This is a genomic window from Pseudomonas sp. GW821-FHT09C10, assembly GCF_059418085.1.
In genome coordinates this window covers 178,533-236,203 of sequence record NZ_JBWKPE010000011.1, presented here as the reverse complement: position 1 = coordinate 236,203, position 57,671 = coordinate 178,533, and the positions used below count along the sequence as shown (strand labels likewise).

Here is a 57,671-nt window from a genome sequence, read left to right as displayed (position 1 = left end):
CGGGTACAGACCACTGGCGGTCTGCTCCAGGCACCCATAAGGGTAGGCCTTGAGCGCCGAGATCTGCGCGCCCAGGTTCAGCGGCGGCCGGCTTGACAGGCTCAGCAGCGCCTCACGCCCAGAGGCATCGAATTGATCCAATGCGCCGGCGGGCAGGCTCCACGGCTCGCCCTTGAGCACCGCGCGGTAATGCTTGAGCAACGCCGGGTAGGCCGGGCGCACACCCAGGGTCCATTCGCGGCTGAACGGCGGCAGGTTCTCACCGGGCAGGTCCAGGCCATTGACCGTGACCTTCACCTTGCCTTGACCCAAGCCACCCCAGGCTTTCACCGGGATACGCAGGGTGGCGCGCTGGCCTTGCTTGAGCTCGACGGTTTGCGCGCCGCTGTTGACCAGCTCCAACTGCCCTTCGGCACTCAGTTGCACATCGAGTTTCTGCGCCTTGCCCGACAGGTTGGACAGGTCCAGGGCCAACGTCGTCTGGTCACCGCCGGCGAGGAAGCGCGGGGCCGACAGCTCGGCGATCAGCGGCGCGGCGATCACGGTCTTGCCTTCGGCCATGCCGTAGCGGTCGTCGCTCCAGGCCTGGGCCATCAGGCGCAGTTCGCCGTTGAAGTCGGGGATGTTGACGCTGACTTCACCCTCGCCCTGCTCATTCAAGGTCACCGGCGCGCTTTGCAGGGCGACGATGGTCACACTGGTGTCCGGACGCTTGCCGCCCTTGGCCAGCGCGGCGTCACCCCCAAAGGCCAGGCTGGCCAGGCGGCCCTGCCCGGCTTCGATCAACTGGCCGTAGATATCGAACTGGTCCACGCCATAGGCCTTGCGGCCGAACAGGCTGGAGTACGGGTCCGGCGTCGGGTATTCGGTGATATTGAGGATGCCCACGTCCACCGCCGCCACCAGCACGTGCACCTGTTTCGGCACGCTGCCATCGGCGTTTTTGGCGGCGATCTTCACCGTCAGCGGTTGCTTGGGGCGCATTTTTTCCGGCGCGGCCAGGGTCACGCCAAGCTTGCGTTGGGTGCGATCCAGCGGCAGATGCAGCAGGCCTACCGCGCGCTTGGGGGTGATATTGGCTTTGCGCTCGCCGGGACGAATCACCAGGGCGCTGACGTACAGGTCATGGCGCGACCATTTCGGATCAAGCTTCACGGCAAAACTTTTGCCTTCGGCCGGCACGTCGATTTCCTGCCACCACAGCGGCCCTTCGGCGGACTCCACCAGCAGGTAGCCTTTACCGGCCGCCGGCGGCGTGACCGTGACGTTGGCGGTGTCGCCGTCGCCATACGCGGGCTTATCCAGTGCCAGCTTGACCTGATCGGGGCGCACGGCGCCGCCCTCGGTGTTGTCCTGGGCCTGGTAGCCGGCCCAGAAGCGCAGGCTGCTGACCAGACCGGTCTGCGGGTCTTCGACCTCGACGCGGTACGGGCCCCACTCCACCTGGAAGCTGACCTTGGCGGTATCGCCGGCCTTGATGTCCAGGGTCTGTTCGTCGAGGTTGAGGAATTTCTCGTTGTAGTGATAGCTCCAGCCATCGCTGTCCGAGTAATTCCAGTAGTAGTCACGGCGCTCGCGTACCAGGCGGACCTTGAGGTTTTGCGCGGCAAGTTTCTGCCCGTCCTGGTTGGCCAGCAGCACTTCGAATTCTGCCGGGCCGTCGCCATTGGTTTCCTTGCCGTCAAACAGGCCACGCAGGCCCGGCAGTTGCTCGGCGGGCCAGATCGGCTGTACCAGGCGCCGGGTGATCGGCCGCCCGCCCGACTCGTGCAGGCTGGCTTGCACGATCAGTTGCAGGGGGGATTTGGCCTCGGCCCATTTGCTTTCCAGGGTCAGTTCTTCCTGGCCCTTGGCGTCGAGCACGCTTTCGTCGAGCTCGAAGTCCTGGCTCAGTTCCTCTTCGGTGACGGAGCCGAATTGATAGCCCGGCAGCGACTTGACCGCTTCGCGCAGGGGGCGCACATAGACTTGTCCGCTGACGCGATTGCCCGACGCCGGCGCACCATAGAGGTAGCGACCGTTGACCTTGATCACCGGGTTATCCGCCGGGCTCAATGCCGTGTCGCTGCCCTTGAGTTCCAGCGCCAGGCGCTCGGGCAGGAAGTCTTCGACGAGGAACTCATACAGCTGCGGCTTGCCATCGCCCAGGTCGAACACCAACTGCCAGCGTCCGGTCGGGGCTTCGCCGGCCAGCTGCAGTTGATATTGATAGAGGCCGGAGGCGTCGGCATCCCAGACGAACTTGCGGCTCACCTGTTCATCCGGGCGACGCACTTCGACGCTCACTGGCTGCGGCTTGACCGCGTTGCCGTCCTTGTCCCGCAGCAGTGCGTTGAGCAGCACGGTTTCGCCGGGGCGATACAGGTCGCGCGGGCCGAACACAAAGAACTGCAACGGATGGGAAGGTTGGCCGCCGATATCGAACTCGGCCAGATCCAGCGCGGCACTGTCCAGGCGCAGCAGACTGGTCTGCTCACCCTGTTTGGCCAGCAGCACCTGGGCCTTTTTCGGCAACGCCAACTCAGCGTGACCGCCCTTTTCGGTCTTGCCCTGGCCCAGCACACGGCCGTCGGCGTCGAGCACTTCGAGGTCGACGCCATCCAACGCCTTGCCACCTTCCAGCGCCTGGGTAAACACATCCAGGCGATTGGCGTAACGGTGCACCGACAGGCCGATATCGCTCAAGGTAAACAGCGTGGCCGGTTGCGAATAGTTGTAGGTGCCCGAAGCGCGCATCACCGCCAGGTACACGCCCGGTTGCTGCAATTGCTTGAGGCCGGCGATCGGCAGCAGCAGGGTTTCACGGGTATTGCGCGCCGGGTTCAGGTCGAAACGGCCGCCGTAGACCAGGTCGGCCAGGGGCAGCAGTTCGCGGGATTCATAACTTTGCAGGCTGGTATTGCGCCCCCACTGTGCCAGGAACGACGGCAGGGATTCGGGCTTGATACGGAAGAACTCAACGTCGATCTTGTCGACGTTCAACGCGATCACCGGCAGGCCTTCGGCCAGGCGCGTCGGCAACAATGTGCCACGGCTGGCGAAGCCGACGGTGGCTTGCAGGTCACGGGTTTCCAGGCGCGCGATGTACTCGGCGGCGAGCGTGTTGGCGTTGACCGCCTTCACCCCGGCATCCACCGTCAGCACCAGTTTGCGCTGGGGTTCCAGGTGACGCAGGCGCAGCTCCATGAGGTTATCGGACAGCTCCCAGGCGCCATCGACCTTGCCGGACTTGCTGTCGACCAGATGGAGTTTGTCGGCAAACTTCTGCTCCGGGTCCAACGGAATGGAAAAACTCACCGACAAGGTGCTGGCGCCGTCCAACTGCACCTCGGACACGTCCACCACACTCAACTCACGCCCGGCATAACGCTGCTTGAGCGCCGCCACATCCACCGCGGCCTTGGCCGGTTTCGGCGCCGTCGCCACGGTGGGCGCAGGCGGTGCTGCCGGTTTATCGGAAGAATCGCAGGCGCTCAGCAGGGCCAGCGCGCAGGCCAGGAACAATCCTTTGTTAAGCATGGGGCACTCGTAGTCAGAGGGAACCGAGGGGTGAACTATATATCAGCGCCGGCCAAGCCGATGTGGCGCTGGTCACATTGACCGACGGAGGGTGAGTTGGTTCTCAACGGTCTCAAGTCCCAGCCAAATCCCACAGGCATAGGGCTCCATTCCACATTGGCCCTGTTGCGCTGCCAATGGGCGGTTACAATGCCGCTCCCCCAAGGAGCCCGCATGTCCACCTTACTGACCGACTGGCGCGACCGCCCTACCCATCGCCGCGTATGGGCTTTGGCCGCGCCGATGATTCTTTCGAACATCTCCGTGCCGTTGGTGGCACTGGTCGACAGCATGGTCATCGGCCACCTGCCCCACGCCCACCAACTGGGCGCCGTGGCCGTCGGTGCCAGCCTGTATACCTTCCTCGCCTGGGCCATGGGTTTTCTGCGCATGGGTTCCACCGGTTTCGCCGCCCAGGCCGCCGGGCGCAAGGATGGTGCGGCACTGCGACAGATCCTGCTGCAAGGTTTGCTGCTGGCGCTGGGGCTGGCGATGTTGCTGGGGACCGTCGGCATCCCCCTGAGCCATCTGGCCCTGGAATGGATGCAACCGTCCCCCGAACTCAACCAATTGACCCGCGAGTTCTTCCACACCCGCCTGTTCGGCCTGCCCGCCGCCCTGGCCAGCTACGCGCTGGTGGGCTGGTTCCTCGGCACGCAAAACGCCCGGGCGCCATTGGCAATCCTGTTGACCACCAACCTGGTCAACATCGCCCTGAACCTGTGGTTTGTACTGGGCCTGGACTGGGGCGTGGTCGGCTCGGCCCGCGCATCGGTGATCGCCGAATGGACCGGCGCCCTGCTTGGCCTGGCCCTCACGCAAAAAGCCCTGCGCGCCTACCCCGGGCATATCGCCTGGGCCGTGTTGAAACGGTGGCAAAGCTGGCGCCCGTTGCTGGCGGTGAACCGCGACATCTTTATCCGCAGCCTGGCGCTGCAGTCGGTGTTTTTCATGATCACGGTGCAAGGCGCACGCCTGGGCGATGCCACCGTGGCAGCCAATGCTCTATTGCTCAATGGCTTGTTGCTGACCGCTCACGCGCTGGACGGCCTGGCCCACGCGGTCGAAGCCTTGTGCGGACACGCCATCGGCGCCCATGACCGCGCCGCGCTGCGCCGTTCGCTGGTGGTCGCCGGCGGTTGGTCGCTGATCGCCAGTGTGGGGTTTGCTCTGCTGTTCACCTTCGCCGGCCACCTGTTTATTGCCATGCAGACCGATATCCCCAGCGTGCGCGAAACCGCCGATCTCTACCTGCCGTACCTGGCGGTACTGCCGTTGATTGCGGTGTGGAGTTATCTGTTGGATGGGTTGTTTATCGGCGCTACGCGCGCCAAGGAAATGCGCAATGGCATGTTGCTGACGGTGCTAATCCTACTGCCGTTCGCCTGGCTGCTACAGGGGTACGGCAATCACGGCCTGTGGATCAGCTTCCTGCTGTTTATGGCGCTGCGCAGTTTCACCTTGTGGGCCATTGCGTGGCGCCTGAGCAAAAGGAACGAATGGCTCGGCGATTCGACCTGTTAGTTTTCACAGGTTACAAAGATTCAACATGAGAGTTGAATTGGGACGAATGCCCGATCCGGGCAATTACGTTTCAATACGGGCAAGGACGACTCTCATGAACATCAACCCTCCCCTCGGCATCGCTATTGCGCTAATCGCAACCTGGATGCAACCCGTCATGGCGGATGCTGAAAGCAACCCTGACATCACGCCGTCCGGCCAAGTTTTTATCCCCTCGGTCCAAGCGCCTGGTGCAACTCCAGCACCGGCAGCCGAGCTTTCACTCTCCTCGGTTGAGATCTGGAACAACAGCAATTTCCCGATTTACTTAGCCCAAAAAAAGATGAAGCAGCAGACTTTGCCCTCAAGGCAAAAGAGTTCCGATTTGAGCGCCGATAATGATCCGGATCAGAAGCTGAGCCTGAACTTGACCCAAGGGGCTATCAGCCTGACACCAGCCACGAAGGATGCCACCATCAAGTTCATCACCCTGACCCCACAAAATGAAACGTGCAAAAAAACCAGTTATTGCCTGATTGTCCAGTAGGTATCGAATCGGTGGCCCTGCCATTGATAGAAAAGTGCGTGAACTGTTAGTTTTGACAGGTTACAGACCGACATTCCGGGCGTTGAATGACCATGGGTAAAACCCATCCCATAGATTCAAGGAGAGTCGGATATGAACATCACGAAAGCGCTTTGGATCGCTACGGCTTGCACACTGGCGAGCATCGCGGGATGCACCAATGGGCAAGGGCCGAACACTATCGAGGACAGACTGCGTGTTACAAACAGTAGCCGGTCCAATCTGACGCTCTTCCAAGGAACCGAGCGCCACGCCCTCGCTCCAGGTGCAAATATTGAACTGCCCTTTAATAGCCAAAATGTCACGGTGGCGCCCACCACCACCGGTGCCGACAGACTTGACCGGGTTGTCCTTCAATTCAACCCAGGCCAATGCCCGCTCAAGCTCTGCCTGGTCGCGTACTGAACCGCCCACCGATACGACCCGCGAGAAACCCCGCGCGTCGTTCAACCCAGCATCAGGACGACAGGTATGACGAACGCGTCAGGCCCAGACGCAAGGCGTCGAGGAACTGCGTACGCTCACTGGCACTGATCTTCGCGCTGGCGCACTTGTCACGGTAGTGAGTCATCAACTCCTCCGGCGACAAGTGCACGTAGCGCAGCATGTCTTCGATGGTGTCGTGGGTCTCGATACCGGCGCTGTACACCGAACCGTCTTCGCGCTGGTAGATGTTCACCGAATCGGTGTCACCGAACAGGTTGTGCATGTCGCCGAGGATTTCCTGGTAGGCGCCGACCAGGAAGATGCCCAGCAGGTAGTCCTCGCCTTCGTTCAAGGCGTGCACCGGCAGGCTGGTCTCGATGCTCTGCTCGTCGACGTACTGCTTGATCTTGCCGTCGGAGTCGCAGGTCAGGTCTTGCAGCACGGCGCGGCGCAGCGGCTCTTCGTCGAGACGGTGCAGCGGCAGGATCGGCAGGACCTGGCCGATGGCCCACGTGTCCGGCAGGCTCTGGAACACCGAGAAGTTGCAGATGTACTTGTCGGCCAGCTTGTCATTGAGTTCGTCCAGCACCTGGCGATGCGAGCGCTGGCGGGCTTTCAACGAGTTGTGCAGGCGGCGGCACACGGCGAAGTAGCACTGTTCGGCCAGGGCTTTCTCGGCCAGGGTCAGTTTGCCGTCGGCGTACTGGGTGGCCACATCGCTCATGTAGTGAGTGGCGCGCCAGTAGGTTTCGGTGACCATTTCGATATCGGTCGGGCCGAGCAGGTCCACCAGCCATTGCACGGTTTCGGGCAGGCTTTCCTTGTTTTCGATGACCGGGATTTCGTCGTTGTGTTTCTCGACGTCGGTGACCTGCACCACCAGCATGGCGTGGTGGGCGGTCAGGGAGCGGCCGCTTTCGGAGAAGATATTCGGGTGCGGCAGGCTCTGGGCGTCGCAGAACTCCTTGAGCATGCCCACGACCACACCGGCGTAGTCGTCCATGTCGTAGTTGATCGAGCTGGCGTTACGGGAGTGGGTACCGTCGTAGTCCACGCCCAGGCCGCCGCCCACGTCGATGTGGTCCACCGGCAGGCCGAGGTTGCGCAGTTCGCCGTAGTAACGAATGGCTTCCTTGAACCCATGCTGGTAGTCGGCCAGGTTGGCGATCTGCGAACCCATGTGGAAGTGCAGCAGGCGGATGCCCTGGTCCAGGCCCGCCGCGCGGAAGCGCTCGACCACCGACAGCAGCTGCGCCGCCGACAACCCGAACTTGGACTTCTCGCCACCGGTGTCCGCCCACTTGCTTGACGCCAGGGACGACAGGCGCACGCGCAGGCCCACCTGTGGCTTGACCTTGAGGCTGGCGGCCTCTTCGATCACCAGTTCAACCTCGGATTCTTTCTCGATCACGATAAATACGTTGTGGCCGAGCTTCTGGCCCATCAGCGCCAGGCGGATGAACTCGCGGTCCTTGTAACCGTTGCAGACGATGGTGCCGCCCTTCGGCGCCAGGGCCAGCACGGCCAGCAGCTCAGGCTTGGAGCCGGCTTCGAGACCGATGGAAACGTTCTGGGTGGCGATGATGTTCTCGATCACCGCTTCCTGCTGGTTCACCTTGATCGGGTACAGCGCGGTGTACTTGCTCTGGTATTCCAGGCGCTCGATGTTGGCGTCGAAAGCGCCGGTCAGCTGGCGTACACGGTCTTGCAGGATGTCGGGAAAGCGCACCAGCAGCGGCAGGGAAAGGCCGCTCTTGCGCAGCTCGTCCACTTGCTCGTAAAGGTCGACGGGTGTGCTGTTCGGGCCGTTCGGACGGACTTCAACGCGACCGGCATCATTGATCGCGAAATACCCGGCCCCCCAATGGCGAATCCCATAAACACTGCGGCTGTCCGCAACTGTCCATTGGCTGCCATCGTCTTTGCGTGTGCGTCGTACGGACATCGAAGTCCCCTATAAATGAAGGCGAAGGCGCCGCCTCTCGTTCGAGGCTGGCGCAGTCTAAAGAATGAAAATGACGATTTGCCTGTAAGCAAGGTAGACCCCACTCGCAGGACAGAGTTTAGACACAGGTTGGGAAGAGGCTCTCAGCCGCCGGACTTCTTGGCCTTGTAACCCAGCCTGATCAGCTCGGCCAACAGCAGTTCGACGTGATCGCCCTGGATCTCGATGACACCGTCTTTCAACGCGCCACCGGTGCCACAGCGCTTTTTCAGCGTGGTGGCCAGTGCCTTGAGCGGCTCTTCGGCCAACGGCACGCCGGTGATGGTGGTCACCGTCTTGCCGCCACGGCCTTTGCTTTCGCGGCGCACGCGGGCAATACCGTCGCCTTCGGGGATCAGGGTCTGTTTGCAGGTACACGAATCCACGGGCTGACGACAGTCCGGGCAGTGTCGACCTGCGTCGGTGGAAAATACCAGGCCGCCGAGGGCGGCGAAGGATGCGGCTTTTTTGGCCACCGGCAATCCTCTCGGGAGGACAAAGACTGATCGGCCTCCGCTAAGGGACTACCGACCGCGAAGCCCCACTCAGGCAGGGGCAGCGCTACCGAGCCGCCAAGGCGGTTCGGGTGAAAAGTCGCGCAGTGTAACGGCAAAAAGCCCACTTGCTAAGAGCCAAATGGCGCCAATTTATGCAGCTTTAGCGACGTGAGGCCAGATAGCGCCGCAAGCCCTCCTGGGCGTCCGGGCAGTAAGGCTTGTGCTCGGCTTCCTGCAGGACCGTTTCCACGGGCAAAAAGCGCGCCTCCATGACTTCTTCAGGCTGCAGGCGCAATGGCCCATCCCAGGTCGCCGAGTAGGATTTGCACCAGAGCCGGCTGTCGCCATCCTCAAAGTAGAAGTGGTCATGCTCGGTCAGTTGCACCCCGCCGACACCCAGTTCCTCTTCCAGCTCGCGGGCCGCCGATAACGCGTAGGATTCGCCCGCCGCGACCATCCCGCCCGCCGCCGTATCCCAGAACCCCGGGTACAGGGCCTTGCTCAGGGTGCGCCGATGCACGCACAGCTCACCCTTGGAGTTGAACAGGAAGATAAAGGTGCAACGGCCGATCAGGCCGCGCTGGCGCAAATCGGACCTGACGAGGTGGCCGAGCAGGTTGTCCCGCTCGTCGACCCAGCAGATCAGTTCGGCATCAGAGGCCGCACGGTGCGCGGCCTCGTTTTGAGCAGCGTCCATCATCAACCCTGGTTGAGCAGTTGACGCAAATCAATCACCGCCGCGTTGGCCCGGGAAATGTAGTTGGCCATGACCAGCGAATGGTTAGCCAACACGCCGAAACCGCTGCCGTTGAGAATCATCGGGCTCCAGACCGGCTCTTGCGAAGCCTCCAGCTCACGAATGATCTGGCGCACGCTGACGGTGGCGTTTTTCTTGGCCAGTACGTCGGCAAAGTCGACTTCGATGGCACGCAACAGGTGGGACAGCGCCCAGGCCTGGCCACGGGCCTCGTAGAACACGTTATCGATCTGCATCCATGGGGTTTCCACCACCTCTTCGTCGACCTGCGGCACCTCACCCGGCGCCAGGGCTTCGGTTTTCAGTGCGGTGTTCAATTTGACCCGGCCCACGCTGGCCGACAGGCGTTGCGACAGCGAGCCCAGGCGGGTGGCCACATCGCCCAGCCAGTTGTTCAGGTTGTCGGCGCGGGCATAGAACAAGGCGCCACGCTGGTTCGGGTCGGACAGGCGCGCTTCATAGCGACTCAGGGAGTTGATGCCTTCCTGGTACTCCGACTCACTGGACGGCAGCACCCAGCTCTTGTTGTCGAAGTTGAAGCGCGGCTCGGCCTTGGCCAAGTCGGCGTCTTCGGCCGACTGCGACTGGGAGCGGGCGAAGTCTTTACGCAGGGCGCGGGTCAGGTCGCGCACCTGCACCAGCACGCCGTATTCCCAGCTGGGCATGTTGTCCATCCACAGGCCCGGCGGGAAACGGTCGTTGGAAATATAGCCACCGGGCTTGTTCAGCAACGTGCCGACCACGGTCTTGAGGGTTTCGACGGTGGTATAGCCCACCACCATCTGCTTGCCTTCCTTCTCGGCAGCAAGCTGCGCGTTCTGCTGGACCGGGAACAGCGCCGGCTCTTCGCTCCAGTACCAGCCAAGGGCGCCGGTGACCAACAGATACAGGCCGAGCACGCTGAGCACGGCTCGGCTCATCAGCAGAGTACGAAAATAGCTGCGGTTGGCCGACTTGGGCTCAGGGGCAGGGCCTTTGGCACTGCCCGCACGGTTTTTCCAGTCCAGCATGGCGATATCCTTTCAATCACTTGAGTTCATGCACTTGAATTGAGGGCGTGCGTTCAAACACTCCGACCACAACCCTACCCCATCGTGCCCGCCCATGCGGGGCTTTTCAGCAAACGTGCATACGGCGAGCATTCGACTATAAAGGATGCACGCTTTTTAAGCTGCGCGACCGTCAGGTCACCAACTGAATATCAGGGACACACAGTTAATTGACATATGACACTCATCCCATTGAAAAGAGGTGCTAGCATAGAGCCATCAGTTCGACCTCAGCATGCACCCTCACTAGTAGTCAGGATATGACCGAGCCAGAAGACCCCAGCCGTGAGCGTCTCAAGCAGCATTTTGCCCAGCGGGTAATTCATCAGGCACGTCAAATTCTTGAGATCTGGCAGCGCCTGCAACGCAGCGAATGGTCAGGCGCCGACCTCTCCGAACTCAGCGAGGCCAACCTGCGCCTGCAGCGCTTCGCCGAGCGTTTCGAACAGCCCGAGCACGGCCAGCTGGCCCGGCACATCGGCGAATCGCTCAAGGCCGTGGACGAAAACCGCGGGCGCCTGAGCAGCCAGTTGATCACCGAGCTCAACCGCTTGATGCAGCGCCTGTCCCGCACCGGCCTGCGCCAGGGCGACCAGCTGGAACAAACCTTCCTGCCGCCGATGCGCAAGCCGATCTACGTGATGCTGGCCGATCACGACCGCGCCGAGCGCCTGGCCAAGCAGCTGGAATTCTTTGGCATGAGCGCCCAGTCCCTGGACAGCGTCGCGGCGTTTCGCGCGTCCATGGCCGAGCGCCTGCCGTCGGCGATCGTGATGGACGTGGACTTCTGCGGCACCGGCCTGGGCCTCAAGCTCGCCGCCGAAGCCCAGGAAGGCCTGGAGCATAAGCTGCCGCTGTTGTTTTTCAGCCTGCACGAAACCGACACCCCCACTCGCCTCGCCGCCGTGCGCGCCGGCGGCCAGGAATTCCTCACCGGCACGCTGGAAGCCTCCAGCCTGCTGGAAAAGATCGAAGTGCTGACCTGCGTCGCCCAGTACGAACCGTACAAAGTGCTGATCATCGACGACTCGCGCGCCCAGGCGCTGCACACAGAGCGGCTGCTCAACAGTGCCGGCATCGTCACCCGCACCTTGATCGAGCCGATCCAGGCCATGGCCGAGCTGGCAGACTTCCAGCCCGACCTGATCATCCTCGACATGTACATGCCGGCCTGTACCGGCACCGAACTGGCCAAGGTGATTCGCCACAACGACCGTTATGTCAGCGTGCCGATCATCTACCTGTCGGCCGAAGACGACCTGGACAAGCAACTGGACGCCATGAGCGAAGGCGGCGACGACTTCCTCACCAAACCGATCAAGCCGCGCCACCTGATCACCACGGTGCGCAACCGCGCCGCCCGTGCGCGCAACCTCAAGGCGCGGATGGTGCGCGACAGCCTGACCGGGTTGTACAACCACACCCATATCCTGCAACTGCTCGAAGACTGCAGCTTCCGCGCGCGCCGCGAGAACAAGCCGTTGAGCTTTGCCATGCTCGACATCGATCACTTCAAGCGGGTCAATGACAGCCATGGCCACCCCATGGGCGACCGCGTGATCAAGAGCCTGGCGCTGTTTCTCAAGCAACGCCTGCGCAAGACCGATTACATCGGCCGCTACGGCGGTGAAGAATTCGCCATCGTGATGCCCGACACCGACCTGGACTCGGCCTGCAAGGTGCTGGATGAGATTCGTGGGCGCTTTGCCGAGATTCACTACCCGGCGCAACCGCAGGATTTGTGGTGCACCTTCAGCGCTGGGGTGGTGGAGCTGTGTGACGGCTCCGACAGCCTGATGATGGCCGCCCAGGCCGACGAGGCGCTGTACCGCGCCAAAGATGCCGGGCGTAACCGCGTGCAAGCGGCGCGCACGTCAAAGCAAAGTGCCACCTTTTCACCAGAATCCACTGATTCCGTCATAACGCTGTAATGAAAACGCAATAACTTCAGGCACTTACCTTTTGCTGTCGGTTGATACCCCGCATGCGCCTGAAGCTGCTGACCAATCTCAATACCCTCCTGCTGGTGGCCGTGTGCCTGGCACTTGGAGCGACGCTGTGGTGGTCGCAACGGGCGCTGGAACGGCCTTATTTGCTGATGGAACGCTACCTCGGCCTGTCACAGGCCTTCCAGAACCAGGCCGCACGCAATATCGACGACTACCTGGGCAGCGGTGATGCATTGCGCTTGAGCAGCGCCAGCCAGAGCCTGGAAAGCCTGTTGCAGCACCTGGATGAACTGCCCGCCGACCTCGCGCAGAACCTGCGCCCCAGCCTCGCGGACCTGGATGCCTTCAGCAAGACCGACCTGCTGGCGGCCGGTAAGTTGGCGGGTGACCCGCAAGCCCTGTTGCTGCAGGCCGAGCGGGAGCTGGGCGCCAACCTGGAGCAGTTGAGCCAATACGCCATGGGCGTCAACAGCCCCGAAGCCGCGCGCTACCTGCCGCCGCTGCTGGCAGCCTCACAGCACCTGGGCAAGCTGTCCCTGGCCCGCGACAAACTGGTGAGTAGCGGCCGCGCGGAACTGGCGGACGATGTGGAACGCGAAGTCGGCAATATGCGCAGCCAGGCCGACCTGCTGGAGCAACTGCCATTACTCGGGGTAAAGGCCAGCGCAGAATCCAACACCGATGACTTTTCGGCCTTGATGGGCCTGGAAAACAGCGCAAAAACCGAAGCCCAGGACACCGGCGTCGACCTCAAGCGCGAACTCAACGGCCTGCTGGCCCGCTACCCCGCCGAACTCCAGCGCACCCGTACGCAGATCCAGCAGCGTGCCGACCTGGCCGCCGCCACCCACTTGAAAATCGCCGCCGTTCAGCAGGCCATCGCCGGCCTCGAGCCGGTGGTGCGCGCGCAACACGGCAAGATCCAGGGCGAAGTGCGCCTGATGCAAGGCGTGATGATCGGCCTGATTCTGCTGATCGCCCTGCTGATCGACACCCTGCAACGGCGCCTGGCGCGGGTGCTGACCAACCTGGCACCAGCCTTGTCGACCTGGGGCGAGGGCAACTTCAGCCAGCCGATCACCTTGGGCAAGACCAACCGCGAGCTACGCGACATCGAAGCGTCCCTCAACCGTCTACGCGCCTACCTGGTGGATCTGGTGGGTACCATCCGTGGCAATGCCGAAGAAGTGGCCGGCAGCAGCCGCGCCCTGGCCGAACTGAGCAGTGGCCTGCACGACGGCGCCGAACGCCAGGCCGGGGATACCGCGCAGATTCGTGACTCCCTGGGCGAACTGGAAGCCACCATCCAGCAAGTCGCCGGTGATGCCAGCCAGGCGGCCGGCGCCAGCCGCAGCGCGGGCCAGGCGGTTGAGCAAGGCCAGCGCGTGATCGGCCTGAGCCTGACCGGCCTGCACGCGCTGGTGGGTGAAGTGCAGCAAAATGCGCAGATGATCGAGAAACTTGCCGAGGAGTCCGCCACCATTGGCGGCGTATTGACCGTGATTCGCTCGATTGCCGACCAAACCAACCTGCTGGCGCTCAACGCCGCCATCGAAGCCGCACGCGCCGGTGAGGCCGGGCGCGGCTTTGCCGTGGTCGCCGACGAAGTGCGCACCCTGGCCCAACGTACCGCTGGCGCCACCGCCGAGATCCAGGGCTTGATCACCGGCCTGCAAACCGCCGCGCACCAATCGGTGCAGGGCATGCGCGCCCAGGTCGAACACGCCGAAGCCACCGCCCAGCAAGCCCAGGCGGCGGATGGCGCGCTGGATGAAATCGTCGGCGCGATCCAGACCATTTCCGCCACCGCCGTGCGGATTGCCGATGTAACGGCGCAGCAGAGTGGCGCCGTGAGTGAGATTCGCGATAACAGCGAGCGGATTCATCAGTTGGGTGAGGATAATTTGCTGCGCATCGGCCAGGGCCGCAGCCAGGGTGAGCATTTGCTGGTGCTGGGTGGGCAGCTCAATACGGCAGTGCAGGCGTTCCGTGTCTGACCCGCCCCATGAAGATCCAAAATCAAATGAAGATCAAAATGTGGGAGGGGGCTTGCCCCCGATAGCGGTGGATCAGTTACAGATGTCGATACTGACACACTGCAATCGGGAGCAAGCCCCCTCCCACATTTGATCTCCACAGTATTCAAGGGCGTATTACCAATGACCGGATCCCAGCCCCCAGTCATAAATTTTGCGCAATCCTCGCTAATCGTGCCGCCTACTGCATAGAACTGGACAGTCACAAAGGCTTTGCGGCATAGTCGCCGGGTTCTGCCTTGCCCACATCAATAACAAGGAACAGCCGATGGCGACCTTACTGGTTCTTCACGGACCCAACCTGAACCTGCTCGGCACCCGTGAACCGGGCGTCTACGGGGCAGTGACCCTCGATCAGATCAACCTGGATCTGGAGCGACGGGCACGTGAAGCCGGCCACCATTTGCTCTACCTGCAAAGCAATGCCGAGTATGAATTGATTGATCGCATCCATGCCGCCCGTAGCGAAGGCGTGGACTTTATCCTGATCAATCCCGCCGCTTTTACGCACACAAGCGTTGCATTACGTGACGCGCTGCTGGCGGTGAGCATCCCATTCATCGAAGTGCATTTATCGAACGTGCACAAACGCGAACCTTTCCGCCATCACTCTTACTTCTCCGACGTTGCGGTAGGAGTGATCTGCGGCCTTGGCGCCAGCGGTTACCGACTGGCCCTGGAGGCCGCCCTGGAACAGCTTGAACAACCGGCCAAGCGCCCCTGACCGACCCTTGGGAGTTGATGATTCATGGATATCCGTAAAGTTAAGAAACTGATCGAACTGCTGGAAGAATCCGGTATCGACGAGCTGGAAATCAAGGAAGGCGAAGAGTCCGTACGGATCAGCCGCCACAGCAAGACCCCGGCCCAACAGTTCTACGCACCCCAGATGCAAGCACCGGCTCCAGCTGCTGCTCCGGCCGCCGCCGCGCCTGCTGCTGCCGCTGCACCTGCCGCACCGGCTGCCCCAGCGCTGAACGGTTTCGTGGTCAAGTCGCCAATGGTCGGTACGTTCTACCGCACCCCGGCACCGACCTCGCCAGCCTTCGTTGAAGTGGGCAAGACCGTGAAAGTGGGCGACACCATCTGCATCGTTGAAGCGATGAAGATGATGAACCACATCACGGCCGAAAAAGCCGGTGTCATCGAATCCATCCTGGTAGAAAACGGTCAGCCGGTTGAGTACGACCAGCCGCTGTTCACCATCGTTTGAACCGCGGAGCGCCTTCGATGTTGAAACCTGCGAAGAAACTGCAAAAAGTCCTGATCGCCAACCGCGGCGAGATCGCGCTGCGTATCCTGCGCGCCTGTAAGGAAGAGGGCATCAAGACCGTCGCTGTTTACTCGACGGCCGATACCGAATTGATGCACGTGAAACTGGCGGACGAGAGCATCTGCATCGGCCCGCCACTGGCCACGAACTCGTACCTGAAAGTCTCGAACATCATCGCCGCCGCTGAAGTGACCGGCGCTGATGGCATCCACCCAGGCTACGGCTTCCTCGCGGAAAACGCCGATTTCGCCGAACAGGTGGAAAAATCCGGGTTTGCCTTCATCGGCCCGAAAGCCGAAACCATTCGCCTGATGGGCGACAAGGTCTCGGCCAAGGACGCCATGATCGCCGCCGGCGTGCCCACCGTTCCTGGCTCCGACGGCCCACTGCCTGAAGACGAGGAAACCGCACTGCGCATTGGTCGCGAAGTCGGCTACCCGGTGATCATCAAGGCCGCCGGTGGCGGTGGTGGTCGCGGCATGCGCGTGGTGCACAAGGAAGAAGAGCTGATCGAAGCGGCCAAGCAGACTCGCTCCGAAGCGGCTGCCTGGTTCGGCAACCCGATGGTCTACCTGGAGAAGTACCTGACCAACCCACGTCACGTGGAAGTGCAGGTACTGTCCGACGGCCAGGGCCACGCCATCCATCTGGGCGACCGCGATTGCTCGCTGCAACGTCGTCACCAGAAGGTGTTGGAAGAAGCCCCGGCACCGGGCCTGGATGAAAAAGCGCGTCAGGAAGTCCTGGCTCGCTGCGTCAAGGCGTGCATCGACATCAACTACCGTGGCGCCGGTACCTTTGAGTTCCTCTACGAGAACGGCCGTTTCTACTTCATCGAGATGAACACTCGTGTGCAGGTAGAGCACCCGGTGTCGGAGATGGTCACCGGTATCGACATCGTCAAGGAGATGCTCAGCATCGCCGCCGGCAACGTGCTGTCCTTCACCCAGGACGACGTGAAGCTCCACGGTCACTCCCTGGAGTGCCGGATCAACGCCGAAGACCCGAAGACCTTTATCCCAAGCCCTGGCCTGGTCAAGCATTTCCACGCGCCCGGCGGCAACGGCGTACGTGTGGATTCGCACCTGTACAGCGGCTACAAGGTTCCGTCCAACTACGACTCGCTGATCGGCAAGCTGATCACCTGGGGCGCAACCCGCGACGAGGCCATGGCCCGTATGCGCAATGCCCTGGACGAAATCGTGGTCGACGGCATCAAGACCAACATCCCGCTGCACCGGGACCTGGTTCGTGATGAAGGCTTCTGCGAAGGTGGTGTGAACATTCACTACCTGGAACACAAGCTGGCCAACCAGTAAGTGCTCCACCCAACAAAGCCGCCTTCGGGCGGCTTTGTTGTTTGTGGGCCCTCTACTTTTTTGAAGATGTACACCGTCAAAATGTGGGAGAGGGCTTGCCCCCGATGGCGGTGGATCAGTTACAGATGCTGAGACTGACACACTGCAATCGGGGGCAAGCCCCCTCCCACATTTGACCGGCGTGCAGTCAGTAGTGTCGTCTTCTGCCCGCCGCTCGCGTAAACTTGCGCGCTTTCGCAGCCTACCCCGCTGCACACTCATTTTTTTCAAAGGTGCCCGCCATGCCTTGGCTGCAAGTCCGTCTCGCCATCAGCCCAGAACAAGCCGAAACCTACGAAGACGCGTTCCTCGAAGTGGGCGCCGTCTCGGTGACCTTCATGGATGCCGAAGACCAACCGATCTTCGAACCGGAACTCAACACCACCCCGCTGTGGTCCCACACTCATCTGCTGGCCCTGTTCGAAGACGGCACCGACGCCGCCGCCGTGCTGGCCCATATGGAATTGCTCACCGGCAGCCCGTTGCCCGAGCATCACAGCGAAATCATCGAAGACCAGGACTGGGAACGCAGCTGGATGGACAACTTCCAGCCGATGCGCTTCGGCCAGCGCCTGTGGATCGTGCCGAGCTGGCATGCCGCCCCGGAGCCGAACGCGGTCAACCTGCTGCTGGATCCGGGCCTGGCATTCGGCACCGGCACCCACCCCACCACCGCGCTGTGCCTGGAGTGGCTGGACGGCCAGGACCTGACCGACAGCCACGTGCTGGATTTCGGCTGCGGCTCGGGGATCCTGGCGATCGCCGCCCTGTTGCTGGGCGCCAAGGAGGCCGTGGGCACCGACATCGACGTGCAGGCCCTGGAAGCGTCCCGGGATAACGCCGGGCGCAACAACGTACCTGAAGACAAATTCCCGCTCTACCTGCCGCAGGATTTGCCCCAGGTGCAGGCCGACGTGCTGGTCGCCAATATCCTCGCCGGCCCGCTGGTGTCCCTGGCGCCGCAACTGTCGAGCCTGGTCAAGCCGGGCGGGCGCCTGGCGCTGTCGGGCATCCTCGCCGAGCAGGGCGAAGATGTCGCCGCCGCCTACGCCAAGGATTTCGAGCTGGACCCGATCGCTAACCGTGATGGCTGGGTACGCATCAGCGGACGTCGGCGCTAGAATGAGCGCTTGCCTGAATCGGATGGCCGCATGACCGACAGTTTCGTCACCCAGTGCCCGCATTGCCAAACCCGCTTTCGCGTCAACCACGCCCAATTGAGCGTGGCTCGCGGCGTGGTTCGCTGCGGCTCGTGCCTGCAAGTCTTCAACGCTGCCCGCCAGCTGCTGGAGCAGCGCGCCCAGGCGCCTGCGCCGGAGCAGCCGGCCACGATCGAGCCCGTGCGCGAAGCCGCGCCTGAGCCACAGCGGGCAATCAGCCAGAAGCAATGGAGCGCCGAAGAGCTGGACCTGGACAACCTGGACCTGGACCAGGAACTGGCCAAGCTGGAACGCCGCGAGATTCAGCACACACTGCCCGTGGGCGCGGAACGCCGCCAGCCCGGTGCCGACCGCCGGCAGAAAGAAGACGCTCTCAGCGCCAGCCGCGAAACCGTCAAGGCCGAAGAAGAAAAATGGGCCGCCAGCCTGTTCAGCGAACCGCCTGAAGAACGCGCCAACGCTTCCGAAGACGAACCTGAACCGACCAAAGCCCCCGCGACCCGGCAGCGCACCGAGCCTTCCATGTCGTTACACCTCGACGATGAGCCCGCGCTGCGCTCAACCCCGGAAGATGAACACATCGACCCGCCGTTCACGCCCCTGACAGCGGCAGCGGAGCCCGAAGAGCGCGCGCAATCCCGTCGCAAGCGCGCACGCCCCGAGGCCGGCGTCCATGACGACCTGCTCCAGGACTTGGAAGACGACCCTCTGCACCTGTACGCGCAAAAACGCCCGCAGGGCCTGGGCCGTCGCCTGATCTGGATGCTGCTGGTGCTGATCGCCGCCGCCGGCCTGGCCGCGCAGTACATTGCCTATCAATTCGACGACCTGGCCCGCCAGGACGCTTACCGCCCGTGGTTCCAGCAACTGTGCCCAACACTGGGCTGCACAGTGCCGTCGCGGGTCGATATCGCCCATATCAAGAGCAGCAACCTGGTGGTACGCAGCCACCCTGAGTTCGCCGGGGCGCTGGTGGTGGATGCGATCATCTATAACCGCGCGACGTTCTCCCAGCCCTTTCCGCTGCTGGAACTGCGTTTCGCCGACCTCAACGGCAACCTGATTGCCAGTCGTCGCTTCAAGCCCGCCGAATACCTGAGCGGCGAGTTGGCCGGGGTAAGCGAAATGCCATCACAAACCCCGATCCATATCTCCCTGGATATCCTCGATCCGGGCAATAAAGCCGTGAATTACAGCCTGAGCTTCCACTCGCCCGAGTGAATCGGCCTACGCACCGTCGCTTGACGGTGGAGTATTGACTGGGCACCGCCCATCCAAACCGGCGGCGATAAAGAAATAACTGTTCAGATTTTATCCAATTCAGCCTTTATCCAGTCATCGAGAGCGGGTATCATGCCAACCCTTTTTCGAACTCTAATGATCCGGCCCCACAACAGGGAAGTCCTATGTCGGCGGTACGCATCGGCCCATATACATTGCAGAATGGCTTGATTCTCGCCCCGATGGCGGGCGTCACCGACCAGCCCTTTCGTCAGCTGTGCAAGCGTTTGGGCGCGGGTCTAGTAGTCTCGGAAATGGTCACCAGCGACATGAGCTTGTGGAACACCCGCAAATCGCGGATGCGCATGATCCACGAAGGTGATCCCGAGCCCCGCTCGGTCCAGATCGCCGGCGGTGATGCGCAGATGCTGGCGGATGCGGCCCGGGCCAACGTGGAGTTGGGCGCACAGATCATCGATATCAACATGGGCTGCCCGGCCAAGAAGGTCTGCAACAAGGCCGCCGGTTCCGCGCTGTTGAAAGATGAGCAGTTGGTTGCCGAGATCCTGCAGGCCGTTGTTGCCGCAGTGGATGTGCCGGTGACCCTGAAGATTCGTACCGGTTGGGACCGGGACAACAAGAACGGCCTGACGGTGGCGAAGATCGCCGAACAGGCAGGCATTACAGCGCTGGCGGTGCATGGTCGCACCCGCGCCGACCTTTACACCGGTGAAGCCGAGTACGACACCATCGCCGCGATCAAGCAGGCGGTGTCGATGCCGGTATTTGCCAATGGCGACATCGACTCGGCCAAAAAAGCCCGGCGCGTGCTGCACGCCACCGGTGCCGATGGTGTGTTGATTGGCCGGGCCGCCCAGGGGCGGCCGTGGATTTTTCGTGAGGTCGAGCATTTCCTGCGTACGGGTGAAGTCCTGCCGGCGCCGGAACTGGTCGAGGTGGAACGTATTCTGCTAGAGCATCTGGCTGCACTTCACACCTTCTATGGAGAGGTGATGGGCGTGCGTATTGCTCGCAAGCATGTGGGTTGGTATCTCGCAACCCTGCCAGGCGCCAGGGAGTTTCGCGCCGGGTTCAATCGTTTGGATGAAACGCAAGCACAGGTCACCGCCGTTCGTGAGTTTTTTGCCGAACGAGACAAGAGCCTGAGAGCAGGGGACGGAGAATGGGTGGCCGCATGACGATGATGACCGAGACTTTAGTGAGTGGAACAACACCCGTGAGCGACAACGTCAATTTGAAACAGCACCTCAACACGCCGAGCGAAGAAGGCCAGACCCTTCGCGGGAGTGTCGAGAAGGCGCTGCATAATTATTTCGCCCACCTTGAGGGCGCTTCCGTCACGGACGTGTACAACCTGGTGCTCTCCGAAGTCGAGGCGCCCCTGCTCGAAAGCGTGATGAACTACGTCAAGGGCAACCAGACCAAAGCCAGTGAGCTGCTGGGCCTCAACCGTGGCACCTTGCGCAAAAAGCTCAAGCAATACGATTTGCTGTAAGCATTCAATCAAACCAGAAAGGCGCCCGCGTAAAACCGGTCGCCTTTTTTGCTGACTCCTTTGCTTTTGATGGAAATTGAAATGACCGACCAGACTACCCGCCTGCCGATCCGCCGCGCCTTGATCAGTGTCTCCGACAAGACCGGGATCCTCGAATTTGCCCGGGAGCTGGAAGCCCTGGGCGTGGAAATCCTCTCCACGGGCGGGACCTTCAAGCTGCTGCAGGACAACGGCGTGGCCGCAGTGGAAGTGGCGGACTACACCGGTTTCGCAGAAATGATGGACGGTCGCGTCAAGACCCTGCACCCGAAAATCCACGGCGGCATCCTCGGCCGTCGCGGCATCGACGACGCCATCATGACCGAGCACGGCATCAAGCCGATCGACCTGGTGGCCGTCAACCTCTACCCGTTCGAAGCCACCATCAACAAGCCAGGCTGCGACCTGCCGACCGCCATCGAAAACATCGATATCGGCGGCCCGACCATGGTTCGCTCGGCGGCCAAGAACCATAAAGACGTGGCCATCGTGGTCAACGCCGGCGACTACGCCCAGGTGCTGGAAAGCCTGAAAGCCGGCGGCCTGACCTACGCCCAGCGTTTCGACCTGATGCTCAAGGCGTTCGAACACACCGCCGCCTACGACGGTATGATCGCCAACTACATGGGCACCGTGAACCAGGCCGCCGACACCCTGAGCACAGAAGGCCGCAGCCAGTTCCCGCGCACCTTCAACAGCCAGTTCATCAAGGCCCAGGAAATGCGCTACGGCGAGAACCCGCACCAGAGCGCGGCGTTCTACGTGGAAGCCAAGCCTGCCGAAGTGGGCATCGCCACTGCGACCCAACTGCAGGGCAAAGAACTGTCCTACAACAACGTGGCCGACACCGACGCCGCGCTGGAATGCGTGAAGAGCTTCGTCAAGCCGGCCTGCGTGATCGTCAAGCACGCCAACCCGTGCGGCGTGGCCGTAAGCCCGGACGCTGAAGGCGGCATTCGCCAGGCGTACGAACTGGCCTACGCCACCGACACCGAATCCGCGTTCGGCGGCATCATCGCCTTCAACCGTGAACTGGATGCAGAGACGGCCAAGGCCATCGTCGAGCGTCAGTTCGTCGAAGTGATCATCGCCCCTTCCGTGAGCGAAGAAGCCCGCGCGATCGTAGCGGCCAAAGCCAACGTGCGCCTGCTGGCCTGCGGCGAGTGGTCGGCTGAACGTGCCGCTGCCTGGGACTACAAGCGCGTCAATGGCGGCCTGCTGGTACAGAGCCGCGATATCGGCATGATCGGCAGCGCAGACCTCAAGGTAGTGACCAAGCGCGCCCCGACCGAGCAAGAGATCAACGACCTGATCTTCGCCTGGAAAGTGGCCAAGTACGTTAAATCCAACGCCATCGTCTACGCCAAAAACCGCCAGACCATCGGTGTCGGCGCTGGCCAGATGAGCCGCGTGAACTCGGCGCGTATCGCCGCGATCAAGGCCGAGCACGCCGGTTTGCAGGTGGCCGGCTCGGTGATGGCGTCGGATGCATTCTTCCCGTTCCGTGATGGCCTGGACAACGCCGCGAAAGCTGGCGTGACTGCCGTGATCCAACCGGGCGGCTCGATGCGTGATGCCGAGGTAATCGCCGCTGCCGATGAAGCCGGCATTGCCATGGTCTTCACCGGCATGCGCCACTTCCGTCACTGATCCACTGCCGAGAAGCGGCAAGGTTCAAGCTGCAAGCAGCACGTAAAAGCAAAGCAGCGTCGCTTTTGCTGCTGGTTGTAGCCTCTAAAATTCATAGCTGCATGCTGCCTTCAGAGCGATACAGATTGCTCTTAACCTGCAGCTTGCAGCTTGTAACTTCCTCCGAAGGAGTCTGACTTGAACGTCCTCATCATTGGCAGCGGTGGCCGTGAACACGCCCTGGCCTGGAAAGTTGCCCAGGACCCACGGGTCCAGAAAGTCTTCGTCGCCCCCGGCAACGCCGGTACCGCCATCGAAGCCAAGTGCGAAAACGTCGCCATCGACGTACTGGCCCTTGAGCAACTGGCCGACTTCGCCGAGAAAAACGTCTCCCTGACCATCGTCGGTCCGGAAGTGCCATTGGTTGCCGGTGTCGTAGACCTGTTCCGCAGCCGCGGCCTGGATTGCTTCGGCCCAACCGCCGGCGCCGCCCAGCTGGAAGGCTCGAAAGCCTTCACCAAGGATTTCCTGGCGCGCCACAAGATCCCGACGGCCGACTACCAGAACTTCACCGAGATCGAGCCGGCCCTGGCCTACCTGCGTGAAAAAGGTGCGCCGATCGTGATCAAGGCCGACGGCCTGGCCGCCGGTAAAGGCGTGATCGTCGCCATGACCCTGCAGGAAGCCGAAGACGCCGTGCGTGACATGCTCGCCGGTAACGCCTTTGGTGACGCAGGTTCGCGCGTCGTCATCGAGGAATTCCTCGACGGCGAAGAAGCCAGCTTTATCGTGATGGTCGACGGCAAGAACGTGCTGCCGATGGCCACCAGCCAGGACCACAAACGCGTCGGCGACGCCGACACTGGCCCGAACACCGGCGGCATGGGTGCCTACTCCCCTGCCCCGGTGGTGACCGCCGACGTGCACCAGCGCGTGATGGACCTGGTGATCTGGCCGACCGTGCGTGGCATGGCCGATGAAGGCAATGTGTACACCGGTTTCCTCTACGCCGGCCTGATGATCGACAAAGCCGGCAACCCGAAAGTCATCGAGTTCAACTGCCGCTTCGGCGACCCGGAAACCCAGCCGGTGATGCTGCGCCTGCAATCGAGCCTGGTGCTGCTGGTGGAAGCCGCGCTGGCCCAGGCCCTGGACAAGGTTGAAGCGCAGTGGGATCCACGTCCGAGCGTAGGCATTGTGCTGGCCGCCGGTGGTTACCCGGCCGACTACGCCAAGGGCGATGTGATTGAAGGCCTGGACGCGGCTGCTACCCTGGAAGGCAAGGTGTTCCATGCGGGCACCGCGCTCAAGGATGGCAAGGTGGTGACCGCCGGAGGCCGTGTGCTGTGCGCCACCGCCATGGGTGCCAGCGTCGACGCCGCACAGCAACAGGCGTACAAGCTGGCTGCAAAAATCGACTGGAAAGGCTGCTTCTACCGCACGGACATCGGCTACCGCGCCATTGCCCGTGAACGCGGCGAAAGCCAGTAACGCTAGCTATCCGTTCGGTTAGGCAAGGGCTTCTGGCCCTTGCCGTATACAGGCCTCCCCGCGCATAGTTAACCGTGCATCAACCTACGAAGGGATTTCGCCGTGCGCTGGCTCAGGATCGCCATAGGTTTCACTGTCAGTCTGCTGACGCTGCTCTGCCTGTTCCCGGCCCAGGCCGCCGCGCAAGGCAGTGGCTGGGCAGTATTGCTTGATGAACAGGCCGACCTACAGCTGAGCGACATCCGCTCCTCGCGCTACACCAATCAATTCAGCCCCATCGAACTGGACCGCATTACCGCCGCGGAACCGGACGGTGCGTTGTGGGTACGTTTCAAGCTGCAACCTGGCAAGCACGAGCAGGTGCTGCGGGTATTCGCCCCGGACCTGGCACACCTGAGTCTCTATGTGCTGGACGGCGACACCCTGATCGAGCAACAAAGCAGCGGCAACCGCCAGCCCCAGGCGGAACGCCCGCTGCCCAGCAACGATTTCATGCTGCCGATGCCCCAGAGCCAAAAGACCCTCGACGTCTACCTGCGCCTGGTTTCAGAGCACGAACTGCGCCCCTATATCACCCTGGAGTCGGCCGTGCTGGCCGCCGCCGACCAGACCCAGACATTGATCTACGGCCTGCTGTTCGGCTGCCTGCTGATGCTGATCCTGCACAACCTCACGCGCTTCGCTTACCACCGCTCGCGTAGCAGCCTGTGGCTGGCGGCCTGCGAACTGCTGTTGATGCTCAGCCTGGCGCTGCTGCTCAACCTGGTAGGCCCATGGCTGCCGAACTGGCACGCGGTCCAGACCCCGGGCGCCTACCTGGCCCTGCTGCTGACCGCGCCGTGCGGGCTGATGTATGCCTATCGCTTCTTCATGCCCCTGGGTCCGCACCCGCTGAACAAGCTATTGATGGCCGACATCCTGTTTATCGTGCTGTGCGGCCTGCTGCTGTTGTTCGTCAGTACCCTGCCGCTGAACATCATCACCTACGCGCTGGTGGCCCTGGCGGGCCTGAGCATGCTGTTTGTCTCGGCGTATCACTGGCAGAAAGGCTACCGCCCGGCGCGCTTGTTCGTGGCGGGCATGGTGGTGTTCAACATCGGTACGCTGATCATTCTCCCGGCCTTGCTGGGGCTGACGATGGTGTCGCCCCAGGGTTTGATCGTCACATTGCTGGCCTTCATCTGCCTGAGCGGCCTGTTGATGAGCCTGGCCCTGGGCGAGCGCCAGCGTGCGATTGTCGAGGCCCGCTTCAGCCTCAGCCGCGACCTGGCCGCCAGCAATGCCGAGATCGCCGCCAAGGCCGAATTCCTGGCCAAGATCAGCCACGAAATCCGCACCCCCATGAACGGCGTGCTGGGCATGACCGAACTGCTGCTGGGCACGCCACTATCGGTGAAACAGCGCGACTACGTACAAACCATCCACAGCGCCGGCAACGAGCTGCTGACCTTGATCAACGAGATCCTCGACATCTCCAAGCTCGAATCCGGGCAGATCGAGCTGGATGACGTGCAATTCGACCTCAATGCGCTGATCGAAGACTGCCTGAGCATCTTCCGCGCCAAGGCCGAGCAGCAGAACGTCGAGTTGATCAGCTTCATCCAGCCCCAGGTGCCCCGCGTCATCAGCGGCGATCCGACCCGCCTGCGCCAGGCGCTGCTGAGCCTGCTGGAAAACGCCCTGCACAAAACCGACGAAGGCGAAGTGCTGATCGTCGTCGCCCTGGATGACCGCAGCACCAAGCCGCGCCTGCGCATTGCCGTGCAGGACAGCGGCCTGCCAATGGAAGCCGCTGAACGCGAGGCCCTGCTGCACAGCGAACTGCACAGCAAGAACTTCCTCTCGGCCACCCGCTTGAGCGGCCACCTGGGCCTGGTGATCGCGCGCCAGTTGATCCTGTTGATGAACGGTGAATTCGGCATCAAGAGCGGCAGCCATCAGGGCAGCACGTTATGGCTGACCCTGCCGCTGGACCCGGAACGCCTGGAACACCCCACCTCCGACCTCGACGGCCCGCTCAAAGGCGCGCGCGTGCTGGTGGTGGACGACAACGATACGTGCCGCAAGGTGCTGGTGCAGCAATGCTCGGCCTGGGGCCTGAATGTCAGCGCCGTACCGTCGGGTAAAGAGGCCTTGGCCTTGCTGCGCACCAAGGCGCACCTGCGCGATTACTTCGATGTGGTGCTGCTGGACCAGAACATGCCCGGCATGACCGGCATGCAACTGGCGGCGAAGATCAAGGAAGACCCGAGCCTGAACCACGACATCCTGCTGATCATGCTCACCGGCATCAGCAATGCGCCGAGCAAGATCATCGCGCGTAATTGCGGGATCAAGCGCATCCTCGCCAAGCCGGTTGCCGGTTACACCCTCAAGACCACCCTGGCCGACGAGTTGACCCAACGCAGCAAAGGTGGCGTGCAGCCCCGTCCGCCCCTCAGCGTCCCGGCGGCGGTGACCGTGCCCAGCGATTTCAGGATCCTGGTGGCCGAAGACAACAGCATCTCCACCAAAGTGATTCGCGGCATGCTCGGCAAGCTCAACCTCAACCCGGATACCGCCAGCAACGGCGAGGAAGCCCTCGAGGCGATGAAGGCCCAGCGCTATGATCTGGTGTTGATGGACTGTGAGATGCCGGTTCTCGATGGTTTCTCGGCCACCCAGCAACTGCGGGCGTGGGAAGTCAGCCACCAGCGCATTCGCACCCCCGTGGTAGCGCTCACGGCGCATATCCTCTCGGAGCACAAAGAACGCGCACGCCAGGCGGGGATGGACGGGCACATGGCCAAGCCGGTGGAGTTATCGCAATTGCGTGAGCTGGTGGAGTTCTGGGTGGCGCAGCGTCAACAACGGCCTGAACACGCTCCGTCCTGACTTTAAATGCAATTCCAATGTGGGCGGGGGCTTGCTTCGGCCAAGAGCGAACACTGTAACTGACTGGCATTAGGCCGAGCCCCCTCCCACATTTGATCTCTAGCGCCTGATAGACTCTCCACACTTTCCCCGCCCGCGAGCCACCCCCATGCTCCACGTGTTATTCAGCGTTTACCTGAAGATGCTGGTGCTCTACAGCCCGTTCTTTGTGCTGTCCTGCTTTATCAGCCTGACCCGTGGTTATTCGAGCAAAGAGCGGCGGCGCCTGGCCTGGAAAGTAGCGCTGGCGACCCTGGTGTCCAGCGTGTTGCTCTACCTGTTCGGCCGGGTGATCTTCAGCGTGTTCGGCATCACCGTGGATGCCTTTCGCATCGGCGCCGGGAGTGTGCTGTTTATCTCCGCCCTGGGCATGGCCCAAGGCAAGTCGGCCGTGCAGACCGACAATGTGCAGCAGGACGTGACCATCGTGCCGCTGACCATCCCCCTCACGGTCGGCCCCGGCACCATCGGTGCGCTGTTGGTCATGGGCGTCAGCCAACCGCACTGGGATGACAAGATCACGGCCATTCTCAGCATCGCCCTGGCCAGCCTCACGGTCGGTGTGGTGCTGTACCTGTCCAACCGTATCGAACGGATTCTCGGTGACCAGGGCTTGCAGATTGTCAGTCGGTTGATGGGATTGTTCGTGTGTGCCCTCGCCGCGCAAATCATCTTTACCGGGGTGCGCGGCTACCTGGTGCCTTAGATCCGGTATTTGGCAATCGCCGACTGCACCTTGTCGCCCGCGCTCTCGCGCATCAGTTGGATGGTTTTTTCGTTGACCACCGAGGTATTCAGCACCAGGCAGGTTTGTCCGCTGAAAGCCTCGAACTGGGTACTGTCCCATTCCAGAAATGGCAGCCCAACCTGCTTGCTCACGCCATGGGTACTGTAAGTCACCAGCACCATCGTCAATTCGCCGTCCGTTTCGGCGCATGACGCCAGGCCAAAATCACCGCCCTCGTGCACGCTGCTATTGCGCTTGAACAGCTCGAAGGATGCCGGCTGCTGCTTCAGGGCCTCCAGCGCATCGGCGGCCAGTTTGGGCAGCACAGTGAGCAACGGCCCGGTCAGTGACGTCGACGCCAACAGGCTGGCGATGATATTCAGCGCCGCAAGTTGCACCGTCAGGCCCTTGCCGGAGCTTGAAACCCGCTCGAATCGACTGCGCACCGGCAGCCAGCCCAAACCGACCATCACCTTGATGAATTCGTCGTACCAGGCCTCGGTACCTCGGTGGATATTCAATACATCGCTGACGTAGCTGCTGGCCAGCAGATAGCTTTTACGGATGTATTCCCGGTTCAGCCCGGACAGCCCCTCGGCAAACGAAATCACACTGTTGTTGACCACCGCCGCGTTGCTGTCGTCCTCCATGTCGAGCGGCGGCAATGAGGGCTGCGCGCCTGGCGCCCTCGGCAATGTATAGGCAGCAATCAACTTGCGCCGTTTTGTGTTGTTGATCCTTCTGTGATGTCGCTCCATTTTCAGTTCTCCACAAACACCCCGACTCGGGGCTTGTGTCCACACTAGTCCAGCCACCGGCGGCTCTTCCATGCCACAAACATCGCTTGCCGGCACACGGCAAAAACCCCTGCCCAGCAATGACGGGGCACTCCTCGAGCCCTTCCGGTTTTCGCGGCAAAAAAAAGAAAAAGCCCCGAGCGACAATAGGCAATCACCCATTGTCATTCGGAGCTTTCGTGCAGCCATCCAGGCGTTTTCAGGAGGCGGGCTTTGCACCGTACCAGCGCGGCGTGTACACCCACTCCCCTCCCCCTGCACGTGGGAAGGTGCAAGTGGTGGATGAGCCGACCAGCACCATGGTGCGCATATCCACCTGGTCTGGCGTGAGTTGCCCGAGGGTGGTGACGCGCAGGGTCTGGCCGGGGCGACCGATATCGCGACCCAGCACCACAGGGGTCTCAGGCGTGCGGTGTTGCGCGACGATTTCCAGGGCGCGCCCCAGCTGCCAAGGCCGCGAACGCGAGATCGGGTTGTAGAACGCCAGGGCCAGGTCGGCCTGGGACGCGAGGTCCAGGCGCTTTTCGATGATCGACCAGGGCTTGAGGTTGTCCGACAGCGACATCACGCAAAAGTCGTGGCCCAACGGCGCGCCGGCCTGGGCGGCAGTGGCCAGGGAGGCCGAAACCCCCGGCAGGATTTCCAGGTCGACCTGATGCCACGCCGGATCGCCGGACTCGTGCAACGCCTCGATCACCGCCGCCGCCATGGCGAAGACGCCCGGGTCGCCGGACGACACCACCACCACCGAACGCCCCTGGGCGGCCAGCTCGAAGGCGTGGCGGGCGCGCTGCATCTCTTCGCGGTTATCGGTGCAATGCTGTACCTGATCGTCACGGAACGGCCCGGCCATGCGCACGTAGGTTTCGTAGCCCAGCACATCGGTGCAGCGTGCCAGCTCGGCCTTGACCGCCGGCACCATCAGCTCGGCGGCGCCAGGGCCCAGGCCGATCACGGCAAGGCGGCCACGGCGGCGGCCGACCTGGGCCAGGTCCAGCGGTTGGTCAGCCACCTCGATGACAATATCGGCAGCCTGGGTAACACCCACAAAGCGCAGCGGCACACCCAACGCCGACGCGGCTTCGTGCAACGACGGGTCAGCCATCTGCGTATCGCTGGCCAACAGGCACGCCAGGGATTGCACGGCAATGCCCGCCTCGTGCAAGGCCGCGCGCACACGCTCGGCCAACTGCGCACCCGGCTTGCAGGTCACGCACACCGTCTTCGGATAGATCAGCAACTCGTTGGCGGCGGGCACACGCTCGGCACTGCCCACGTGAATGGCTAGATGCGCCTGCTGGTCCTGGGGCAAATTCGCCTGGTCCAACCACGGCGCCGCGCCTTCGATGCGCACGCTTTCGCCGGCCAGCAGGTCGGACACGAAGCGCTTGCCCAGTTCCAGGTCCGCCAGCTCATAACCCGCAGGCGGGTTGAGCAGGCAGGTGCCGAAACGCAGCTCGCCACTGGTGGTGATCGCCGCAGCGACACCCAGCGCCGCCGCGATGTCCCGTGCCATGACGTTCACCCCGCCAAGGCCACCGAGCAACGGCACCACGGCGCTGCCGTCTTCCGCCACGGCCAGCACGGCGGGTTCTTCGCCTTTCTCCAGCAGCAGCGGCGCCAGGGTGCGGATCACGATGCCGGCCGCACACAGGGCGATCAGCGGCGTGCCCTGCTGGTACAACTGACGCAGGGTCGCGCTGAATTCGCTGTAAGGCTGGTCCGCCCCCTCAATCCGCCCGGCCAGGCCGTGGATCAGTGCCCCAGGGTAAACCTGCTGGATCCTGCGCGCGGTGGCCAGGCTGCCCTGGCCCAGAATGACAATCGCCGGGTTCATCAACCTTGCCACCGTTCACCCGGCACGATGATCAGCGAGAAGTACGGCGAAGACATCGGCTCCACCTGGTCCAGCGCCACGATTTTCTGGTTGGCCATGGTCGCGCGTTCCACATACAGCGCGCGCTCGGCCAGGCCGAGTTCTTCGAGTACCTGGCGCACCTTGGGGAAGTTGCGCCCCAGCTTCATGATCACCGCCGCGTCGGCATCCGCCAGGCGGCGCTTGAGGTCTTCGTGGGGCAATACGCCCGACAGCACCGACAGGCTCTGGTTGCGATACACCAACGGTGCGCCCAGCACCGAGGCGCCGCCAAGCATCGAGCACACACCGGGGATAACCTGGGCTTCGTAGCGCTCGGCCAAGCGGTCATGCAAATACATATAGGAGCCGTAGAAGAACGGGTCGCCTTCACAGATCACCGCCACGTCGCGACCGGCGTCCAGGTGCACGGCCACCTCGACACTGGCGGTGTCGTAGAAGTCGCTGATCACTTGTTCATAGGACAATGGCGCCGGCAGCGCTTCGGTGGTCACCGGGTACACCAGCGGCATCAAGGTTTGCTGTGGCACCAGGTGGTCTTCGATGATGCCGAAGGCGTTACCCTTCTTGCCCTTGGCCACGAAATAGGCCACCACCGGCGATTCGCGCAGCAGGCGCAGGGCCTTGAGGGTGATCAGTTCCGGGTCGCCGGGGCCGACGCCCAGGCCGATCAAGCGTCCGCGTGCCGGCATCATTCGACCTCCGTGGCGAGCGCATTCACCGCTGCGGCGGCCATGGCACTGCCGCCCAGGCGGCCCTGCATGATCACGAACGGTACACCGCGGCTGTCCGCTGCCAACATCGCCTTGGATTCGGCCGCGCCGACAAAGCCGACCGGAAAGCCGAGGATCAACGCCGGTTTCGGTGCCCCCGCGTCGAGCATTTCCAGCAGGTAGAACAACGCGGTCGGCGCGTTGCCGATCACCACCACGCTGCCTTCCAGGTGCGGACGCCAGAGTTCCAGGGCCGCAGCGGAACGGGTATTGCCCAGCTCCCGCGCCAATTCCGGCACGCTGTCGTCGCGCAGGGTGCAGATCACCGGGTTGTTGGCCGGCAGGCGCGCACGGGTCACGCCTTCGGAGACCATCCGCGCATCACACAGAATCGGTGCGCCAGCGGCCAGCGCATCGCGCCCGGCCTTACCCGCACCTTCGGAGAACTGCAGGCCGTCGATGGACTCGACCATGCCGCAGGCATGGATCACCCGCACCGCGAGTTTCTCCAGGTCGGCCGGGATACGCTCCAAGTTGGCTTCCGCGCGAATAATGGCGAAGGAGTTGCGATAGATCTCCTGACCGTCGCGGATGTAATCAATCATCGGTGTTGCTCCGTGGGTGAGCGCGCAGCAAGGCGCCCGCCGCTTCAATGGAAAGGGTGCGTGCGTGCAGCCGGCCGAAACCGGGATGGGCTGCATCGCGGAAATACAGGTCGTAGTGGCCGAGGCTCACCGCCAGCAAGGTGACCGGCGCGATATGTGCGGCGGCGCAGGAGCGCGAGCAGCCGGACAGGTGCACGTCATGGCCGGGATGCAGCGCGGCCAAGTGCACGGCGTCGGCCTTGGTGTCGGCGAGGGCCTTGCCGCAACCGCTGGAACCGGTGCAGGCGATCACGCGGGCCAAGGGTTGGTCGACGGTGCAGAGGAAGCCCAGTTGCGCCAGGCGTTGGGTCACGGCGTGAGGTTTTTCGACGTTGGGCAGTAACACACCTTGCAAGGGGGTGAAGCGCAAGGTGCCGTCGCCATATTCGCTGGCGAGCTGCGCCACGCCTGTGAGCATCGTCGAATCCAGGCGCCCCAAGGGTGCGATGGCCGCGACGTAGAATTGATTGCTTTGAGCCTGTGGATAACTACCGAGGTGCAGCAAAGCGCCGCTGGGCGGGCGTTTGAAACCGTCGACCGGCAGCAGCGGCAGGCTGAGGCGGCTCAACAACTTATCCACAGCCAGATGGCGCATGCGGGTTTGTTCCGGGGTGGCGAGGTCAAGAAACGCCTCCAGCACCGCCACCACCAACCCATGACCCTGTGCCAACGGCACGGCGGCCAACGGTGCATCCCGCCCTGGACAACCCGCCAGGCCGAACGCAAGGAGCATCTCGCCATTGCGTACGAACGCCGACAGCCACAGATCATGATGATGCTCGAGCATCGCCAGGGCCTCGCCGCCGTCCAGTTGCACGGCGAACTTGGCCGACAGCTCATGGAAACGCGGACGGTTTTGCAGGGTAGCGAGGATCTGCTCGGCCAGCGGCCGGGTGTCGAACAGCATCTGCGGGTCGATACCTGCGCTGGGGCTGAGCATCAGGTTGCGCACGTCATCGCCAGCGGCGTTACTCGGGCCCAGATCGGCGGCCAGCAGCATGGCGATCAAGGCGTCTTGCTCGGCACCGATCCCACGTATCTGCAGGTTGGCGCGGTTAGTCGCCTCGATCACCCCGCCCGCATAGGCCTGGGCCGCGTCCGCCACAGCGCGGGCCTGGGCGGCGCTGATCGAGCCACCGGCCAGTTTGATCCGGCAGATGCCGCCATCCAGCGCCTGGACGATACGCAGCAACCCCGGACAAGCCGAGGGGCGCAAGGTATTCACAGCGGGCGTTGGGTTCACGGGGCTACCGGTTGACGGGTAAAGGCGCGGTATTATGCCTGCTTTGTCCGGCGGCATGAAAAGCCTGCCCGTCGGATGTCGCTCAAGGAATTGATATGTCGCCCTGGCTGACGGTTGTAGGCATCGGTGAAGACGGCTTCAAGGGGCTGGGCAGGAATGCCCGGCATGCCCTGTTGCGCGCTTCGCGGATTATAGGTGGTCAGCGCCAGTTGGACCTGTTGCCGGTGTGTATTCGCGGTGAGCGCCAGGTGTGGCCGAGCCCGTTCTCCCTGGAACCGGTACTGGCGCGGCGTGGCGAGCCTGTGTGCGTGCTGGCCAGTGGCGATCCGATGTTTTATGGGGTGGGGGCCAGCCTGGCACGACAGGTGGCGGCTGAGGAACTGCTGATTTTGCCGGCGCCGTCGTCGGTGTCGTTGGCGGCGGCGCGGCTGGGCTGGCCGTTGCAGGAGGTGGTGACGCTGTCCGTAGTGGCCCGGCCGGTGGCGGCGATCAATGCGCATCTCGCCACAGGTGTGCGTTTACTGGTACTGAGTAATGACGGCGGCAGTCCCGCGTTGATTGCTTCGTTGTTGGCTGAATCCGGGTTTGGGCCCAGCCGATTGACAGTATTTGAACACCTGGGCAGCGCAAATGAGCGGCGCATCGACGGTTTGGCTGAGGATTGGCAGCACGCCTGTGTCGCCGATTTGAACCTGCTCGCCATCGACTGCGTGGCCTCCAGCGACACACCACGTCTGTCGCGCCTCGCTGGCTTGCCCGATTCCGCCTTCCAGCACGACGGCCAACTGACCAAACGCGATGTGCGCGCCATGACCCTCGCCCGCCTCGCCCCGATGCCCGGCGAACTGCTGTGGGACGTGGGTGCGGGCAGCGGCTCCATCGGTATCGAATGGATGCGCGCCCATCCGAGCTGCCGAACATTGGCAATTGAAGCAGACGAAGGCCGACAGGGCCTTATTGAACACAATCGCGACGCCCTCGGTGTGCCCGGTTTGCAGTTGATTCGTGGCAAAGCCCCGGAAGCGTTGCACGGCCTTACAGCTCCCGACGCCATCTTCATCGGCGGCGGCGTCACCCGCGACGGCGTGCTCGACACCTGCTGGCAGCACCTGCGCCCCGGTGGTCGGTTGGTGGCCAATGCCGTCACCCTGCAAAGTGAAATGACCTTGATGAACTGGCGCGCGGAGCATGGCGGCGAACTGACGCGCATCCACGTCGCTCAGGCGCAGCCACTGGGTGAGTTCGATACGTGGCGCCAAGCGCTTCCAATCACCCTGCTGGAAGTGGTCAAGCCGCGATGAAACGCATCCTGCTGCTGGGCGGTGTGACCGAAGCGCTGGCTATCGCGCGCACCTTGGGGCCGGCGCATATCTACAGCCTGGCGGGTGTGGGGCGTGTGCCGACCGATCTCACCTGCCAAGTGCGTGTCGGCGGTTATGGCGGCGCCGAAGGGTTGGCGCAGTTTGTTCAGGATGAAGGGATCAGCCTGATCCTCGACGCTACCCATCCGTATGCGGCGCAGATCAGCCGCAATGCCGCCGAGGCTGCACAGTTGAGTGGTGTACCGTGCTGGGCATTGCGTCGCCCGGCGTGGCAGCCGCAGGCCGGCGATGACTGGCGAGAGGTCAGTGACTGGGCTGAATTGATCGACGCCTTGAAACCCTTCAAGCGTCCGCTGTTCACCTTGGGTCGCGAGCCATTGCAGCATCTCGACGAAATCCCCGCCGAGCAGTTCTGGACGTTGCGCGCGCTGGATGTGTATCCCGGCAATGATCGCTGTGAAGTGATCGGCGCACGCGGCCCGTTCCTGATCGAAGATGAACGCGCGTTGTTTGAACGGCGTGGGATTGATGTGCTGATCAGCAAGAACAGTGGCAGCACCGCCACCGAGCCGAAATTGGAAGTGGCGCGGGAACGGGGGGTGCCTGTGTTGGTGTTGAAGCGGCCGGTGTTGGCGGCGGTGGATCGGGAGCTTTTGTCGCCCGCAGAAACAATCGATTCGTTGGCAGATTTCATTCGATAGATCAGGATCATCCGCCACCCTCTATCCAATCTATTTGTTACCTCAAGGGACGGCGATGAACCCACAACACGAAGTGCTAAACTCCAGGAACAGTTCAAGCCAGGCCCAACGGTATTCAGGAGCTGACATGATAGAAGTTAAAGAAGCCGTACAAGTCGCCAAGGCGGTCGCAAACGACTTTCTCGGGCAAGAAACAGCACTACAAGACCTGATGCTTGAGGAAGTAGAGTTAGACCCAGACAATAAAACCTGGGCAATAACACTGGGCTTCAATGTCCCCAACCCTAATAACTATGAAAGGCTAGGCGCATCTTTAGCCGGACAAATACATGCAAGAAAATACAAAACATTCATCATCGACTCGGAGACTGGCGAGTTCCGCTCCATGAAGATTCGCGAAGTATGACCGAAGCCTACATCAAGCAATACCGAAGAAAAGGAATCATCGTTGATACTAACTTGCTGCTTCTGGCACTGATAGGAGGAACGTCCAGCATCGTGGAGTTCAAGAGAACACGCGGCTACAGCGATGCAGACTATCAACTTTTGCTCAAAGTGATTGACCAGTTCGAAAAACTTGTTTCAACCCCTCACATTCTCGCTGAAGTCAGCAACCTGACAAATGGACTTCATGGAAACAAGCTGCGCGATTTTTATGCAACGTTAAAAAACTCACTATCAACAATAGTCGAGGTCCATCATCCAGCCTTGGATATAAGTCGCGATTATGAGCTTTCACCCTACGGCCTTACCGACGTTGGCATTGTTGCCGCAGCAAAAGATAACTATCTGGTTTTGACTGACGATCTCAGAGTCGCTGGGTTTGCTCATCAGCACTGCGTAGATGTCGTCAACTTCAATCATATACGGGAAGCCAGCTGGGAGGTCTAAGACCTGCCACACGATCATTCCCACACATATGCGCAGGAACGATCGCTCCTCGAACTTGTTAACTATTCGCGGCGGTTGCCTGCCCTGCTCCTTCGTGCACCCTGTCAGCGAGCAACTGCGCCAGCTCGATCAACTGCGCAACGCCCAGTAATTCCTCGCGTGGTGCGCTTTCCAGGTTAAAGGCAAGGTCGCAACTCAGCGCGTTGGCCGAGGCGAGTGTTTCGCTGAGGTTGACGAGCAGGTCTTCGGTGCTGATGCCATCTGCCACGGTGAACAGCCGGACGGGGGGATTGGGGGTGGGTTTGATCATTGTGAAGCTCCTCAGGAATGTGGAGCTGCCACTGATTCGCCGCGACGCGATAGGGTGGCAGCTGTACGCAGGTTCGCGGACCGGTCCCGAGGCAACCCGGCATACCCAAAGGTATCCCGCGCACAGCCGCCATAGCGCCGCACAGTAGACGATAAAAAAGCATCAACTGAAAGCAGACGATAGCGCTTTTGCTCTTAGGAAGTCGGGCCGCGACGCCCGTCCGCGGCATTTGCAGCGGTGTACGAAGACTAGAGATTGAGTTTCCTACCGGCAACCTCAAAGAGTTGTCGGAAGTTTCTGTGGAACGACCTCATATTCGGGCTGCGCGGCGGATCAAGGAGAATTTACCTACATGCGTAACGGAACCCGCTGACTACCTAGAACCGCATACCCTTGGCGATGATCCTCGACGCTTTGTCCTACGGCGTAAACATGAGGTTCACATGACTAACAAACCCCGTACGCAGCACCTGACTCGACCTGCTGAAAGCACAATTATCGAGCACATAATCGCGAACCCAGAGTTCGCGCACGCGCTAAGCCTTGAGGCCGACGAACTAAAATTGGATGAACCCGAAGTCGCAGCTCGATTAAACCAATGGCTGGAAAAAGCCCAATACCTATCTGACAGAAAGACGACGTTCACAGTTTTCGACGCTGCTGACCATCTTCACACACAAGAAGAGATGGATGCTTTCCTTGAAGCCTGTATCGAAGAAGACCCAGGCGATGGCTCATTGATCAAGGTGGCGCGAGCCGACATTGCCCGCGCGACTAGCAGGCTCAACGCCAAGCAATAGCCACACACAATCCAAAATGTGGGAGGGCCGTTGACTTGAAGATCGGCATCCCCTCGATTCCCCGTCTATCCTCAAACCCAGCACTGCGACACCAAACCACACCACCACTTTTTACTTATCCCCCCCGATCAGGCTAAATACCCGCCTGATCGTTTAACCCTACGGATTGTCCGCCATGGCCCGTCAACGCTTTGCAATTGCCTGGATCGCCTGCCTTGCAGTGCTGTTCAACGCCTTTGCCATGCCAATGGCCAGCGCGATGCAGCAGTCCAAGGACCCCGTGCAGCAATTGCTGTGGGGCAGTTTCTGTTCGTCCAATGGCGCCAGCCTGAAGACCATTGCCCTGGGCAAGCTGGAGATTCCGGCGCCGCAGCAGGACGATCATTCCACTATGCAGCATTGCTGGTGTTGCTCGGGCTCGGCGCCGTTGGTGGCGTTGCCGGGGCATGTGCCGCAGTTGTATCTCACGCAATTCGAGACGGTACAGCGTCAACTACACACCCCATTGCAAACCCCCACCCCGCGCCAGCAATGGCCGAGCCTTAACCCCCGCGCCTCTCCGACGGCCTGATCTTCTTCGCAAGTGAACTGCGTTTAGAACCGTTCTGGAGAACTGCCATGCTTAAATCTTCCCTGCTTCTGGCTGCGTTGCTGCTGCCGGTGTTCAGTGCTGCCAATGCCGAAGACTACAAGGCCGGCGACCTGCTGGTCAGCGATCCCTGGTCCCAGGAATTGCCGCCCAACGCGCCCACCGTCGCCGCGTATTTCGTGATTCATAACACCGGTGCGACACCGGATCGCCTGCTCAGTGTCGACACGCCAGTGGCCGATAAGGCCGAACTGCATGAGCATGTGATGCAGGGCGACTTGATGAAGATGCAGCAAGTCCCCAGCGTTGCCGTACCGGCCAAGGGTGACTTGACCTTCGCGCCCATGGCGTATCACGTCATGTTGCTGGGCCTCAAGGATCGCAGCCTGCTGGCCGATGGCAAGCAATTCCCGCTGACCCTGACCTTTGAAAAAGCCGGCAAGGTCGAGGTGGAAGTGTCGGTACAGAAAGTACCGCCGATGGCCGGCCACGCGCACAAACACCCTCAATAGACTGACTCCAGATGGGCGCCCCTCGCGCCAGGCTATCCCCACACCGCCGCGTGAAGCGCGGCAGTTGGATCAGCCTGTTCGCCATGCTGATGATCTTTATCGGTCCGCTGATTTCCCAAGCGATGCCGATGGATCATCACGCCGGTATGTCGATGAACATGTCCATGGACATGCCCGGCGACCACGGCGACGCCCATCACAAGAAAGCCCCTGACGAACACCACGCGCTCTGGTCCAAGTGCGGCTATTGCGACTTGCTCTACAGTTGCCCGGCCCTGCCCGGCAGCGTGTCATTCGTGGCCATCGGTACCCCGCCGCCGGCCAATGCCCTCACCCCCGCCCCGCGCCTGGGCCATGCCCGGCAGAGCATTTTCCCCGGCGCGCGCAGCCGCGCCCCGCCCATCGCCTCGTAAGCACCTGACACCGTTACTTCACCCCGGCCGACTTTAGACAGACAGCCGCAGGCTGCTGGCCGTGTTGTTTACGATTGATTGATGGAATTTGTCATGTCCAGGTTTACTGCTGACTCCCGTTTGGGAAGCACCTCTGTGCTCGCTGCCCTATGCGGCGCCCTGCTCGTTCCCCACGCCCAGGCCGATGAACACGCCGAGCATGAGCTGACGCCCACCGTGATCACCGCCATTGCGCCCAGCTCGCCGCTGACCGTGATTACCAACCCCAAAGACCCGCGCCAACCGGTGCCCGCCAGCGACGGCGGCGACTACCTCAAGACCATCCCCGGCTTCGCCCTGGTACGCAACGGCGGCACCAATGGCGACCCGGTGCTGCGCGGCATGTTCGGCTCGCGCCTGAACATCCTCACCAACGGCAGCATGATGCTCGGCGCCTGCCCCGGCAGGATGGATGCGCCGACCTCCTACATTTCGCCGGAAACCTACGACAAGCTCACCGTGATCAAAGGCCCGCAGACCGTACTCTGGGGCCCCGGTGCTTCAGCCGGCACCATCCTGTTCGAGCGCGAACCGGAACACTTCGGTGAACTCGGCACGCGGCTCAACGCGAGTGTGCTGGCCGGCTCCAACGGGCGCTTCGACAAGGTCATCGATGCCGCCGCCGGTGGGCCGCTGGGCTATGTGCAGGTGATCGGCAACCAGGCCCATGCCGATGACTACAAGGACGGCAACAACGATACCGTCGCCTCGCGCTACGACAAATGGAATGGCGACGTCGCCGTCGGCTTCACCCCGGATGCCGACACCCTGCTGGAGCTCACCGCCGGCCGTGGCGACGGCGAAGCGCGTTACGCCGGGCGCGGCATGGACGGTTCGCAGTTCCTGCGCGAAAGCCTGGGCCTGCGCTTCGAGAAATCGAATATCGGCGAAGTGCTGGATAAGGTCGAAGCCCAGGTCTACTACAACTACGCCGACCACGTGATGGACAACTACAGCCTGCGCACGCCCTCGGGCACCGGGATGATGGCCGGCCCCATGGCCTCCAACGTCGACCGCCGCACCCTCGGCGCGCGCATCAAGGCCACCTGGCGCTGGGCCGATGTGCAACTGATCAGCGGCCTGGATGCGCAGACCAACGAACACCGCCAACGCAGCAGCATGGGCATCGACACCTACAAGGATTTGCCCAAGGTCAAGGACGCCAACTTCCACAACTACGGCGTATTCGGCGAACTGACCTGGTACGCCGCCGACCGTGACCGCCTGATCACCGGCGCGCGCCTGGACCGCGCCTCGGCCAAGGACTTCCGGCAAACCACCGGCTCCGGGATGAGTGCACGCGCCAACCCGACCGCCGACGACACCCGCGCCGATACGTTGCCCTCGGGTTTTATGCGTTATGAGCACGACCTGGCCGACAGCCCGACCACCCTCTATGCCGGCCTGGGCCACTCGGAGCGCTTCCCGGATTACTGGGAGCTGTTCTCGCCCAACACCGGCGCAGTCGGTTCGGTCAACGCCTTCGACGGCGTGAAACCGGAGAAAACCACCCAGCTCGACGTCGGCGCACAGTACAAAGCCGACAACCTCGAAGCCTGGGCCTCGGGCTACGTCGGCCAGGTGCGTGACTTCATCCTGTTCGACTACCGGGCAGGGATGATGGGCACCACCTCCCAGGCGCGCAATGTGGACGCGCGCATCATGGGCGGTGAACTCGGCGCGGCCTACAAACTGACGCAGAACTGGAAAGCCGATGCCACCCTCGCCTACGCCTGGGGCAAGAACAGCAGCGACGGCAAGGCCCTGCCGCAAATGCCGCCGTTGGATGCGCGCTTCGGCCTGACCTACAGCGAAGACGACTGGAGTGCCGGCGCGTTGTGGCGGGTAGTGGCGGCGCAGAACCGCATCGACCAGAACAAGGGCAATGTGGTCGGCAAGGACTACGACAAGAGCGGCGGTTTTGGCGTGTTCTCGGTCAATGGCGCCTATCGCATCAACAAGAATTTCAAGGTCAGCACCGGCGTCGACAACCTGTTCGGCAAAGCCTACGCCGAGCACCTGAACCTGGCCGGCAACGCCGGGTTCGGCTACCCGGCCAACGACCCGCAGGCCATCAAGGAGCCGGGGCGCACCCTGTGGACCAAGGTTGACATGAGCTTCTAAAAGCATCGCGGGCAAGCCCCCTTCCACAGTTGGATTGCATTCCACATGTGGGAGGGGGCTTGCCCCCGATAGCAGTCTGACCAACGACAAAAAATTCAAGCTTTGCGGAGCATCCCTGATGACCACTCAAAAAGTTTCCTTCTACAACCTGGCCTGGCGCTGGCACTTCTACGCCGGACTCTTCGTCGCCCCTTTCATGGTGCTGCTGGCCCTGACCGGCATCATCTACCTGTTCAAACCCCAGCTCGATCCGCTGATGTACAGCGACCTGCTCAAGGTGCAAAGCGCCGAGCACGCCTTGAGCGCCGACGAACAGTTGCAACGCGCCCAGGCGGCCTTTCCCCAGGGCAAGATCAGCAAGTACCTGCCACCCGCCGACGCCACCAGCAGCGCGCAGTTCGTGATGCACGACGGCGGGCGCGAAGTGACGGTGTTCGTCGACCCCTATCGCGGCACCGTACTCGGTGAGCAGGATGCGAAAAACAACCTGCAAGCCATCGCCCGCGCCCTGCACGGCGAGCTGATGATCGGCACCGTCGGCGATCGCCTGGTGGAGCTCGCCGCCGGTTGGGGCGTGATGCTGGTGGTGTCCGGCCTGTACCTGTGGTGGCCGCGCGGCAAAACGTCGGCCGGGGTGTTATGGCCGCGTTTCACGAGCCGTGGCCGCGTGTTCTGGCGTGACCTGCATGCCGTCGCCGGCTTCTGGGGCGCGGCGTTTCTGCTGGTGATGCTGCTCAGCGGCATGACCTGGACCGGCTTCTGGGGCAAGCAATACGCCGACCTTTGGAACACTTTCCCGGCGGCGATGTGGAACAACGTGCCGCAGTCCGATCAGCAGGCTCGAGTACTCAATACCGCAACGCAACAGACCGTGCCCTGGGCCATGGAAAACACGCCGATGCCGATGTCCGGCGACCATGCCGAACACATGAACCACGGCGCCATGCACGCTGCTCCCGCCGCGCCCACGGTGCGCCTGCAACAGGTGGTGGACCTGGCCACGGCACGCAAGGTCGAGCCCGGCTACAGCATCACCTTCCCCACCACCGCCGAAGGCGTGTTCACCGTCGCGGTGTTCGCCGACGACCCGCGCAACGACGCCACCCTGCATGTGGACCAGTACACCGGCAAAGTCCTCGCCGATGTGCGCTGGGCGCACTACAACACCGTGGCGCGGGCCACCGAGACCGGCGTGATGCTGCACGAGGGCAAGATGTTCGGCTGGGTGAACCAGCTGATCGTGCTGCTGATCTGCCTGATGATCCTGCTCAGCGCGGTGAGTGGCGTGGTGATCTGGTGGAAGCGCCGGCCCCAGGGCGGCCTGGGAGTTCCGCCGTTGCGTCATGACCTGCCGAAGTGGAAAACCGCGATGGTGATCATGCTCGGGCTGGCGCTCCTGTTCCCGCTGGTGGGCGCCTCGTTGATCGCGGTCTGGGCGCTGGATCGCCTGGTGTTGTCGCGGTTGTTCAGCCAACGTGAATCCACCTCAGGTTCGCTATGAAGTAGGCGAGATGCCCTACATAGAGGCGTTAGGTAGTCTTACGCGGGCTTTCGCCAAAGACGCAGTAAGTGTTAACTTATAACACTTACTGCATACCTCAGCTCGCCGCGCCCAGCGGCGAGCACCGCCTCGAAGAAGCGATTTTCCGCCCAATGAACAAGTACCTAGTGTCCGGCCTGTGCCTGCTCGCCCTGCATGACAGCGCCCAGGCCCTGACCCTGCCTGCCAGCCCGGTGACCGCAGCGGCCGTGGATGACCAACACGTCGACCTGAACACACCGACCACCGCAGGCTCGCGCCTGAATCTCAGCGCGCTGCAAACCCCGGGCAGTGTCGAAAGCCAGACCGGCACGCAGATCCGCGCACGTGGCGACGCCAGCGTGCAGGACGCCATTTCCCGTGCCACCGGCATTAGCCGCACCGGCACACCGGGCGATGGCGGCACCTCGCTGTCGGCCCGTGGCTTTACCGGCCAGGGCTCGGTGATGCAACTGTACGACGGCACCCGCATGTACATGGGCATGGGCACCTCGACCTTCCCGGTGGACACTTGGGCGGTGGAACGCGTAGACGTTTTGCGCGGCCCGGCCTCGGTGCTGTACGGCGAAGGCGCCACCGGTGCGGTGATCAATACCGTGCCGAAAAAACCCTTCGAAGGCGAGATCGAAAACCACCTCCGCCTCGGCTACGGCGCCTACGATCGCCAGCAACAGGCCCTGGACAGCGGCGGCTCGCTGACCGACACCCTGAGCTATCGCCTGAACCTCAACCGCCTGCGCAGCCACGGTTTTATCGACCATGGCGACTCCAGCAGCGACTTCGTCAGCGGCGCCCTGCGCTGGCAGGCGGCGGACAACCTGAGCTTCACCCTGGCCAGCGACTATGGCGACCAGCGCCCGCAGAACTACTTCGGCACGCCGCTGATCAATGGCCAGTTGCACAAAGGCCTGCGCGACAAGAACTACAACGTCAGCAACGACACCCAGCACTACAACGACCAGTGGACGCGCCTGACCAGCGAGTGGCAGATCAATGACAACGTCAGTGCCACCAATGAACTGTTCTACCTGAAGAACCAGCGCCGCTGGCAGAACGCCGAGAACTACAACGTCACCAACGGGCAACTGACCCGCAGCGGCAACTTCGGCATCAAGCACAACCAGGAACAGGTCGGCGATCGCCAGACCTTCACCTTCAAGCACAGCCTGTTCGGCCTCGACAGCCAGACCGTGACGGGCGTGGAATACAACCGCATCCGTTTCCGCCTGGCCAGCAACTCACCGTTCAACGACGTGCTGCCCGGCGGCCAGCCGGTGGATATCAACGATCCGGCGCCCGCTCGGTTCGACAGCCAGAACCCGTTCAAACCGCTGTTCGCCACCACCACCAAAACCGTTGCCGGTTTCGCCGAAAACCGCCTGCAACTCACCGACCAACTGGCGCTGGTCACCGGCATCCGCCGCGACTATGCCCACGTCGAGCGCGATGATTTGCGTGACGCCAGCCAAAGCGACAAGACCCTCACCGGCAATAACTGGAAGGCCGGCCTGGTCTACGCAATCACCCCGGACACCTCGGTCTACGGCCAGTACGCCACCAGCACCGACGGGGTCGGCGGCCTGATTTCCCTGAGCCCTGGCCAGCAGCAGTTCGACCTCTCCACCGCCAGGCAAACCGAGATCGGCCTCAAGCAGGCCTTCTGGGATCAACGCGGCGAATGGACAGTGGCGGCCTACCATATCGTCAAGAAGAAACTGCTCACCGACGTCCCCGGCAACCCGGACCTCAAGCAGCAAGTCGGCCAGCAATCCTCCAGCGGCCTGGAAGCCAGCCTCGACCTGCAACTGCCGCACGCCTGGGCGCTGCAAGCCAACGCAGCCATCGTGCGGGCGCAGTACGACGACTTCAAACAGGATGTCGGCGGTGTACAAGTGTCCCGCGACGGCAATCGCCCGGTGGACGTGCCACGCCGCACCGCCAACCTGTGGCTGAGCAAGGCCCTGAGCGATGACATCCGCGCCGGTGCCGGGGTGCGCTATGTCGATGCACGGTATGCCGACATGGCCAACCAGAACGAGCTGCCGAGCTACACCGTGGTCGATGCCACGCTGTCGTGGAAGGCGATGCGCAACACCACCCTGGGCCTGCAACTGAACAACCTGTTCGACCGCACCTACGCGGTCAGCCAGTACAACGACGGCCAGCAATGGATCCTCGGTGAACCGCGCTCGTTCTTCGTCACGGCGGACTACACCTTCTAACTGACCCAAACACCGTTGGATCCCTGCAGGCCTTGAGAGACTTGATGACTTCACTCACCCTCACCCGCATCAACTGGGCCCCGGCGAACCACTGCCAACACCCGTTCCAACTGCGTGACGCCGGCCTTCACGTCGCTGCGGGGGAGTTCGTCGGGCTGATCGGCCCCAACGGCAGCGGCAAGACCAGCCTGTTGCGCTGCGCCTATCGGTTCACCCAGCCGGAGCGCGGCGACGTATTGCTAGCCCACCGGAACCTGTGGAAGCAAGGCGCCAAGTGGTGTGCGCAACGTATCGCCGTGGTGTTGCAGGAGTTCCCGGATGCCTTTGGCCTGCGAGTCGATGAAGTGGTCGCCATGGGCCGCACGCCCCACAAGGGCCTGTTCGACAGCGACACCCTGGAGGATCGGCAGCTGGTGCAACAGGCGCTGGTATCGGTGGGCATGCAGGGCTTTGAAGCGCATGCCTTCGCCACCCTCTCGGGCGGTGAAAAACAGCGCGTCATCCTCGCCCGCGCCCTGGCCCAGCAACCGCAATTACTGATCCTCGACGAGCCGACCAACCACCTCGATCCACGCTACCAGCTTGAGCTGTTGAGGCTGGTCAAGCGCCTGGGTATCGGCACCCTGGCCAGCATCCACGACCTCAACCTGGCCGCCGCTTTTTGTGATCGGCTCTACGTGATCGACCACGGGCGCATCGTCGCCAGCGGCACGCCTCACCAGGTGCTGACCACTGAACTGCTGCGCGATGTGTTCGGCGTCGAGGCGCTGATCGACACTCATCCCCTGGCCGACCATCCCCGCATCACCTGGATAACCCAACCATGATCCTGCGCGCCTTCGCCCTTGTGGCCCTGCTGTCCGGTGCTTCACCAGCCTTCGCTGAAGCCACCCATTACCCGGTCACCGTCAAAAGCTGCAACCGCGACGTGACCTTCCAGGAGGCGCCGAAGCATGCGGTGAGCCATGACATCAACATGACCCAGATGATGCTCGCCCTGGGCCTCAAACCGCGGATGGCCGGCTACAGCGGCATCACCGGCTGGAAGTCGGTCACCCCGGACATGGCCCGGACCCTCGACGGCCTGCCGGAGCTGGCGAGCAAGTACCCGTCGGTGGAAACCCTGCTCAATGCCAATGTGGATTTCTTTTTTGCCGGCTGGGACTACGGCATGCGAGTGGGCGGCGACCTGACGCCGAACACCCTGCAGCCGCTGGGGATCAACGTGTACGAGCTGACCGAGTCGTGCGCCTTCGTGATGAAGCGCCCGGCCGCGACCCTGGACGACACCTATAACGACCTGCGCAACCTGGGCAGGATTTTCGACGTGCAGGACCGCGCCAATGCCTTGATCGCGCAGATGCAGGTACAGGTCGCCGAGGTGCAGACAGACCTGCCCGCCGACAAGCCGCGCGTGTTCCTCTACGACAGCGGTGAAGACCGCGCCATGACCTCCGGCCGCCTCGGTATGCCCCAGGCGCTGATCGACGCGGCCGGCGGGCGCAACATCCTCCATGACGTCGACGCCAGCTGGACCCGCGTCAACTGGGAGATGGTGGTGGAGCGCAATCCACAGGTGATCGTGATCGTCGACTACAGCGAAGTCACCGCCGATCAAAAACAGCAATTCCTGCTCAACAACCCGGCGCTGCAAGGGGTGGACGCGATCAGGAACCAGCGCTTTATCGTGATCCCGTATGTACAAGCCACGCCGGGCATCGATAACGTGCTGGCGGTGGAAACCCTGGCCAAGGGGTTCCACGGCGAATGATCACCCGTCGTTACACCCTGCTGCTTGCCGCCCTGGGCGCATTGCTGCTGGTGTCCTGCGTGATATCCCTGGGCTTCGGCCCCGCGCGGGTACCGGCGGACGTGGTGTGGCGCATCCTGCTGTACAAGGTCTTCGGCATCGGCGAAGTGAGTTGGTCGGCCGGGCAGGTACCTATCGTCTGGCTGATCCGCGTGCCGCGCATGCTGCTGGGGGCATTGGTGGGGGCCGGGCTGGCGTTGATCGGTGCGGTGTTGCAGGCGGTCACGCGTAATCCGCTGGCCGATCCGCACCTGCTGGGTGTCACTTCCGGCGCGACCCTGGGCGCGGTGATCGTGGTGCTGCATGTGGGCGAAATCATCGGTCTGCTGACCTTGCCCATCGCCGCCTTTATCGGCGCACTGTCGAGCATGATCGTGGTGCTCGCGGTAGCCAGTCGCAATGGCCGGCTGGAGAGTGATCGCCTGTTGCTGTGCGGCGTGGCAGTGTCGTTCGTGATGATGGCGGCGGCCAATCTGCTGCTGTTCATGGGCGACCATCGCGCCGCCTCGGCGGTGATGTTCTGGATGCTCGGCGGCCTCGGCCTGGCACGCTGGGAACTGCTGGCGATTCCGGGCGCCAGTGTAGTGCTCGGGCTGCTGGTGCTGGTGGGCATGGCCCGCCCGTTGAACGCGCTGATGGCCGGCGAACAGACCGCCGTGACCCTTGGCCTGAACGCCCGCAATGTACGGCTGAAGGTGTTCCTGGTCGCCTCGTTGATGACCGGCGTACTGGTGTCCATCAGCGGCTCCATCGGCTTTGTCGGGCTGATGGTGCCGCACATCGCCCGGCGCCTGGTGGGCGCCGAGCATCGTCGGTTGCTGCCGGTATGCGCATTGCTGGGCAGCCTGTTCCTGGTCTGGGTCGATGTGGCGGCGCGCACCTTGATCGCCCCCGAAGACCTGCCGATCGGCGTGGCCACGGCGGCGATCGGCGGCCTGTTCTTCATCGGCCTGATGCGCAAGCGTTGAGGCTTACAGCTCGTCGCGGTCGCGCAGGCTCAGCGGTTCGTCGACCTCGGGCACGGCGATTTCCAGTCCATTGGAGCGCTCCACTTGCTGCTCGGACAGTAGCCCCTCGTTCATCCAGAAGCCGTCCTTGTCCAGCACAAACAGCTTGCCGGTCCTGGCCACGCCCTTCAGGAACACGGTGGGATACACGTCGGGGCCGCCAACCAGGACCAGGCTTTCCTGCGCCGAATAACTGGGCAGGTACTTCAACAACGCACCGGCCTGGCTCGACAGATAAAGACCCGGCGACGGCCGCGACAGCCCGCGCAACACCCTGATGAAATAGCTCAGGAAGGTCGGCGCCACGAAATGACGCGTCAGGGCGATATCCTTCGGCGCCCGGCTGTCGGTGGCCGGCATGCTGTTGTAGAGCAGATGGACACCCGCAACCGCATATTGCTGCGGAAAGTCCGGCAGGGGCGCTGGCGGCACCGCCGGTTGTACAGGGCCCAGCGGCCCGCTGTAGAACAGGCGCAGAATCAGCGACTGGTCGGCCCCGGCCGCTACCGGCAAGGTGGCCAGGAACGACGTGCCCGCCGCGTTGGCGAGTATCGCCGAGAGGTACTGTTTGCCCTGATACGGCGAAAGCTGGCGCCGGAGATAGCGCGCGGCATCATCCCCATCGGAAAAAACCGGACCGCAGGCCGCACGCCAAGGCGGCACAAACACCTCATTGACACCGGGCTGCCAGAACGTATCGACACGATTGCGCGTGGTCCAGACCTCGCCTCGGACCAACGTATCCAGGACCCCTTTGTCGAGCAGGCGATGGACGTAACTGAGCAGGGTCATCCGGCCCGCGCGTAACTGCTGCCGTGTTTCAAGCAGCGTGCCCCACGAATCCAGCTGCGCATCCGTGCCCAGGTATTGATACCTGAGCAGGGCACCGTCCGCGCATGACAGGTAAAACGTGAGTTGCTTGCCCCTGATGCCATGAATCGAGAAGCGGATGCCGATGTCCATGTCCGTGGGCGAAAAAAATGCCTGGTGCAGCGGGTCCGTGGCCGGCGTGACGCTGTCGCTGCTGGCACACAGGTAGAAGCCTTCCAGCCCATAGCCCTGGGGGAAAAGACCGTCGGGAAAGACTTGTGTAAAGTCACGATAGCTCTGGCGCACCAGCGGCATGCTGACCATGTAGTGCCCGTTTTTCTGCGATTTGAACACGTAGCCGAACTGCAGGTGTTCGCCATGCCGACGATGCTGATGGGCATACCGCACCGCGTCCTGCTCCTGGGTGAACAGCGGGCTGAACGCCGGGTCTGCCAGTGCGTTCCGGATCGCCAATGGCGCGGGACGGTCGCTATTGACGATGAAGGCGCCAGTGATCCGGCGTGGCGTGCCCCACGTCGGGCTGCCCTCCACCACTCGCAAGATACCCGCATTGGCCAGGCGCGTGACAAATTCGCCAGGCGCCAGCGCGGCGTTGCGAATCTGACGTTCGAGCTGGTTTTCCAGGCGATCGAGTCGTGTCTCGTCAAGGGGCAAAAGCTGTTTTCTCAGCGCTTCCTCCAGCGCGGAGCGGCTGCGTGTGTAGCTCACCACACAGCCATCGGAACCCAGCAGGTACTCGCGGTTCAGGCGGGCGTCCTGGCCTGCGAGCGCCGATGAAATCACGCGGGTGGACAGCATGTTGCGATAGAGGCCGGCCTGCGCCAGTTCGAGTACGAAGGGCAACTCCCGGGCCGGGCTGGAGCGGTAACGTGCAACCACCGTATGGGCCGCCGGGAAGCCACCGGTACTGACCACCTCATCCGGGAAAATCCACTTGGGGTCGAAGTCTTCCTGGGGCACCTTGAGCGGTTCGGTGGCGACAAACAGGCCATCGGGACGCTGCAGAATCAAGCCGCCCAGCAGACCATTGCCCTGCAGCAGCGAACGGGCGTGCCGGGCCGCATCGTCCTGGGAATGAAAGGCTGGGCCCAGGCGACGGCGGATGAAGTTGGCGTAGGGGCGCCAGGCCACGCCCCCCTGGCCCACCGCTCCCCGGCGGTCCCAGCACTGGCTGGTGTAGAGCACCCGCAGGTCCGCAGGCCGGGCGACCTGTGACACATAGCGCTGGACGTCCAGCGTCCCGTTGTGCAGGTTCATCCCGGCGATGATCACGCCCGTGCCGTCGGTGGTTTCCTTGAGCAGGGAGGTTGCCGGAGGTTGATAGCGCAACAAGGCGCCATCGTGTGTCGACACATACACCGGCAGTATCGCAGTGGCTGCCGGGCGCGGCAGATGCCGGGCATCCTGTTCGGCGCGCAGCAGCACCTCGGGGGTGATGAAGAACCGCGCCAGCCAGGCCTCGGTGGTGGGCAATCCCGCCGGCACCCATTGCTGCGAAAACAGCAGGCCGGCCAGCTCGAACCCCTTGGCGAATTCGCCACCGGCCAGATAACCGACGCCCCTGGAGGAGTCACTCAACCAACGCCCGCCGGAGGTGATCGCCAGCAGTTCACTGACCACAAACTCATCGCGCTGCGGATGCTTGAGGATGTACGCCGTGCAGCGTTGCGCATCCAGGTTCCTGCCGTACCAGCGCACATGGGCATTGAGTGCCGCGGCATCGAGACTGTCGAAGATCGCGCCGAACGCCGGTGCCTGCAGATCGACTTCGGCGTAGTCGAAGTTGGGCGTCCAGTCGTTGTAGACCCGGCCGCGCGGCCCCCACAGCGCGCTGCGCACCAGCACGCTCAAGGTGCCGGCATCGGCCAGCCGGGCGACGATGTCCACCGGTTTGAGCTGGCCGCTCTCCAGCCGTTCGAAATAGCCATGCTGGCCGGGCTCGCGCTGGGTGTTGCTCAGTACCAGCAGCTCATTGGCAGAACCACTGGGGCGATAGCTGATCAGGTTATTCGGCGAACCGCTCAGATAGGCCGGCAACCGCGATTCGATCACCGAACGGATCTCCACATCGGAGAACAGCGTGGCGTTGACTTCCAGATCGGCCAGCGTCCAGCCAAGACGCCGTTGACGCTCCAGGTCAGCCACGGATAACGCGGTATGCGAACTGTAGCGCGCATAGAGCTGATGGCCAGCAGGCGGCACCAGATAAGCACTGCCGTTGGCAGGGCGCAGCAGGTCGGAGGCGAAGCCGTCGCCGGAAATGGCCACGGGTTCGGTGAACACGAATCGCCCATCGTCTCGCTTGAGGACATACCCGGCATAGGCGTTGCCGCGGCGAACGCCGATGCGTTCATGGGCATGCCGCGCGGCGTCGTCCGCGCTCAGGAACATCCCGCTCAAGGGCAGCGCGCCTGAACCGAGCGGCAAGTGCTCGCTGTCATACAACGGCCCGAGGGTGTTCCACAGGCCACCTTGCTGGACCACCGACAACTCCCCCGCGCGCATCACGCGGCGCACGAAATCCCGCGGCGACAACGTGCCGTCGAGCAGGGCCGCCTCATTACCATTGTCCGCTACGGTTTGACCATCGACGACAAACAGCTCGTTAACGGACCCGGCGCTCGGTACCTGCCAGTGCAGCAAAGCGTTATCGGCGGTGCGCAGATACAGCTTGAGACCGAGCGCGGCGATCTGCATACCGGCGCTGGCGATCGACTGCCTCATGGCATCCACCAGCACCGCCGGCGTAGCGAAACGCTTATAGAGCCATGCGTCCATGGGTGGCAGCCTCTGCGGCGCCTGTGCTGATTGGGCGTGATAGAGGCCCACCAGGCGATAATTCGGCACCAGCCTTGGCTCACCGCGGTCCCCCACGGGAAACAGACTGTCCAGGGTCGTCCCCAACGGCGCCGGCAGCGTAGCGATGTAATTCGAGGTGGTACGGTGTTTCAGCACCACGCCCACGGCCGCCTGCCCCAGCAAGTCGACGCTGCTCAGGGCGACCAGCACTGCACTGTGCCCCATCGACAGCAGCGGGGTAAAAAACGGCATGTCCTGCACCGAGGTGACAGGGCTGCCCAGGGTCCAGCCGTGCAGCACACGCCCCCGCCCCCCACCCCAGACCTTGCTGGCCACCACGACCCGCAAGTCCCCGGCCTGCGCCAGGTTCCACACCGCCCCCTCGAACGCGGTGAGAGGCTGCGCCGGCTCGACCCCCGTCAACTGCCGCAACAGGGACTGTTCCTGCTGGGAACCGCTGCTCGTGTACTTGAGCAATGCGCCGTCAGGACCGGACAGATAATGCACCGGGGTGAAATCACGGTGGGACAGGGCAAACACCTGATCGGCATTCGAGAAGAAGCTGCCGGTCAGCGCGACCTGGTCCGGGTTGAAGCCCGGGTTGTAGCGCTCCACCTCGCCAGGCTCGGCCGGATAGGAACGGTAGAAGCCCTGGCATTCATAAGAGGGCGGAGCAATGAACCGGGCGCGATCATCCGTGCCCAGGAGGGTGAGGAAGTCGAACCGCACGCCGCTGCTGACTTGCGGCTCGGTGGCAAAGAAATGCCCGCCAGGCTTTTTCAGGATGACTCCACCGAACTCACGCTCGCGTCGCGCCCCGATACGCCGGTGAGCCCACAGTGCCGCATCATCCGCAGACACAAACGCCGGGCTCAAGGCCGGCAGGGAAGCCACGGCCGTCGCGGCACTCGGCAGGGACGGCGCAGCGGCAAACGCTCGCCAGTGCCGGTCAACCACGCCAGGCGGCCCCCATAACGCATTGCCCAGGACCACCCGCAGGCGACTGACCCCTGCCAACTTGCGCACGCCTTCGGCAGGCGTATAGGTACCGTTCGCCAGGTCTCTGGCAATCAGGCTGCCGCCCGGCGCCGGCGCGAACAATCGCGTGAATGCGGCCTGGTCCGCCCCTTCCGGCTCCAGCACAAGCAGGCTATCTGCCGCGCCGGAGAGGTAGCCCGGCACGCGCAGTTGATGAATCCTGTGGGCCTCGACGTCAGTAAAGCCCTGGAAGTAGACGCTGGCATCGTCGCGGGTCCACTTCGTCTTGAAACCGGCATCGAGGTTCTCCCATGACAACGCCATGTGCGAGCCGAACCAGGCGTGCAGTTGATAACCACCGGGCAACGCCAATTGTTTGCTGTAAGCGTCCCACGGATAGAACCCCTGGAACCCATAAGGGTTGGTGCCCGCCTGGAGCAATTGCGTCAGAACAAAGTGCTGGTCGGGGTGCTTCAGAATCAGCGCCACATAGGCGCGGTCACGGCGCTCGCCCACCTGCGCATGGGCAAACTGTGCGGCCTTGTCGGCCGACGAAAACGCCTGGCCGAGGGTGGCCTGCTTGAACGGGAAGCGTGCATAGGGCGTCCAATTGTTCTCGACCACGCCTTCCACGTCCCACAGCGGGCTGGTCTGTTCGACGCTCAACTCACCGGCTTCGGCCACCTGTTTCACAAACTGGCGCGGGGTCAGGGTTCCCGCCGCGAGGGCCAGGTCAAGGCCGGGCTCATCGGTGGTGAACAATCGCGTTTCCGCCGGTGAGCCGCTGAACCGGTAGCGCAGCAAGGCATTGTCCTTGGTGCGCAGGTACAGCGAGATGCCCAGCACGGAGGGCGCCGTATGCATGTAGCGGCGGGCCTTGGCAATGTAGGCCGCCAGCTCCCGAGGGCTGAAGAACTGCTGGTACAGCCACGGTTCCACCGTCGGAAACTGCGCCGGCACCGGCCGCGACAGATAGAAGAAACCCTGCAGGTGAAAGCCCTCCGGCAAGGGTGGCCCGCCCGCCAGCAAAGGCAGGTGGTTGTCGGTGGGCAACTGCTCGGCACTGCTGAGTACGAAGGGCTGGGTGGCGGCGAACTCATCGCGCAGCTCATGCTTGAGCAGCAGGGCCATCTGGCTGACATTGGGCATGCGCCGCATGCGCGCCTGCACGGCGTTGAGCGCCTGGGTGACCTCGGGATACACCGCCCCGCAGGCGATGGTGGGCTGGCCGCTGTTCAGTGGCAGATAGGGCCGCCAGCGCTGATCGATGACACCGGGCACCCCGCCCCAGTCATCGCTGGCGACCAGCAACGACAAGCGGCCTACCGACGCCACTTTCCTGATAAAGCCTTCGAGCGTGCCATCGTGACCATCGGCGGGCACAGCCGTGCTGACGTCGTCGATCCAGTCGACAAACTTGCGCTCGGCCTCGGAAAAACCCGGCTGGTACTTGAGCAATACACCCTGTGGTCCCGACAAGTAGGCAGTGCCGAACGCACGCCCTTCATAGTGGTTGAAGACCACATCGCGGGTGGAAAAAAAACTATTGAAGATACGCACCTGGCGATCCCGATAACCGGGGTTGAGCGCCTTGATCTGGGCAAACTGGTCAGGGTGAGAATGCACCCCGCCCACGAGTTTGTAGCCCGCAGGATCGAGGAACTCGTTCTGCGCCCCGCGCTCCAGCAACAGCGAAAAGTCGAACGTCGCCGCCTTGCCGGGAATCGGCTCGGTGGCAAACACTTTGCTATCGGCCAGGCGCTGGAGAATGACACTGCCGTACTCGCGGTCGCGCTTGTCGCCAATGCGCTCGTGCACATAGCGTGCAGCATCGTCGGCACTGATAAACCCAGGGCTGAGGGTGTATCGAAGGCCCCTCGCTGCCGCGCGCTCCTCTCTGGATAAATGCTCTTGCATGACACTCCCTTGATCATGTTCGTCGTCGGTGCCCATGGGCACCGGGCTCGCACAACGCTTGCCATGCAGAAGCGTCCTCGCTTGAACCGCCAGCAGGGCGCTGCATAGTTATCGAGGCCCCCAGGCACTCTTTAGGCGCATCCCCTGCACCGCCAACGCCTGCACGCTCCGCATTGGTGCGTCAACGCCAAGCACCGGGCTCCAGCCCCCGCAAAACCGGGCGTTGCGCCATCGGGCACAGCCCTTGCTAGTACCCCTTCAGCGTTCACATCGGCCTATCAAAAAAAACTAAACGTTTACGGAGACCGCACCATGAAGCGTCGCAGCTTGATCAAGGCTTTCACCCTGTCCGCCTCCATTGTCGCCATGGGCCTGACCTGGACCGTGCAGGCCGCCGAGACCATCAAGGTCGGCATCCTGCACTCGCTGTCCGGGACCATGGCCATCTCCGAAACGTCCCTCAAAGACATGGCGCTGATGACCATCGACGAGATCAACGCCAAGGGCGGGGTGAACGGCAAGATGCTTGAGCCGGTGGTGGTGGACCCGGCGTCGAACTGGCCGCTGTTCGCGGAAAAGGGCCGGCAGCTGCTGACCCAGGACAAGGTCGCCGTGGTGTTCGGCTGCTGGACCTCGGTGTCGCGCAAATCGGTATTGCCGGTGTTCGAAGAGCTCAACGGCCTGCTGTTCTACCCGGTGCAATACGAGGGTGAAGAGATGTCGCCGAACGTGTTCTACACCGGTGCGGCGCCGAACCAGCAGGCGATCCCGGCGGTGGAATACCTGATGAGCGAAGAAGGCGGCAGCGCCAAGCGTTTCTTCCTGCTCGGCACCGACTACGTGTACCCGCGCACCACCAACAAGATCCTGCGTTCGTTCCTGCATTCCAAAGGCGTGGCGGACAAGGACATCGAAGAGGTCTACACCCCGTTCGGCCATGCCGATTACCAGACCATCGTCGCCAACATCAAGAAGTTCTCCGCCGGCGGCAAGACGGCGGTGATTTCCACCGTGAACGGCGACTCCAACGTGCCGTTCTACAAGGAGCTCGCCAACCAGGGTTTGAAGGCGACCGACGTACCGGTGGTGGCCTTCTCCGTGGGTGAAGAAGAGCTGCGCGGCATCGACACCAAGCCGCTGGTGGGCAACCTCGCGGCCTGGAACTACTTCCAGTCAGTGGAGAACCCGGTGAACAAGAAGTTTGTCGCCGACTGGAAAGCCTACGCGAAGAAACACAACCTGCCGGGCGCGGACAAAGCGGTGACCAACGACCCGATGGAAGCCACCTACGTGGGCATCCACATGTGGGCGCAGGCGGCGGAGAAAGCCAAGTCCACCGACGTCGACAAAGTGCGTGAAGCGCTGGGCGGCCAGACCTTCGCCGCGCCGTCGGGCTTCACCCTGACCATGGACAAGACCAACCACCACCTGCACAAGCCGGTGATGATCGGCGAGATCCAATCCGATGGGCAGTTCTCGGTGGTGTGGCAGACCCAGGAGCCGATCCGGGCGCAGCCGTGGAGCCCGTACATTCCTGGCAATGACAAAAAGCCGGACTACGCGGTGAAGAGCAACTAAGTCTCACGACAGATCAAAAATGTGGGAGGGGCGGTGCGACGATTCGACTTGCCCCCGATAGCTGAGTGTCAGGCACTGCATGTGCTGACTGATGCACCGCAATCGGGGGCAAGCCCCCTCCCACAATTGACCGCGTACGATCAGGACAATTTGTATGCCCACTGCCCTGCACCGTTTCATCCTCACGGCCCTGCTATTGCTGCCTTTGGCGGCCCATGCCGGCGACGCCGAAGACTTCCTGGCCGCCAACCCGACGCAACAAGCCAAGCTCCTCCAGGACTGGGCCGCCCGGCCCGACCCGGCGCGCATCGAGTTGGTGGACGCCCTGCAACAAGGCCAGCTCACGCTCAACGGTGAAACCAGGACCGTACGCCTGAACAACCGCCTGCGCGGCTTGATCGACAACGTGCAGGCCAGCCAGCAACTGCTCGCCGCCGACCCCAAGGTGCGCCTGGCCGCGGCACGCACCCTGCAAAAAAGCGCGCAACCGGCGCAACTCAAATTCCTCGACCAGCAGGTCGCCGCCGAGACAAATGAGGACGTGCACTCCGCCCTCAGCCTGGCCCTGGCCAACCTGCAACTGGTCGACACCGACCCGGCCGTGCGCCTCGCCGCCGTGCGTCTGCTTGGCAGTACCGGCGACCCGCTGGCCCGCACGCGCCTCGAAGCGCTGCTGGCGCCCGGGGTGGAAACCGACGCCGCCGTGCACACCGCCGCCGAGACCAGCCTGGCCCAGGTCAAACGCAAACTGATGCTGGGCGAGATCCTCGGCCAGGCCTTCAGCGGCATGTCCCTGGGCTCGATCCTGCTGCTGGCGGCCCTGGGCCTGGCGATCACCTTCGGCCTGCTCGGCGTGATCAACATGGCCCACGGCGAGATGCTGATGCTCGGCGCCTACTCCACCTATGTGGTGCAGTTGCTGATGCAGCGCTATGTGCCCCAGGCCATCGAGTTCTACCCGTTGATCGCACTGCCGGTGGCGTTCTTCGTCACCGCCGCCATCGGCATGGCCCTGGAGCGTACGGTGATTCGTCACCTGTACGGGCGCCCGCTGGAAACCCTGCTCGCCACCTGGGGCATCAGCCTGATGCTGATCCAACTGGTGCGCCTGGTGTTCGGCGCGCAGAACGTCGAGGTCTCCAACCCTGCGTGGCTGTCCGGCGGGATCCAGGTGCTGCCCAACCTGGTGCTGCCCTACAACCGCATCGTGATCATCGCCTTCGCGCTGTTTGTGGTCGTGCTCACCTGGCTGCTGCTGAACAAGACGCGCCTGGGCCTCAACGTGCGCGCCGTGACTCAGAACCGCAACATGGCCGCCTGCTGCGGCGTACCCACCGGGCGGGTGGACATGCTCGCATTTGGCCTGGGCTCCGGTATCGCGGGCTTGGGCGGCGTGGCGCTGAGCCAGATCGGCAACGTCGGCCCTGACCTGGGCCAGAGCTACATCATCGACTCGTTCCTGGTAGTGGTGCTCGGCGGCGTCGGCCAGTTGGCCGGCAGCGTGATGGCAGGGTTCGGCCTGGGTATCGCCAACAAGATCCTGGAACCGCAGATCGGTGCCGTGCTCGGCAAGATCCTGATCCTCGCGCTGATCATTCTGTTTATCCAGAAACGCCCGCAGGGACTCTTCGCACTGAAAGGACGGGTGATCGACTGATGAACCAGCCATTGATGCTTACGGCCACGCAAAAGGCCGGCCCCCAGGTGACGATTGCAGTCGGCGCGGTGGTGCTGTTGCTGCTGCTGGCCCTGCCGTTGTGCTCGCTGCTGTCGCCGGAAAACCCGCTGCATGTATCGGCCTACACCCTGACCTTGGTGGGCAAGATCCTTTGCTACGCCATTGTCGCCCTGGCCCTGGACCTGGTGTGGGGCTACGCGGGGATGTTGTCCCTGGGCCACGGCCTGTTCTTTGCCCTCGGCGGTTATGCCATGGGCATGTACCTGATGCGCCAGGCCGCAGGCACTGAGCTGCCGGCGTTCATGACGTTTTTGTCGTGGACCGAATTGCCCTGGTATTGGGTCGGCACCGAGCACTTCCTGTGGGCCCTGTGCCTGGTGGTGCTGGCGCCGGGCGTGCTGGCGCTGGTGTTCGGTTTTTTCGCCTTCCGCTCGCGGATCAAGGGCGTGTATTTCTCGATCATGACCCAGGCGCTGACCTTTGCCGGGATGCTGTTGTTCTTTCGCAACGAGACCGGGTTCGGTGGCAATAACGGCTTCACCAACTTCCGCAGCATCCTCGGTTTCGGCATCACCGAACCGGGCACGCGGGCCGTGCTGTTCGTGGCCACGGTGGTGCTGCTGGTGGCGAGCCTGTACATCGGCTGGCGCCTGGCCCGGAGCAAG

45 protein-coding genes (2 of these 45 cut by a window edge) are annotated in these 57,671 nt (G+C 62.8%); 33 read left to right on the top strand and 12 right to left on the bottom strand.

From position 1 onward, the window contains the following. Nucleotides 1-3,519, bottom strand: partial view of an alpha-2-macroglobulin gene (locus tag AC07OT_RS21285; protein ID WP_495108978.1) — the 5' portion only. It extends 1,377 nt beyond the left edge of the window; only the first 3,519 of its 4,896 coding nucleotides appear in the window; it begins with the start codon at nt 3,517-3,519; its stop codon lies beyond the left edge, outside the window. Nucleotides 3,520-3,732: 213 nt separating this feature from the next. Between AC07OT_RS21285 and AC07OT_RS21280 the strand changes: the two genes are divergently transcribed. From AC07OT_RS21280 to AC07OT_RS21270, 3 genes are all read left to right on the top strand, one after another. Further along, entirely contained in the window at nt 3,733-5,082 is a 1,350-nt protein-coding gene (locus AC07OT_RS21280; protein WP_065940944.1) for an MATE family efflux transporter, read from the top strand. Between the two features lie 94 nt (nt 5,083-5,176). Next, entirely contained in the window at nt 5,177-5,608 is a 432-nt protein-coding gene (locus AC07OT_RS21275; protein WP_065940943.1) for a hypothetical protein, read from the top strand. A 132-nt stretch (nt 5,609-5,740) separates the two neighbouring features. After that, nucleotides 5,741-6,052: a hypothetical protein gene (locus AC07OT_RS21270; protein ID WP_253493127.1), complete on the top strand. Its 312-nt coding sequence runs from the start codon at nt 5,741-5,743 to the stop codon at nt 6,050-6,052. Nucleotides 6,053-6,104: 52 nt separating this feature from the next. On the opposite strand, the gene speA is transcribed toward AC07OT_RS21270, so the two are convergent. From speA to AC07OT_RS21250, 4 genes are all read right to left on the bottom strand, one after another. Further along, on the bottom strand, nt 6,105-8,018 hold the full coding sequence (gene speA, locus AC07OT_RS21265) for an arginine decarboxylase (RefSeq protein ID WP_027607991.1): 1,914 nt from the start codon (nt 8,016-8,018) through the stop codon (nt 6,105-6,107). 143 nt (nt 8,019-8,161) lie between these two features. Then, entirely contained in the window at nt 8,162-8,533 is a 372-nt protein-coding gene (locus AC07OT_RS21260; protein ID WP_027607992.1) for a translation initiation factor Sui1, read from the bottom strand. A gap of 181 nt (nt 8,534-8,714) precedes the next feature. Beyond that, nucleotides 8,715-9,251, bottom strand: coding sequence for an NUDIX hydrolase (locus AC07OT_RS21255; RefSeq protein WP_495108977.1), 537 nt, complete (start codon nt 9,249-9,251; stop codon nt 8,715-8,717). A gap of 2 nt (nt 9,252-9,253) precedes the next feature. Continuing rightward, nucleotides 9,254-10,231 (bottom strand): DUF2333 family protein, encoded by a 978-nt coding sequence (locus AC07OT_RS21250; RefSeq protein WP_370468598.1) that lies wholly within the window; start codon nt 10,229-10,231, stop codon nt 9,254-9,256. A 389-nt stretch (nt 10,232-10,620) separates the two neighbouring features. Between AC07OT_RS21250 and AC07OT_RS21245 the strand changes: the two genes are divergently transcribed. The 13 genes from AC07OT_RS21245 (at nt 10,621) to AC07OT_RS21185 (ending at nt 27,651) form a co-directional block, all read left to right on the top strand. After that, nucleotides 10,621-12,291, top strand: a complete 1,671-nt coding sequence (locus tag AC07OT_RS21245) for a response regulator (RefSeq protein ID WP_065940940.1) — start codon at nt 10,621-10,623, stop codon at nt 12,289-12,291. A gap of 53 nt (nt 12,292-12,344) precedes the next feature. After that, the gene (locus AC07OT_RS21240; RefSeq protein WP_495108976.1) at nt 12,345-14,306 is read left to right on the top strand and encodes a methyl-accepting chemotaxis protein; all 1,962 of its coding nucleotides are present in this window, start codon (nt 12,345-12,347) and stop codon (nt 14,304-14,306) included. A 307-nt stretch (nt 14,307-14,613) separates the two neighbouring features. Next, entirely contained in the window at nt 14,614-15,069 is a 456-nt protein-coding gene (aroQ, locus tag AC07OT_RS21235; RefSeq protein ID WP_065940938.1) for a type II 3-dehydroquinate dehydratase, read from the top strand. Nucleotides 15,070-15,093: 24 nt separating this feature from the next. Further along, complete coding sequence (gene accB / locus AC07OT_RS21230) at nt 15,094-15,558, top strand: acetyl-CoA carboxylase biotin carboxyl carrier protein (RefSeq protein ID WP_065940937.1); 465 nt, start codon at nt 15,094-15,096, stop codon at nt 15,556-15,558. A 17-nt stretch (nt 15,559-15,575) separates the two neighbouring features. After that, complete coding sequence (accC, locus tag AC07OT_RS21225; protein ID WP_115486352.1) at nt 15,576-16,937, top strand: acetyl-CoA carboxylase biotin carboxylase subunit; 1,362 nt, start codon at nt 15,576-15,578, stop codon at nt 16,935-16,937. Nucleotides 16,938-17,218: 281 nt separating this feature from the next. Next, on the top strand, nt 17,219-18,097 hold the full coding sequence (prmA, locus tag AC07OT_RS21220; protein ID WP_065940935.1) for a 50S ribosomal protein L11 methyltransferase: 879 nt from the start codon (nt 17,219-17,221) through the stop codon (nt 18,095-18,097). A 30-nt stretch (nt 18,098-18,127) separates the two neighbouring features. Further along, nucleotides 18,128-19,357 (top strand): DUF3426 domain-containing protein, encoded by a 1,230-nt coding sequence (locus AC07OT_RS21215; protein ID WP_495108975.1) that lies wholly within the window; start codon nt 18,128-18,130, stop codon nt 19,355-19,357. A 185-nt stretch (nt 19,358-19,542) separates the two neighbouring features. After that, on the top strand, nt 19,543-20,556 hold the full coding sequence (dusB, locus tag AC07OT_RS21210) for a tRNA dihydrouridine synthase DusB (RefSeq protein WP_495108974.1): 1,014 nt from the start codon (nt 19,543-19,545) through the stop codon (nt 20,554-20,556). Next, nucleotides 20,553-20,873, top strand: coding sequence for a DNA-binding transcriptional regulator Fis (fis, locus tag AC07OT_RS21205; protein WP_002555375.1), 321 nt, complete (start codon nt 20,553-20,555; stop codon nt 20,871-20,873). The genes dusB and fis overlap by 4 nt, the downstream gene beginning before the upstream one ends. 81 nt (nt 20,874-20,954) lie before the next feature. Further along, complete coding sequence (purH, locus tag AC07OT_RS21200) at nt 20,955-22,562, top strand: bifunctional phosphoribosylaminoimidazolecarboxamide formyltransferase/IMP cyclohydrolase (RefSeq protein ID WP_115486356.1); 1,608 nt, start codon at nt 20,955-20,957, stop codon at nt 22,560-22,562. 177 nt (nt 22,563-22,739) lie between these two features. Continuing rightward, nucleotides 22,740-24,032 carry a phosphoribosylamine--glycine ligase gene (purD, locus tag AC07OT_RS21195; RefSeq protein ID WP_065940932.1) on the top strand — a complete coding sequence of 431 codons (1,293 nt, stop codon included), beginning with the start codon at nt 22,740-22,742 and terminating at the stop codon, nt 24,030-24,032. Between the two features lie 102 nt (nt 24,033-24,134). Continuing rightward, on the top strand, nt 24,135-26,906 hold the full coding sequence (locus AC07OT_RS21190) for a hybrid sensor histidine kinase/response regulator (protein ID WP_115486357.1): 2,772 nt from the start codon (nt 24,135-24,137) through the stop codon (nt 26,904-26,906). A gap of 148 nt (nt 26,907-27,054) precedes the next feature. Continuing rightward, complete coding sequence (locus tag AC07OT_RS21185; RefSeq protein WP_003217330.1) at nt 27,055-27,651, top strand: MarC family protein; 597 nt, start codon at nt 27,055-27,057, stop codon at nt 27,649-27,651. Here AC07OT_RS21185 and AC07OT_RS21180 read toward each other — a convergent pair. The 5 genes from AC07OT_RS21180 to cobG all read right to left on the bottom strand — a co-directional run bounded on the left by AC07OT_RS21180 (nt 27,648) and on the right by cobG (nt 33,002). After that, nucleotides 27,648-28,430, bottom strand: coding sequence for a hypothetical protein (locus AC07OT_RS21180; protein WP_115486358.1), 783 nt, complete (start codon nt 28,428-28,430; stop codon nt 27,648-27,650). The two genes, AC07OT_RS21185 and AC07OT_RS21180, sit on opposite strands and share 4 nt — an antisense overlap. Nucleotides 28,431-28,668: 238 nt before the next feature. Further along, nucleotides 28,669-30,306 carry a precorrin-3B C(17)-methyltransferase gene (cobJ, locus tag AC07OT_RS21175; protein WP_495108973.1) on the bottom strand — a complete coding sequence of 546 codons (1,638 nt, stop codon included), beginning with the start codon at nt 30,304-30,306 and terminating at the stop codon, nt 28,669-28,671. After that, on the bottom strand, nt 30,306-31,040 hold the full coding sequence (locus tag AC07OT_RS21170; RefSeq protein ID WP_371856064.1) for a precorrin-2 C(20)-methyltransferase: 735 nt from the start codon (nt 31,038-31,040) through the stop codon (nt 30,306-30,308). The genes cobJ and AC07OT_RS21170 overlap by 1 nt, the downstream gene beginning before the upstream one ends. Then, nucleotides 31,037-31,663, bottom strand: a complete 627-nt coding sequence (locus AC07OT_RS21165; protein WP_495108972.1) for a precorrin-8X methylmutase — start codon at nt 31,661-31,663, stop codon at nt 31,037-31,039. Before AC07OT_RS21165 ends, AC07OT_RS21170 begins: the two co-directional genes overlap by 4 nt. Then, entirely contained in the window at nt 31,656-33,002 is a 1,347-nt protein-coding gene (cobG, locus tag AC07OT_RS21160) for a precorrin-3B synthase (protein WP_495108971.1), read from the bottom strand. Before cobG ends, AC07OT_RS21165 begins: the two co-directional genes overlap by 8 nt. 38 nt (nt 33,003-33,040) lie before the next feature. On the opposite strand from cobG, the gene cbiE reads away from it, so the two are divergent. The 4 genes from cbiE to AC07OT_RS21140 all read left to right on the top strand — a co-directional run bounded on the left by cbiE (nt 33,041) and on the right by AC07OT_RS21140 (nt 35,859). Then, nucleotides 33,041-34,246 carry a precorrin-6y C5,15-methyltransferase (decarboxylating) subunit CbiE gene (gene cbiE / locus AC07OT_RS21155; RefSeq protein ID WP_495108970.1) on the top strand — a complete coding sequence of 402 codons (1,206 nt, stop codon included), beginning with the start codon at nt 33,041-33,043 and terminating at the stop codon, nt 34,244-34,246. After that, nucleotides 34,243-34,968, top strand: coding sequence for a cobalt-precorrin-6A reductase (locus AC07OT_RS21150; RefSeq protein ID WP_495108969.1), 726 nt, complete (start codon nt 34,243-34,245; stop codon nt 34,966-34,968). Before cbiE ends, AC07OT_RS21150 begins: the two co-directional genes overlap by 4 nt. 127 nt (nt 34,969-35,095) lie before the next feature. Next, nucleotides 35,096-35,374, top strand: coding sequence for a hypothetical protein (locus AC07OT_RS21145; protein WP_065940924.1), 279 nt, complete (start codon nt 35,096-35,098; stop codon nt 35,372-35,374). Continuing rightward, entirely contained in the window at nt 35,371-35,859 is a 489-nt protein-coding gene (locus tag AC07OT_RS21140; RefSeq protein WP_495108968.1) for a PIN domain-containing protein, read from the top strand. The genes AC07OT_RS21145 and AC07OT_RS21140 overlap by 4 nt, the downstream gene beginning before the upstream one ends. 58 nt (nt 35,860-35,917) lie before the next feature. On the opposite strand, the gene AC07OT_RS21135 is transcribed toward AC07OT_RS21140, so the two are convergent. Beyond that, nucleotides 35,918-36,169 carry a DUF6124 family protein gene (locus AC07OT_RS21135; RefSeq protein WP_253493115.1) on the bottom strand — a complete coding sequence of 84 codons (252 nt, stop codon included), beginning with the start codon at nt 36,167-36,169 and terminating at the stop codon, nt 35,918-35,920. Between the two features lie 443 nt (nt 36,170-36,612). Between AC07OT_RS21135 and AC07OT_RS21130 the strand changes: the two genes are divergently transcribed. The 10 genes from AC07OT_RS21130 (at nt 36,613) to AC07OT_RS21085 (ending at nt 47,186) form a co-directional block, all read left to right on the top strand. Beyond that, entirely contained in the window at nt 36,613-36,969 is a 357-nt protein-coding gene (locus AC07OT_RS21130) for a helix-turn-helix domain-containing transcriptional regulator (RefSeq protein ID WP_065940921.1), read from the top strand. A 175-nt stretch (nt 36,970-37,144) separates the two neighbouring features. Beyond that, a complete protein-coding gene (locus tag AC07OT_RS21125) occupies nt 37,145-37,540 on the top strand; it encodes a DUF2946 domain-containing protein (protein ID WP_141156633.1) in 396 nt (131 codons plus the stop codon). Between the two features lie 47 nt (nt 37,541-37,587). Next, nucleotides 37,588-38,070 (top strand): copper chaperone PCu(A)C, encoded by a 483-nt coding sequence (locus AC07OT_RS21120; RefSeq protein ID WP_027607741.1) that lies wholly within the window; start codon nt 37,588-37,590, stop codon nt 38,068-38,070. A gap of 11 nt (nt 38,071-38,081) precedes the next feature. After that, on the top strand, nt 38,082-38,483 hold the full coding sequence (locus tag AC07OT_RS21115; protein WP_065940918.1) for a DUF2946 domain-containing protein: 402 nt from the start codon (nt 38,082-38,084) through the stop codon (nt 38,481-38,483). A 93-nt stretch (nt 38,484-38,576) separates the two neighbouring features. Beyond that, a complete protein-coding gene (locus tag AC07OT_RS21110) occupies nt 38,577-40,646 on the top strand; it encodes a TonB-dependent copper receptor (protein WP_495108967.1) in 2,070 nt (689 codons plus the stop codon). A 118-nt stretch (nt 40,647-40,764) separates the two neighbouring features. Continuing rightward, a complete protein-coding gene (locus AC07OT_RS21105; RefSeq protein ID WP_495108966.1) occupies nt 40,765-42,147 on the top strand; it encodes a PepSY-associated TM helix domain-containing protein in 1,383 nt (460 codons plus the stop codon). Nucleotides 42,148-42,299: 152 nt separating this feature from the next. Beyond that, entirely contained in the window at nt 42,300-44,408 is a 2,109-nt protein-coding gene (locus AC07OT_RS21100; protein WP_495108965.1) for a TonB-dependent receptor, read from the top strand. 44 nt (nt 44,409-44,452) lie between these two features. Further along, nucleotides 44,453-45,235 (top strand): ABC transporter ATP-binding protein, encoded by a 783-nt coding sequence (locus tag AC07OT_RS21095; RefSeq protein ID WP_027607736.1) that lies wholly within the window; start codon nt 44,453-44,455, stop codon nt 45,233-45,235. Further along, nucleotides 45,232-46,179, top strand: a complete 948-nt coding sequence (locus AC07OT_RS21090; protein WP_495108964.1) for an ABC transporter substrate-binding protein — start codon at nt 45,232-45,234, stop codon at nt 46,177-46,179. The genes AC07OT_RS21095 and AC07OT_RS21090 overlap by 4 nt, the downstream gene beginning before the upstream one ends. Beyond that, nucleotides 46,176-47,186, top strand: coding sequence for a FecCD family ABC transporter permease (locus tag AC07OT_RS21085; RefSeq protein WP_065940912.1), 1,011 nt, complete (start codon nt 46,176-46,178; stop codon nt 47,184-47,186). The genes AC07OT_RS21090 and AC07OT_RS21085 overlap by 4 nt, the downstream gene beginning before the upstream one ends. Nucleotides 47,187-47,189: 3 nt before the next feature. On the opposite strand, the gene AC07OT_RS21080 is transcribed toward AC07OT_RS21085, so the two are convergent. Then, nucleotides 47,190-53,750 carry a hypothetical protein gene (locus AC07OT_RS21080; protein ID WP_495108963.1) on the bottom strand — a complete coding sequence of 2,187 codons (6,561 nt, stop codon included), beginning with the start codon at nt 53,748-53,750 and terminating at the stop codon, nt 47,190-47,192. Between the two features lie 312 nt (nt 53,751-54,062). Here AC07OT_RS21080 and urtA point away from each other — a divergent pair, with 312 nt between their 5' ends. The 3 genes from urtA to urtC form a co-directional block, all read left to right on the top strand. Continuing rightward, nucleotides 54,063-55,328, top strand: a complete 1,266-nt coding sequence (urtA, locus tag AC07OT_RS21075; protein WP_495108962.1) for an urea ABC transporter substrate-binding protein — start codon at nt 54,063-54,065, stop codon at nt 55,326-55,328. Nucleotides 55,329-55,482: 154 nt separating this feature from the next. Further along, nucleotides 55,483-56,985: an urea ABC transporter permease subunit UrtB gene (gene urtB / locus AC07OT_RS21070; protein ID WP_495108961.1), complete on the top strand. Its 1,503-nt coding sequence runs from the start codon at nt 55,483-55,485 to the stop codon at nt 56,983-56,985. Beyond that, nucleotides 56,985-57,671, top strand: partial view of an urea ABC transporter permease subunit UrtC gene (gene urtC / locus AC07OT_RS21065; RefSeq protein ID WP_495108960.1) — the 5' portion only. The gene runs 381 nt beyond the window's last position; 687 of the gene's 1,068 nt are visible here — the first part of the coding sequence; it begins with the start codon at nt 56,985-56,987; its stop codon lies beyond the right edge, outside the window. Before urtB ends, urtC begins: the two co-directional genes overlap by 1 nt.

What these genes read in the sequence shown, in the direction of transcription:
- AC07OT_RS21165 (WP_495108972.1), bottom strand. Translation starts at nt 31,663, where the DNA reads ATGATTGATTACATCCGCGACGGTCAGGAGATCTATCGCAACTCCTTC.
- accC (WP_115486352.1), top strand. Translation starts at nt 15,576, where the DNA reads ATGTTGAAACCTGCGAAGAAACTGCAAAAAGTCCTGATCGCCAACCGC.
- AC07OT_RS21100 (WP_495108965.1), top strand. Translation starts at nt 42,300, where the DNA reads ATGAACAAGTACCTAGTGTCCGGCCTGTGCCTGCTCGCCCTGCATGAC.
- AC07OT_RS21145 (WP_065940924.1), top strand. Translation starts at nt 35,096, where the DNA reads ATGATAGAAGTTAAAGAAGCCGTACAAGTCGCCAAGGCGGTCGCAAAC.
- cbiE (WP_495108970.1), top strand. Translation starts at nt 33,041, where the DNA reads ATGTCGCCCTGGCTGACGGTTGTAGGCATCGGTGAAGACGGCTTCAAG.
- AC07OT_RS21170 (WP_371856064.1), bottom strand. Translation starts at nt 31,040, where the DNA reads ATGATGCCGGCACGCGGACGCTTGATCGGCCTGGGCGTCGGCCCCGGC.
- speA (WP_027607991.1), bottom strand. Translation starts at nt 8,018, where the DNA reads ATGTCCGTACGACGCACACGCAAAGACGATGGCAGCCAATGGACAGTT.
- cobJ (WP_495108973.1), bottom strand. Translation starts at nt 30,306, where the DNA reads ATGAACCCGGCGATTGTCATTCTGGGCCAGGGCAGCCTGGCCACCGCG.
- AC07OT_RS21090 (WP_495108964.1), top strand. Translation starts at nt 45,232, where the DNA reads ATGATCCTGCGCGCCTTCGCCCTTGTGGCCCTGCTGTCCGGTGCTTCA.
- aroQ (WP_065940938.1), top strand. Translation starts at nt 14,614, where the DNA reads ATGGCGACCTTACTGGTTCTTCACGGACCCAACCTGAACCTGCTCGGC.
- AC07OT_RS21085 (WP_065940912.1), top strand. Translation starts at nt 46,176, where the DNA reads ATGATCACCCGTCGTTACACCCTGCTGCTTGCCGCCCTGGGCGCATTG.
- dusB (WP_495108974.1), top strand. Translation starts at nt 19,543, where the DNA reads ATGTCGGCGGTACGCATCGGCCCATATACATTGCAGAATGGCTTGATT.
- AC07OT_RS21275 (WP_065940943.1), top strand. Translation starts at nt 5,177, where the DNA reads ATGAACATCAACCCTCCCCTCGGCATCGCTATTGCGCTAATCGCAACC.
- fis (WP_002555375.1), top strand. Translation starts at nt 20,553, where the DNA reads ATGACGATGATGACCGAGACTTTAGTGAGTGGAACAACACCCGTGAGC.
- AC07OT_RS21095 (WP_027607736.1), top strand. Translation starts at nt 44,453, where the DNA reads ATGACTTCACTCACCCTCACCCGCATCAACTGGGCCCCGGCGAACCAC.
- accB (WP_065940937.1), top strand. Translation starts at nt 15,094, where the DNA reads ATGGATATCCGTAAAGTTAAGAAACTGATCGAACTGCTGGAAGAATCC.
- AC07OT_RS21255 (WP_495108977.1), bottom strand. Translation starts at nt 9,251, where the DNA reads ATGGACGCTGCTCAAAACGAGGCCGCGCACCGTGCGGCCTCTGATGCC.
- prmA (WP_065940935.1), top strand. Translation starts at nt 17,219, where the DNA reads ATGCCTTGGCTGCAAGTCCGTCTCGCCATCAGCCCAGAACAAGCCGAA.
- AC07OT_RS21135 (WP_253493115.1), bottom strand. Translation starts at nt 36,169, where the DNA reads ATGATCAAACCCACCCCCAATCCCCCCGTCCGGCTGTTCACCGTGGCA.
- AC07OT_RS21110 (WP_495108967.1), top strand. Translation starts at nt 38,577, where the DNA reads ATGTCCAGGTTTACTGCTGACTCCCGTTTGGGAAGCACCTCTGTGCTC.
- AC07OT_RS21105 (WP_495108966.1), top strand. Translation starts at nt 40,765, where the DNA reads ATGACCACTCAAAAAGTTTCCTTCTACAACCTGGCCTGGCGCTGGCAC.
- AC07OT_RS21180 (WP_115486358.1), bottom strand. Translation starts at nt 28,430, where the DNA reads ATGGAGCGACATCACAGAAGGATCAACAACACAAAACGGCGCAAGTTG.
- AC07OT_RS21270 (WP_253493127.1), top strand. Translation starts at nt 5,741, where the DNA reads ATGAACATCACGAAAGCGCTTTGGATCGCTACGGCTTGCACACTGGCG.
- AC07OT_RS21245 (WP_065940940.1), top strand. Translation starts at nt 10,621, where the DNA reads ATGACCGAGCCAGAAGACCCCAGCCGTGAGCGTCTCAAGCAGCATTTT.
- AC07OT_RS21280 (WP_065940944.1), top strand. Translation starts at nt 3,733, where the DNA reads ATGTCCACCTTACTGACCGACTGGCGCGACCGCCCTACCCATCGCCGC.
- AC07OT_RS21120 (WP_027607741.1), top strand. Translation starts at nt 37,588, where the DNA reads ATGCTTAAATCTTCCCTGCTTCTGGCTGCGTTGCTGCTGCCGGTGTTC.
- AC07OT_RS21125 (WP_141156633.1), top strand. Translation starts at nt 37,145, where the DNA reads ATGGCCCGTCAACGCTTTGCAATTGCCTGGATCGCCTGCCTTGCAGTG.
- AC07OT_RS21185 (WP_003217330.1), top strand. Translation starts at nt 27,055, where the DNA reads ATGCTCCACGTGTTATTCAGCGTTTACCTGAAGATGCTGGTGCTCTAC.
- urtA (WP_495108962.1), top strand. Translation starts at nt 54,063, where the DNA reads ATGAAGCGTCGCAGCTTGATCAAGGCTTTCACCCTGTCCGCCTCCATT.
- AC07OT_RS21250 (WP_370468598.1), bottom strand. Translation starts at nt 10,231, where the DNA reads ATGAGCCGAGCCGTGCTCAGCGTGCTCGGCCTGTATCTGTTGGTCACC.
- AC07OT_RS21150 (WP_495108969.1), top strand. Translation starts at nt 34,243, where the DNA reads ATGAAACGCATCCTGCTGCTGGGCGGTGTGACCGAAGCGCTGGCTATC.
- AC07OT_RS21115 (WP_065940918.1), top strand. Translation starts at nt 38,082, where the DNA reads ATGGGCGCCCCTCGCGCCAGGCTATCCCCACACCGCCGCGTGAAGCGC.
- purH (WP_115486356.1), top strand. Translation starts at nt 20,955, where the DNA reads ATGACCGACCAGACTACCCGCCTGCCGATCCGCCGCGCCTTGATCAGT.
- AC07OT_RS21130 (WP_065940921.1), top strand. Translation starts at nt 36,613, where the DNA reads ATGACTAACAAACCCCGTACGCAGCACCTGACTCGACCTGCTGAAAGC.
- urtB (WP_495108961.1), top strand. Translation starts at nt 55,483, where the DNA reads ATGCCCACTGCCCTGCACCGTTTCATCCTCACGGCCCTGCTATTGCTG.
- AC07OT_RS21140 (WP_495108968.1), top strand. Translation starts at nt 35,371, where the DNA reads ATGACCGAAGCCTACATCAAGCAATACCGAAGAAAAGGAATCATCGTT.
- AC07OT_RS21215 (WP_495108975.1), top strand. Translation starts at nt 18,128, where the DNA reads ATGACCGACAGTTTCGTCACCCAGTGCCCGCATTGCCAAACCCGCTTT.
- AC07OT_RS21240 (WP_495108976.1), top strand. Translation starts at nt 12,345, where the DNA reads ATGCGCCTGAAGCTGCTGACCAATCTCAATACCCTCCTGCTGGTGGCC.
- cobG (WP_495108971.1), bottom strand. Translation starts at nt 33,002, where the DNA reads ATGCCGCCGGACAAAGCAGGCATAATACCGCGCCTTTACCCGTCAACC.
- AC07OT_RS21080 (WP_495108963.1), bottom strand. Translation starts at nt 53,750, where the DNA reads ATGCAAGAGCATTTATCCAGAGAGGAGCGCGCGGCAGCGAGGGGCCTT.